This window comes from Parvibaculum sp., assembly GCF_040882025.1.
GTDB lineage: Bacteria > Pseudomonadota > Alphaproteobacteria > Parvibaculales > Parvibaculaceae > Parvibaculum.
Genome location: NZ_JBBECC010000191.1, coordinates 1 through 57,671 on the forward strand (window position 1 = coordinate 1; position 57,671 = coordinate 57,671).

The window sequence follows — 57,671 nt, forward strand, 5'->3', positions numbered from 1 at the left end:
TGCTGCGTCGGCGACGACGACCAGTCGATCTATGGCTGGCGCGGCGCCGAGGTCGACAACATCCTGCGCTTCGAGAAGGATTTTCCGGGCGCCAAGGTGATCCGCCTCGAACGCAACTACCGCTCGACGGCCAATATTCTGGGCGCCGCCTCGGGCCTGATCGCCGCCAATGAGCAACGCCTCGGCAAGACGCTCTGGACCGAAGCCAACGACAATGAAGGCGACAAGATCAAGGTCGCCTCCTATTGGGACGGCGAGGAGGAAGCCCGCGCGATCGCCGAGGAAGCCGAACAATTGCAGCGGCAGGACCATCTGCTGCGCGAAATGGCGATCCTGGTGCGCGCCTCGTTCCAGATGCGCGAATTCGAAGACCGCTTCATGAATCTCGGCATTCCCTATCGCGTCGTCGGCGGCCCGCGCTTCTATGAGCGCGCCGAAATCCGCGATGCCAACGCCTATCTCCGCCTGATCGCGCAGGGCGACGATGATCTCGCCTTTGAGCGCATCGTCAATCGCCCGCGCCGCGGCCTCGGCGATGTGGCGTTGCAGACGATCCACCGGCTCGCCCGCGCCGAAGGCATCTCGCTGCTGCGCGCCTCGAAAATGCTGGTGACAAGCGAGGAACTGAAGCCCGCCGCACGCCGCGCGCTGGCCAGTTTCGTCGAAATGGTCGAGCGCTGGCGGGCGCTGGTGCCCGGCATGCCGCATACCGAGCTTGCCGAAATCGTGCTCGATGAATCCGGCTACACCGAGATGTGGCAGAACGACAAATCCGCCGACGCGCCGGGCAAGCTCGAAAACCTCAAGGAACTGATCCGCTCGATGGAGCATCACGAGACGCTGGCGGGATATCTCGAACATATTTCACTGGTGATGGAGATCGAGCAGAACGACACCGCCGACAAGATCAACCTGATGACGCTGCACGCGGCCAAGGGGCTCGAATTCGACACGGTGTTCCTGCCTGGCTGGGAGGAAGGTCTCTTCCCCCATCAGCGCTCGCTCGACGAGAACGGGCTGGCGGGGCTCGAAGAAGAACGGCGGCTGGCCTATGTCGGCATCACGCGTGCCAAGAAACGCGCCTATATTTCCTTCGCCGCCAACCGCCGCATTCATGCGCTGTGGCAATCCTCCCTGCCCTCGCGCTTTATCGACGAATTGCCGAAGGACCATGTCGAGGTAACCGAAAGCGCGATGGCGGGCGCCAGCTACCAGAATTACGGCCAGAGCCGCTTCGCGCAGGATTTCGCCCGCGACAGCAACTACACGAGCCCCGGCTGGCGCCGCGCGAAGGAAAACGCCGAAGCGGCCTCCCGCGTCCGCCCGCCCGCCTATGAGGCCCATGGCGAACTGGTCGCCACCAGCGATCCGTCGGCGGCCAGCTATAATACCGGCGAGCGCGTCTTCCACCAGAAATTCGGCTATGGCGAAGTGCTTTCGATCGACGGCAACAAGCTGACGGTCGATTTCGACAAGGCCGGCCGGAAGAAAGTGATCGACAGTTTCCTGGAGCGGGTGTGAGGTGAATGGGTCTGCCAGCATTCCCGATGGCATCAGCCAGACACAACAGTGTCATCCCGGCGAAAGCCGGGACCCATTGGTTCCCTCAGCAAGAGCGATTGCACGCAGCGCCGATGCGCGGCATGAAGCACTGCGGCAAGAGGCACTGCGAGTGGGCCCCGGCTTTCGCCGGGGTGACACGGAAGTTGTTGCACTGAGGGTGGCAACCTCACGATGACCACCCCGCTCTGGAAATTCTCCTTCATCGTGCCTTACGAGGCGGCCGAGGCGTTTTCGGAGGCGCTGGAAGCCGCCTTTGCGCCGGAAGCGCTGGCGGTGTCGACGGTCGAGGCCGAGCCCGGTAACGCACCGCTTGTCAAAACCGCATCCGACTGGAACGAGGTCGAGGCGCATGGGCGCTGGCGCGTCGAATGTCTCTATGCGGAAGAACCCGACGAAGCGGCGCTGCGCACGCTGCTGGCGCCGGTCGAAGGCGAAACCGGTGCGGCGGCGGAAGATTGGCGCATCGAGCCGCTGCCCGACACCGACTGGGTGGCGAAATCGCTGGAGGGGCTGGCACCGGTCCGCGCCGGGCGCTTTTTCGTCTATGGCCGCCATGACGCGGACAAGGTGCCGGCGGCCGCGATCCCGATGGAGGTCGAGGCCAATCAGGCCTTCGGCACCGGCCATCACGCGACGACGGCCGGCTGCCTTGAATATATCTCCGAACTTCTCGATGAACGCCCGCCCGTCAACGCGCTCGATATCGGCACCGGCACCGGACTGCTCGCCATCGCCATCGCAAAGGCGACGCATCGCGCGGTGCTGGCCTCCGACATCGACCCGGTCGCCGTCGAGGTGACGCGGCGCAATGCGCGGGCAAACGGCGTCGGCCCATGGATCAAGGCGGTGACGGCAGCGGGTTTCACCCATCCGGCGCTGGCAGCCGGCGCGCCTTACGACCTGATCGTCGCCAATATCCTCGCCCGCCCGCTGGTGAGGCTCGCGCCTGCTTTCGGCAGGCATCTGGCGGCGGGCGGCACGCTGATCCTGTCGGGCATATTGCGGACGCAGGAGAACATGGTGGCGAGCGCCATGGCGATGCAGGGCCTGCGCCTCGTCTCGCGCAAGCCGAAGGGCGACTGGGTGACGTTGAGGATGAGGGGGTGAGCCAATGATCCACGATGCGAAAGCAGAAGATGTCGCCGCGATGGTCGCGCTGATCGAGGCGGCGCGACGGCGGCTCGAAGAATGGCAGCCACAATTCTGGCGCAAGGCAGAAGCCAGCGCCGCAATGTCGGAAGGTTGGTTCGGCGTGCTGGTCGGGAATCCCGAAATCATTACACTGGTCAGCGAAACGGACGGAAAGATCGACGGTTTCCTGATCGCGATGCTGCAGGATGCGCCGCCGGTCTATTCGCCGGGTGGCAAGACCTGCCTGATCGACGATTTCGCGGTGGCCGGGGACGACCTCTGGCCAGGCACCGGCCGCGACCTGCTGCGCACGGCGTTGGCCCGCGCCAGGGACAAGGGAGCGACCCAGACGGTGGTCGTGGCGCCCGACGCCCACACCGCCAAGAAGGCGATGCTGGCGGAAGAAGGGCTTTCGATTGCATCGACATGGTGGACGAGCGCTCTCTGACCCCATTGCCCCGCCCCGCGGCGCAACTTACATTCATTCCATGTTCCAGACCTTTGACGACACCGCAAACCCTGCCCTTGGCATCGAACGCGCCGCGCGGCTGCGCGCCGAATTGAAACGGCGCGGGCTCGACGGCTTTCTCATCCCCCGCGCCGATGAGCATCAGGGCGAATATGTGCCGCTCCATGCCGAGCGGCTGCGCTGGCTGACGGGCTTCAACGGCTCGGCGGGGCTCGCCATCGTGCTGATGGACAAGGCGGCGATCTTCATCGACGGGCGCTACACGCTGCAGGTGCGCGGCCAGGTCGATATCGACACTTTCGAACCGCAACATCTGATGGAAGAGCCGCCGACGCGCTGGATCGAGGAGAATTTGCCGAAGGGTGCGCGGCTCGCCTACGACCCCTGGCTGCACACGATCGACGCGGTGGCCCGGCTTCGGAAGGCGGCCGAAAAGGCCAGCGGCCTGCTGGTGCCGGTCGATGCCAACCCGCTCGACACGATCTGGCTCGACCAGCCCGACCCGCCGACCGCGAAAATCGCGCCCCACCCGCTCGACTATGCGGGCGAGGCGGCGTCCGACAAGATCAAGCGGCTCGCCTCCGAACTGATGAGCACGGATGCCGACGCCGCCATGCTGACCATGCCGGACTCGATCGCCTGGCTCTTCAACATTCGAGGGCAGGACGTGCCGCATACGCCGCTGCCGCTCTCCTTCGCGCTGCTGCATGAGGACGGCCACGCCGAACTCTTCATCGACGAGCGCAAGCTCGACGATGCGGCGCGCGCCCATCTCGGCAATGTGGTGAGCATTCGCCCGCGCGACGAGCTCGGGGCGGCACTCGACGAACTCGGCCGCAAGAAAAAGACCGTGCTGGTCGATCCGACGACTTGTGCTTCATGGATCGACGACCGGTTGAAAAATGCCGGCGCCGAGGTGAAGCGCGGGACCGACCCTTGCGAGTTGCCGAAGGCCTGCAAGAACGAGGCGGAAGTCAAAGGCACCCGCGCCGCGCATCTGCGCGACGGCCATGCGCTGACGAAATTCCTCGCCTGGCTGGCGCGCGAGGCGCCGAAGGGCAGCGTCGACGAAATCGAGGCAGCGCAGCGGCTCGAAGGATTCCGCTCGGCAAGCGGCGAATTGAAGGATTTGAGCTTCGACACGATTTCGGGCGCGGGCGCCAACGGCGCCATCGTGCATTACCGCGTCACCGAGGGCACCAACCGCGCGCTGCAACCGGGCGAACTCTTTCTGGTCGATTCCGGCGCGCAATATATGGACGGCACGACAGATGTGACGCGCACCGTCGCCATCGGCACACCCGATGCCGAACAGCGCGACCGCTTTACGCGGGTTCTGAAAGGCCATATCGGCATAGCAACGGCGCGCTTTCCGGAAGGCACCTCCGGCGCGCAGCTCGACGCCTTTGCGCGCTTGGCGTTGTGGAAATCGGGCCTCGACTACGACCATGGCACCGGCCATGGCGTCGGTTCCTATCTGTCCGTACATGAAGGGCCGCAGCGCATTTCGAAAATGGGCCACCAGCCGCTGAAACCCGGCATGATCGTCTCGAACGAGCCCGGCTACTACAAACCCGGCGGCTTCGGCATCCGTATCGAGAACCTGCTGGTGGTGACGCCACCCGCCCCGATCGATGGCGGCGAGCGCATGATGATGGGTTTCGAAACGCTGACGCTGGCGCCGATCGACCTCGCGCTGGTGGAAAAGGATCTGCTGACGGCCGAAGAAGTGGCCTGGCTCAACGCCTATCACGCCAGCGTGCGCGAGGCGCTGGCGGACGGCCTCGACGCGGAGACGCGCGCCTGGCTGGAAACGGCAACACGGGCGGTTTAGGGTTTCGCCCGCAGCACCCGCAACCCCTGCCTCAGCTTCAGAGGCAGGCGCTCATAGAGCGTCTTGGCGGCAGGGCGCAGACGGGTGGCGTAGAGCCAGGCCGCAAAGCCCGGCCAGCCGATCACAAACCCGTAATCGCGCACTTTGACGCGGCGGTTCGACCAGGCGAGCTTGTAGGCGTCGGCGGGCGGCAGCGGATCGTATTCGCCAACATCCGCCGCATCGATGCAGGCGCGGATCGTGAATTCGGTGGCGACATTGCCTGGGCTGTATTTCGCAAAGTCCGGCGCGAAAGCGCCCATGAAGGCGTAGTGGACGCCGCCATGACGGAAACCGATTTCGACCGCCGCCGTTTCGCCGCCGACAGAAAGATGCGAAACGACAAGACCCGACCGCGCACCCGCATCGCCGGCGAGTTCCGTGAGGCAGGCCTCGAGACGGGCATCGATGAAGGCGCGGCCGAAATGACCCCGCCGGTCGAGCCATGCGCGCTTGAAGCCGAAACCGGCGCCGACCAGTGCCTGCGCGCGCTCGCCGGGTTCGACCATTTCGAAATTCATGCCGCCCAGGCTTTCGAGTTTCCGGATGCGCTTGACGTTGCGCTTTGCCGGCGGCCAGCCAGCCTGCGCGAAAGCTTCGGCATTCTCGAACGGCCGATGATCGAGCGCGGGCGCTTCGAGCGTCATGCCGATCCGGCGGCCGCGCCGGCCCGCCCAGCGCGCCACCGCGCTGTCGGCGCGCACGCCCCGGAGATGAAGGAAGGCGACATCGCCCCAGGCATCGATCTCGCGAAAGGCCGCCTCAATCCAGCGGTCGCGGTCCGGTCCCGCCTCGACGACGACATCGCCATATTGCCCGATCGGATCGCCCGCCCATGAAGCGACGCCGCCGAGCAGCCCGCACTGCACGGCAAGCGGCCAGACCAGCACAAGCCGTCCGTTGCGCCGGAGCGTCACGAGACGCAGTTCGGTCTGCGTGTCGCAGAAATGCCGCGCCCAGGCGAGATGAAGATCGCAGGCCTGAAAGGCGGTCGCCGTCGCCGAGGCGCGCGCCTCGAGCGCCCGCCATTCGGGCGCGAGCGCCTGCACCGCGGCTAGCGTGCGCAGCGTCGCGACGGTTACGGGCGAGGCCGGACGCGCCTCGAGACGCTCATCCGCCGTCGCGGCGCCCATCAGCCCGACCGCGTAGAGCAACTGGTCGAGCAGCGCCACCTCTTGCAGGATCAGCAAGGCTTCCATGAATACCCCGGACTTCCGGCCCCGGCGGCCGGAGAGTGAAACGGGGAATTTTCGCCCGGACCGGGTTAAAATCGTCTGACCATGGGAAGTGGAAACGGACACAAGTGCCGGCCCGGATGGGCAAACTTGACCGCCGGTATCTTTTCCGTAGTGTCGCCACGGGGGGCTTTTTACCGGACACTGGATCAGAGTCAGGGGCCCCGGCCGGGTCTGGAAGCGGGGGTCGAATGGACGAAGGCGCTGCGAGCATCCGGCAGGGCGAAGCGTGGGCGCCGGTCCTTTCATTCGAGGAACGGCTGAAACATGGCCTCTTCCCTTCGCGTCTCTACTTTGCCTATCGCGTTCACAAGGAATTGAGGAAAGGCGAGAAGGAGCTTCGACTCCTTCCCTTTCTCGCCGATGCCAATCGCATGGCGCTCGACATTGGCGCCAACAAGGGCGTGTGGACGCATGTGCTGCGCCGATTGTGCACCGAGGTGCATGCGTTCGAGCCCAATCCAAAAATGTTCGGGCTGCTCAAAACCGGCGCAGGCAGCAATGTGAGCGCCCATCAGGTGGCGCTCTCGAACGAGACCGGCGAAGCCGAGTTTCGTATCCCGAGAAACCGCAAAGGCTATTCGAACCAGGGAGGATCGCTCAGCAAGATCAAGGTGGCCGACAATTATGGCAGCCTGACCGTAGAAACGCTGCGGTTGGACGAATTGAACTTGCAAAATGTCGGCTTCATGAAGATCGATGTCGAAGGCAGCGAACTCCAGGTTCTGGAAGGAGCCGAGCAGACAATCCGGCGCGAGCGCCCCGTCATGGTCATCGAGATGGAGGAACGGCACACGAAGCGCCCGATCAAGGAAGCCATCGCGGTCGTCGAGGGTTACGGCTACCAGGCCTTCGCACTGGTCGACAACATACTGACGGATGTGCGGCAGATCGACCTCAACGCGCGTCATCGCGAACCGCGAACAATGGCCGACTACATCAACAACTTCATTTTTCTTCCCGCCTAGAGTCGTTCATCGTTTCACGGAAACGACGAAAAACGGGAACCGGCTCAGGCGCCGGCCATTTCCATCCATTCGTCCTCGGTGATGGTCTCGATGCCGAGTTCCTGTGCGCGTGTGAGCTTGGAGCCCGCCCCCGGCCCGTAGACGACGAGATCGGTCTTGGCCGAGACGCTGCCCGCGACCTTCGCCCCCATCTGTTCGGCCCGCGCCTTGGCCTCGGACCGCGTCATCCGCTCGAGGCTGCCGGTAAAGACGACCGTCTTGCCGGCGATCGGCGAACCCGTCTCCTGCTCGGGCAGCGGCACGGCCGTGACGCCGGCCTTCTTCAGGCCCGCCAGAACCTCGCGGTTGTGCGGCTCGTCGAAGAAGTCAATGAGCGCCTCGGCCAGCACCTCGCCGACGCCGTCGATCGACATGAGTTCTCCCCAGGCCGTGCTCTCGCGATCCGCCGCGGCACGCATCTGCGCCTCGAAATTTTCGAGCGTGCCGTAGCTGCGCGCCAGGAGCCGCGCATTGGTTTCGCCGACATGGCGAATACCGAGCGCGAAAATCAGGCGATCGAGATCGACCTTGCGCCGCGCATCGATGGCGTCGAAGAGGTTGCGCGCCGAGGTCTCGCCCCAGCCTTCGCGGTCCTTCAGCTTCTTGAGGCTCCTCTTGTCGCGTGCCTCGAGCGTGAAAATATCGTCGGGCCGCGCGATCAGCCCGTCGGCATAAAAGGCCGCGATCTGCTTTTCGCCAAGGCCTTCGATATCGAGAGCGTTGCGCGAAACGAAATGACGCAAACGCTCCACCGCCTGCGCCGGGCAGACAAGGCCGCCGGTGCAGCGCCGGTCGACATCCATCTTGCCGGTCTTCGGATTGACCTCGCGCACCGCATGGCTGCCGCATTCGGGGCAGGTCTCGGGAAAGACGAACTTCTTTTTCCCGCGCGGCTGTTCCTCGACCACGCGCACGATCTGCGGAATGACGTCGCCCGCGCGTTGCACCACCACCGTGTCGCCGGGCCGCACGCCGAGGCGCTCGATCTCGTCCTGGTTGTGCAGCGTCGCATTGGACACGACGACGCCGCCGACGGTGACGGGCTTCAACCGCGCCACCGGCGTCAGCTTGCCGGTGCGGCCGACCTGGATTTCGATCTTCTCGAGCACCGTCATCGCCTGTTCGGCCGGGAACTTGTGGGCAATCGCCCAGCGCGGCGAGCGGGAGACGAAGCCGAGACGGTTCTGCCAGTCGAGCCGGTCGACCTTGTAGACGACACCGTCGATGTCGTAGCCGAGCGTCGCGCGGCGCTCCTCGACATCGTGATAGAAGGCGATCAGTTCGTCCACGCTGCCGCAGCGCCGGAACAGCGGATTGACCGCGAAACCCCATTTGGCGAAGGCGCCGATGACGTCTTCTTGCGTATCGGCCGGCAGCGCCGAAACCTCGCCCCATGTATAGGCGAAGAAGCGCAAGGGCCGGTTCGCGGTGATTTTCGCGTCGAGCTGGCGCAGCGATCCCGCCGCCGCATTGCGCGGATTGGCGAAGACGGGCTTGCCCGCTTCCTTCTGCCGCTCGTTGAGGGCGGCGAAATCGGCATGGCTCATATAGACCTCGCCGCGAATCTCGACGACATCGGGAATATTCTTCCCCTTCAACGCCTTCGGTACGTCGACGATGGTCCTGAGATTCTCGGTGACGTTCTCGCCCTCGCGCCCGTCGCCCCGCGTCGCGCCGAGCACGAATTTTCCATTCTCGTAGCGCAGCGCCGCCGACAACCCGTCGATCTTGGGTTCGGCGGTGACGGCGAGCGTCTCGTCTTCCTTGAGGTTGAGAAAACGCCGGACGCGCGCGCAGAAATCGCGCACATCGGCATCGTCGAAAGCATTCGACAGCGACAGCATCGGCACCTTGTGGAGAACCTTGCCGAAGCCTTCGGCGGGCGCCGCGCCGACGCGCAAGGACGGGCTGTCCTCGCGCACAAGCTCGGGATAGCGCTGCTCGATCGCCTCGTTGCGCTTGCGCAGTTCGTCATAGGCCGCGTCCGAAATCTTCGGCGCGTCCTTGCGGTGATAAAGCTCGTCATGCTCGGCGATCTCGGCGGCAAGCCGCGCCAGCTCCTCGGCCGCCTCCTCCATGGTGAGGTGGTCGACAGGCTTCAGCCCGGCGCCCGTGCTTTCCTTGGCCGTCTCTCCCTTTTTTTCGGCCCGACGTGTCACGGATGGCTCCCGATCAGCCGGTCGGCGGCGGCGCGCGCTTCGTCGGTGACGGTGGCGCCCGCCAGCATGCGTGCGATTTCCTCGCGGCGTTCGCCGGCGTCGAGCGTTTCGATGCGCGTCGCCAGCCGTTCCGCTTTCGTCCGGCCGCCCGACCCGTTGGTCGCGCTTTTCGAAATGCGGAAATGATGCAGGGCCCGCGCCGCGACCTGCGGCGAATGGGTGACGACGATGACCTGCGCGGCCTTTGCGAGCTCGGCAAGACGCAAGCCCACCGCTTCGGCGACCGCGCCGCCGACGCCCGAATCCACTTCGTCGAAAATCAGCGTCGGCGCGCTGCCGCGTGAGGCAAGCGCCACCTTCAGCGCCAGCACGAAGCGCGACAACTCGCCGCCCGAGGCGATCTTGATGAGCGGCCCGAAGGGCGCGCCGGGATTGGTCGAAACGAGGAAGGAGACGCGGTCGATGCCTTCCGGCCCGCCCTGCGCTTCGGGCAGCACATCGATCCGCGTCCTGAACTGCGCCTTGTCGAGCTTCAGGGGCTTCAGCTCCTTCGCGACTTCGCGGTCGAGCTTCGCCGCCGCCTTTCGCCGCGCCTCGGAAAGTGCCTGCGCATGCGCCGCATAGGCCGCAGCCGCCGCGTCGGCGGCCTTGGCGAGCGTCATGCGCTTCGCCTCGCCGCCTTCGATATCGGCAAGCTGCGCGCGCAGCTTGCCGGCCAGCGCCGCTAGGTCGTCGACCATGACATTGTGCTTGCGCGCCGCCGCACGCAGCGCAAAGAGCCGCGTCTCGGATTTTTCGAGCCGCGCCGGGTCGAACTCCATCGCCCGCATCGCCTCGGCGATCCGCTCGCGCGCCTCGGCCGCCTCGTTGAGCGTCCGTTCCAACGCCTCGATGGCGGCATCGAGCCGCCCGCCCGCTTGCTCGGCAACGCGGGCAAGACGCCTGAGCGCCACGTTGAGCCGCGCATCGAGCCCGCCATCGCCGCTCAGCGCCTCGTCGGCCTCGATGAGGTCGCTGGCGATCTTCTCGGCATGCATCATCAGCGTGCGCTCTTCGGCAAGCGCCGTTTCCTCGCCGGCTTGCGGCTGCAGCTCGTCGAGCTCGCCGACGACATGGGTCAGGTAATCCTGCTCGGCCTTGGCGCGCGCAAGCAGCGCCTCGTGTTCGGCAAGCGCCGTGCGCGCGGCGGCAGCCGCCGCATGGAGCTTGCGCGCCTCGCCGACCTTGCCCTCAAGGCCCCCGAAAGCATCGAGGATCGCCCGGTGGCCGGAAGCGTCAAGCAGGCCGCGCTCGTCGTGCTGGCCGTGAATTTCGACGAGCTCGTCGCCCAGTTGCCGCAGCATCGCGATGCTCACCGGCTGGTCGTTGACGAAGGCGCGCGAACGCCCGTCGCGCGTCTGCACGCGGCGCAGAATGAGATCGCCCTCGGCATCGAGGCCGTTGTCGCGGAGAATGGCGCGGGCGGGATGCGCGGCGGGCACGTCGAAAACGGCGGTGACACTGCCCTGCTCGACCCCCTGGCCGACAAGGCCGCTGTCGGCGCGCGCGCCGATCGCGAGCCCCAATGCGTCGAGGAGAATCGACTTGCCGGCGCCCGTCTCGCCCGTCAGCGTGCACAGGCCCCGATCGAGCGTCAGTTCCAGTCTATCGATGAGAACGATGTCGCGGATGGACAGGGCGGCGAGCATAAAACGCGCCTTATGGCTGTATCTAGAAGACCGATGTGACCGACTGCCAGGTCCGGCTGATCCAGGAGTCCTTGTTTTCGACCGGCTCGAGGCCATAGCCCGCAAGCAGCGCGTAGCTGTCCTCGTACCAGTCGCTGCCGGGATAGTTGTAGCCGAGGATCGCCGCCGCCGTCTGCGCCTCGGTCTGGATGCCGAGCGCCAGATAGGCTTCGGTCAGGCGCTCCAGCGCTTCGGGCGTGTGGGATGTCGTCTGATACCGCTCGACGACAACGCGAAAGCGGTTGATCGCGGCGATGTAGTCATGCCGATTGAGATAGTAGCGGCCGATCTCCATTTCCTTGCCGGCCAGATGGTCCAGCGCAAGTTCGATTTTCAGCCTTGCATCGCGCGCATACTCGCTTGCCGGAAAGCGGCGCACCAGTTCGGTAAAGGCATTCACGGCGTCTTCGGTCATCTTCTGGTCGCGACCGACATCGGAGATCTGCTCGTAATAGCTGAGGCCGATCAGATAATACGCATAAGCCACGTCCCTGTTGCCGGGATGCAGCGAGATAAAGCGCTGCGCGTTGAGAATGGTCTCGTCGTACTGGTTGACCTGGTAGTTGGCATAGGCGCTCATCAGCATCGAGCGGCGCGCCCATTCCGAATAGGGGTGCTGGCGTTCGACCTCGTCGAACTCCTTGGCGGCCGGGATGTAGCGGCCTTCCTCCATATGGTCCATCGCCTTGTTGTAGATCTGCTCGACCGCACGCTCCTCATAGGGAATTTCATCGCTGGCGCAGCCGCCGAGCGCGGCAAGGGCGAGCGCGGCCGCCCCCGTCAGCGCGAGACGCAGGCCGAACGCGGGCCGGACGGCGGCGTTGCGGGAAAAAGACAGGCGAACAGAACTCATGCGGGCAACGTCCATTTGGTTCGATGTTCCGGAGCGGCGCCGGCATCGCAAGACGCGATTCGCCTGGCACGGGGCACAATCCCTGCCTGTTTCTATCTCAAGATGCGCCGGGAGGCCATAGCGGGAACGAGCGCCCGCCGGCAAGGCGAGGCATGCGTCCGGAGCCGGTTCAAGAGAAATTCCAGTGAGTCCGGGAGATCGGCGCTCAGTCGGCCGAAATGGCCAACATCTCGCGTTCCGCCGCATAAGCAGGCCGGGACGCTTCGACGAAATCGACCACTTCCCAGGCCGTTTCATCGGCCATCAAGGCGCACAGCACGCGATTGTTCATTGCATGGCCCGAGCGCACACCTTCGTAGCGGCCGAGCAGCGGCAGCCCCGACAGAGAGAGATCGCCCACGGCGTCCAGCAGCTTGTGGCGCACGAACTCGTCTTCGTAGCGCAGGCCGTCCTCATTGAGGATGTTTTCGCCATCGATGACAATCGCATTCTCGAGCGAGGCGCCCTGCCCGAGCCCGGCGGCGCGCAAGGCCTCCTGGTCCTTCAGGAAACCGAAGGTCCGGGCGCGCAGGATATCGTCGGCAAAGCAGGGATCGTACAAATCCGCCTCGATCGCCTGGCGGCCGATCACCGGATTGTCGAAATCGATTTCAAAGGCGAGGCTGAAACCATCGCCCGGCAGAAGCGCGGCGCGCTTCGCGCCGTCCTCGACGACGACCGGCTTCAGGATACGAATGGCGCGGCGCGGCGCATCCAGCGCCGTCAGGCCGGTCGCCTCGATCCGGTCGACGAAAACCTCGGCGCTGCCATCGAGAACCGGCACTTCATCGCCGTCGATTTCGATCAGCACATTGTCGACACGCAAACCCGAAAGCGCCGCCATCAAATGTTCGATCGTGCCGACCCGCGCACCGGCCGCATTGCCGACCACGGTCGACATCGTGGTCTCGACGACACGGTCATGACGCACCCGAATATCCGTCACGTCGCGACCGCCTTCGAGATCGATGCGACGAAAAACGATGCCGTGATCGGCATCCGCCGGACGCAGCGTCATGCGAACGGTCTTGCCACTGTGAAGCGCCGCGCCTTCGATGGCGACGGGCACCGCAAGCGTCATCTGCGGATAGGGCAGTGCCGCCGCGCGCCGCTGGCGCCGGACGGTCTCCAGCATGATCGTTTCAAATTCGGATTTACGCACGTGAAACACCTGAGAAGTCCCCCAAAAAAGACCGGCCGCCCATATCCAGCTGGCTTCGGGTAGGTTCTAGCAGTGTGTCAAAATCGTCTCAAATAACAGATTTTTACTGAATGTTACGTATCGGAACCGTGAGTTAACCGATTGACTCGAAAAGGAAAGCCCGCCCGCCGGCGCGAGAGCCGAAACGGGCGGGTTTACCGTGCAGAGCTGCCCCAAAATGGGCCGGGACAGCCGTTTTTTCAGTTGGCCTGACGACGCAGGAAAGTCGGAATCTCGAGCTGTTCCTCCTCATAAGACGGACGCACGAGACGGCTTTCGGTCGCCGGCGACAGGCTCTCTTGCGGCCTTGCAGGCTCCGCCGGACGCGCCGGTTCCGGCTTGCGCTGAGCGACGACCGGCTCGCGGCGCTGCGGTGCCGGCGCTTCCGAAGCATCCGGCTTGCGACGGCTGCCAGTCAGGCGTTCGAAGAAACCGGGTCCCTTTCGCGGAGCGCGGGACTGCTGCAGGGCAGCCGGCCTCTGACCGAGAAAGCCCGGGATGTCGGCCTTGCCGGTCTGCGCCCGGTCAAGATCGCCCGGAATGAACGGATGTCCCTTGGCCTCGGCACGAACCGCGGCGGCTGGCACGACCGGCGCCTCCATCTCCGCCTGCGGCTCCGGCTGATGCCGGGGCTCTGGTTTGTGGATGATGACTTCGGCCTCGTAATCCGCCGCATCGTAGCTTCCGCGAGGCGGCGCGGCCGGTTCGATGCCGAGATCGGCCTGAACCGCGGGCGCCATCCGCTCTTCGATGTGCTCGACCTGCGCCTGGACGGGATTGGCAGGAGCCTGCGCGGCGGCCGGCGCCACCCGGGTTTGCGCGACGACACGAATTTGCGCCGTCTGCGGTTCGGGGCGTGCCAGCGTCGCACCCTCCGCCTCGATGCCCGTCGCCACGACCGAGACGCGCATGCGGCCGTCGAGCGAACTGTCGAAGGTCGAACCGACGATGATGTTGGCGTCGGGATCGACCTCGGAGCGGATGCGATTGGCCGCTTCGTCGACTTCGTAAAGCGTCAGGTCCATGCCGCCGGTGATGTTGATGAGGACACCCTTGGCCCCCTTCATCGACACTTCGTCGAGCAGCGGGTTGGAAATGGCCGCCTCCGCCGCTTCGATCGCACGGTTCTCGCCGCTCGCCTCGCCGGTCCCCATCATGGCCTTGCCCATCTCGTTCATCACGGTGCGCACATCCGCGAAGTCGAGATTGATGAGACCGGGCTTCATCATCAGATCGGTAATGCCGGCGACGCCCGAATGCAGCACCTGGTCGGCCATGCCGAAGGCATCGGCAAAGGTCGTGTTCTCGTTCGCCACCCGGAAGAGATTCTGGTTCGGGATGATGATGAGCGTGTCGACATACTGATGCAGATCGCGAATGCCTTCCTCCGCGAGGCGCATACGCCGTGAGCCCTCGAACTGGAAGGGCTTCGTGATGACGCCAACGGTGAGGATGCCATGCTCGCGCGCCGCGCGGGCAATGACGGGAGCGGCGCCCGTGCCGGTGCCGCCGCCCATGCCGGCCGTGATGAAGACCATATGGGCACCCTGAAGGTGCTCGACGATCTCATGCAGGGCTTCCTCGGCAGCCGCGCAGCCGACTTCCGGACGCGATCCGGCACCCAGACCCTCGGTGATCGACGCCCCGAGCTGAATACGCCGTTCGGCGGATGACAGTGCCAGCGCCTGTGCATCCGTGTTGGCGACGACGAAGTCGACGCCTTCGAGACCGGCTTCGATCATGTTGTTGACCGCGTTGCCGCCGGCGCCGCCGACGCCGAAAACGGTGATCCTGGGCTTGAGTTCCTTTTCCTTGGGAACCGAAAGTTTGATGCTCATGTCAGCCTCCTGGGAGCAGTAGTGAAAATCCGGGTCGGTGTTGCCGCGCTTGTGTCTGGCGGCGGTTCGATAACCCGTCTTCCCGGCGGGCCTGCGAGCCGTCCCTGCCGCCGCCGGCAGGGCGCCCGTTGCGATTGCCCACTTCGTCGTCGCACATCGATGTTGGTGATGTGTCTCATCAGAAATTCTCCTTCAGCCAGCGGCTGAAGCGGCGGAACTGCCCGCCGGACGAACCGTTTTCGGTTTCATCCTCCGCGCCCGCCACGTCGAGCGGCGAAATCTGCGAATAGATGAGCAGACCTGCGCAGGTCGAGAAGGCCGGACCGCCGGTCGCATCGGCAAGGCCCGTCAACCGGATCGGCTGGCCGACACGGACCTGCTTGTCGAGCATCCGCGCGGCGAGTTCGCGCGCGCCGTTGAGCTGGCTCGCGCCGCCGGTCAACACCACGCGGCGCCCCGCCAGACGTCCGTAGCCGCTCGCGTCCATGCGGTCGCGCACCAGTTCGAACGTTTCCTCGAGCCGCGGCTGGATGATGCCCGTCAGCATCGAGCGCGGAATATGGTTGGCCGAATCGGCATCGCTCTCGCCGACCTGTGGCACATCGATCATCTCTCTCTCATCCGACGGGCTCGCCAGCGCACTGCCGTACAGTGTCTTCATACGTTCCGCATGGGCGAGCGGCGTCGAGAGCCCCCGCGCAATGTCATTGGTAATATGATTCCCGCCAATCGACACGGAATCGCAATAAACCATCGCTCCTTCGAAGAAGATGCCGAGCGACGTCGTGCCGCCGCCCATGTCGATGACGGCGACGCCGAGGTCCATTTCGTCCTCAACGAGGCAGGCGAGGCCGCTCGCATAGGGACTGACGGCAATGCCGGCGACCGAGAGGTGACAACGTTCGATGCAGAGTTCGAGGTTGCGCAAGGGGCCGCGCAGCGCACTGACCATATGAACCTCAACGCCGAGTCGCTCGCCGAACATACCGCGCGGATCGCGCACGCCGCGGCTGTCGTCGACGCTGTAGTTGGTCGGGATAGCGTGCAGGACGTCGCGGCCCTCGGGCTGGAAGTTGTTCTGGGCATGGCCGATCAGCCGGCCGAGGTCGCTGTCGCCGATCTCCCCTCCCGAGACCGACGCCTTGACGCCGACCGTCTGGCTCTTCGGCTCGCCGCCCGACACGCCGACGATCACATCCCGGATCGTCACGCCCGCCATCCGCTCGGCCGCGTCGACCGCAACGCGAATCGCTTCCTCGGCGGCGTCCATGTCGACGACGGCGCCTGCGCGTATGCCACGCGACACCTGATGGCCGATGCCGATCACGCGCACCGGCGCATGGCCGTTTGCCATCCGCCCCGCTTCGATCCGCGCGATGAAGCAGGAAATCTTGCTTGAGCCCACATCGAGCGCCGCAATCGTTCCCGAGCGCCCCGTCGTAACGGGCCGTCCCTGAAAACTCCGCGAGCCGAGACTGACCATATTCATGTATCGCTCCCAATGCCGGCCGCCCCGGGCCGGACAATGCCGTTCTTGTTCTTGATGCCGGCCGCGATGCCCTGCGCCGATCCGGCGCCCGGCGCCAGCTCAACCGACACCCGGTCCGGAAGCCTCAGATCGACCGCCATGATGTCGCGCGACAGAATGCGATGACGTGCGTCATGCGCCACGAGATCGGCCAGCGCCTTCTCGACGCCGCTTTCCGGCAGCTTGACGTCAACGCCGTTTTCGAGCCTGAGGTTCCAGCGCCGCCCGCTGACCCGCACAAAAGCGCGCACGCGCTGCAGCAGTTGCGGCTGTTCGGCCTGCATCAGTTTCAGCAGCGCCGGCGCCTCGCGCGGCGCGCCGAACCCGACGATGAAGGGCAGATGCGCGAATTCCTGCACATCCTCGTCCGTGATCGGCTGCCCTTCGGCATCGATGACCGACAGCATGCCGCCGCGCTGCCAGAGCGCGAACGGCGTCCGCTCCGTCACCTCGATGCGGATGGCATCGGGCAGGAGCCGCGTCACGGTTGCCGATTCGACCCAGCCCAGCCGCTCCACGCGCTGCCGCGCCGCCTCGGTGTCGAACCCGAAAATCGGATCGCCCCGCTTCGTGCCGGCAGCCTCGAGCAGCGCCTGCTTGTCGGTCCTCACGCGTCCTGTCACGGTCACGTCCTGGATGCTGAAACCCGACAGCGCCAGCAAACGGTTTGTCCGCTCGGCGAGCCCGTTGGCGCCCTCGGCCACATGCCCGCCGACGAACAGCCCGTAGAGAACGACGCCGGCAAAGAGCGCCGCCGCCCCGGCCGTGAACGGCCGCATCGGAAACTCGCCAGTGCCGATTTCGGCGAGCCAGCGTCCGACCGGTCCCTGCGGCCGCTGCGAGCGGCGCCCGAAGACGCGGGTCGAGGGCGTGTTGCGGCGCTTGCCCGGCGCGACCTTGCCTTTGGCACCCCGCCGCGGCGCGGCGCGAACGCCGGTGCGCGATACTTTCTTCATCGATCGCATGACGCGTCCTCCACCATCCAGCTGACGAGTTCGGCGTAGGAATAGCCGGCGAGATTGGCAAGCTCCGGCACCAGCGATGTCGGCGTCATGCCGGGCTGCGTGTTGACCTCGAGCAGAACGAGTTCGCCCTTGCCCGGACGCGTGTCGTCGAAGCGGAAATCGGCGCGGGAAACGCCCCGGCAGCCGAGTGCCTTGTGCGCGGCCAGCGTCACCCGCTGTACCTCGGCATAGGCATCGGCCTCGATCGGCGCCGGAATGACGTGCCGCGAACCGCCGGTCTGATATTTGGCCTCGTAGTCGTAGAAGGTCGTGTTGGCGATGATCTCGGTAACGCCGAGAACTTCCTCGCCCATCACGGCGCAGGTGAGCTCGCGCCCGCCGATATAGCGCTCCGCCATCACATCCTCGCCGAGGTTCCAGTCGGGCGATGTGAGCTCGGACGGCGGCCGGTTGTCGCCCGCCCGCACGATGAAGACGCCGACCGACGAGCCCTCGCTGACCGGCTTGATGACATAGGGCGGGTCCATCACATGGCCGAGCGCCGCCTGCTCGCGCGGCACCACGATGCTTTCGGCGACCGGCAGCCCGGCGGAACGGAACACCGCCTTGGCGCGCTCCTTGTGCATGGCAAGCGCGGAGGCGAGCACGCCGGAATGCGTGTAGGGCATGCGGAGAATTTCCAGCATCCCCTGCACGCAGCCATCCTCGCCCCAGCGGCCATGCAGCGCGTTGAAAGCGACATCGGGCCGCGCTTTCAGAAGCTGGTCGGCCAGATCGCGCCCGGCATCGATCTCGGTCACGTGATAGCCATGGGCTTTCAGCGCCTCGGCGCAGCCCTTGCCGGTGACGAGACTGACCTCGCGTTCGGCGCTCCAGCCGCCCTTCAGGACCGCGACATGCTTGGTCGAACTCATGCTCCGCCTCCCTCGTTGCGGACGCCGATGCGCCTGATTTCCCATTCGAGCGTGACGCCGCTCTGTGCCTTCACCCGCGCGCGCACGTCTTCACCCAGATCCTCGAGATCGACGGCCCGCGCCTCACCTGTATTGATGAGGAAATTGCAGTGGAGCTCCGACACCTGCGCCCCGCCGCGCCTGAGCCCGCGGCAGCCGGCCGCGTCGATCAGCTGCCACGACTTCAGGGCATCCGGATTCTTGAACGTCGAGCCGCCGGTGCGTGTGCGAATCGGCTGGGTCGCCTCGCGCGATGCCGTGATCTCGTCCATGCGCGCGGCGATTTCGGCCTTGTCGCCGGGTGCGCCCTGAAAAACCGCCTCGACGAAAATCAGATCGTCCGGCGCGCCGCAATGGCGGTAGCTGTAGCCCATCTCGGCATTCGGGAGCACATGGCGCTTGCCCGCCCGGTCGATGGCAACCGCTTCGACCAGCACGTCCTTGGTCTCGCGGCCATAGGCGCCGCCATTCATTTTGAGTGCCCCGCCGATAGATCCGGGAATGCCGCGATAGAATTCGAGCCCCGCAATGCCCGCTTCCTGCGCTGCGCGCGCCACCGCCACGTCGAGCGCCGCCGCGCCCGCACGCAGGCGATCGCCCGGCAGTGCCTCGATCTGCGCAAAGCCCTTGCCGAGCCGGATCACGACGCCCGCCACGCCGCCGTCGCGCACCAGCAGATTGGAGCCGACGCCGATCACCGTCACCGGTACATCGGCCGGACAATCCGCGAGGAACGCGGCAAGATCGTCGGCATCGGCCGGCCGGAACAGGACTTCGGCCGGGCCGCCGACGCGGAACCAGGTGAGCGGCGCCAGCGGCGCATCGGCCAAAAGCGCGCCGCGCACGGCCGGCAGCCGGTCGATCAGATGTTGAGCGGAAATGCGCGCGGCCATCATTTCCCCCTCCCCTTTTTCGCCGCCGCCGCATCGAGCGCGGCAAGCTGTTCGGGCAGCGCATTCGCCCAATAGGTGATGCTGCCTGCGCCGAGACAGACGACGAGGTCGCCCGGCGAGGCCGCCTGTGCGATCAGCGCCGGCAGCGCCTCGGGACTTTCGAGCGCCGTCACGTTGCGGTGGCCGCGGGCGCGCAGGCCCTCCACCAGCGCGTCGCGGCTCGCGCCTTCGATCGGCTTCTCGCCCGCCTCGTAGACATCGGCCACGATCACCGCATCGGCATCGTTGAAACAGGAGCAGAACTCGTCGAACAGACTGTGCAGCCGCGTGTAGCGGTGCGGCTGCACCACGGCGACGGTGCGGCCCTGCGTCGCCGAGCGCGCGGCCTGCAGCACGGCCGCGATCTCGACCGGATGATGCCCGTAATCGTCGTAAATGCTGACGCCGTTCCAGGCGCCCACATAGGTGAAGCGCCGCTTGACGCCGCCGAAGCTTTCCAGCGCCGCACGGATGCGTTCGTCGGTAATGCCCATTTGCAGCGCCACGCCGATCGCCGCCAGGCTGTTCAGCATGTTGTGCTGCCCGTGCATGGCGAGATGAACGCCCGCAAGCTCGCGCATTTCCCCGGTCTTGCGGTCGGTGATCGTGACGTCGAACGTGTTGAAGCCGTTTTCGACACGGATATTGGTGGCGCGGATGTCGGCCTGCGGATTGGTGCCATAGGTCACGATACGCCGGTCGCGCACGCGCCCGATCAACGCCTGCACTTCCGGATGATCGACGCACATGACGGCGCAGCCATAGAACGGCACATTCTCGACAAAGGCGAGGAACGCATCCTTCGCCACCTCGAACGAACCGTAATAGTCGAGATGCTCGGGGTCGATATTGGTGACGATGGCAATGGTCGACGGCAGCTTGACGAAGGTCCCGTCGGACTCATCCGCTTCGACGACCATCCACTCGCCGCCGCCGAGCCGCGCATTGGTGCCATAGGCATTGATGATGCCGCCATTGACGACGGTAGGATCGAAGCCCGCGCTGTCGAGGATCGCCGCGACCAGCGACGTCGTCGTCGTCTTGCCATGCGTGCCGGCAACCGAAACGCAGGAGCGCAGCCGCATCAGCTCGGCCAGCATCTCGGCGCGCCGCACCACCGGCAGGAAGCGGGCCCGCGCTTCCATGAGTTCCGGATTGTCGCTCTTGATCGCCGACGAAACGACGACGACAGCCGCTTCGGCAAGGTTCTCCGGCTTCTGACCGATAAATACCTTGATGCCGAGCGCGGCGAGCCGTTTGACATTGGCGCTCTCGGAAAGATCGCTGCCCTGCACCGTATAGCCGAGATTGTGCATGATCTCGGCAATGCCGCTCATGCCGATGCCGCCGATGCCGACGAAATGGATATTGCCCATGTCGAGAGGTGCCGGACGCATCATGCACCTCCGATCGCGAAATTGAGGACGCCCGGGCCGCCGGCCGTGTCCGCGGACCGCGCCTGCGTGCCGAGCGCGGGCAGCTCGCCGCGGCCGAGCCGCTCGACGAGATCGGCAAGATCGCGCACGGCGTTGGGTTGGCCTTGGGCCTGCGCCGCGCGCGCAGCGGCAGCAAGGCGCGACGGATCGGCCAGCAAGGATGTCAGCATGGTCGCCAGCGCCTCTTCGGTGAAATTTTTCTGTTCGATCGCCCAGGCCGCGCCTGCGCTTGCCAGCTTTTCGGCATTGGCCTTCTGGTCGTTGTCGAGCGAGTGCGGCAACGGCACCAGGATCGAGGGCCGGCCGACGATCGCAAGCTCGCTGATGGTCGAGGCACCCGAGCGGCCGATCACGAGATGGGCCGCCACAATCCGCTCCGGCATGTCGTCGAAGAAAGAACTGAGTTCGGCATCGATGCCGGCGGCGGCGTAGATCGCGCGCACGCGTTCGATGTCCTCGACGCGCGCCTGCTGCACCACCGACAGCCGCCCGCGCAACGCTTCGGGAAGCTGCGCCAGTGCGCCCGGCACGACATCGCTCATCACCTTGGCGCCCTGGCTGCCGCCAAAGACCAGCAGATGAATGGGGTCCTGCCCCTCCGGCGCGGCATAGGGCCTGCCGGCGACTGCGATCACCGCGTCGCGCACCGGATTGCCGGTCAGCACCAGCTTGCCGGCGTCCCGAGCCTTGAGGAATTTCGGCGCATCGAAAGTGGAGGCGATGGCGCCGACATGAGACGCGACCAGCCGGTTGACTCGGCCGAGAACCGCATTCTGCTCATGCACGCAGACCGGGACCCCGCGCAGGATCGCGGCGGCGACCGGCGGCAGCGTCGGATAGCCGCCGAACCCGATCAGCGCGGCGGGCTTGATCCGGCCGAGAATGGCGAAGGAGCGAACGACGCCCGCAAGAATGGCGGGCGCCGCCCTCACAAGACCGGCGACGCCTTTGCCTGAAGGTGTGGCCGCCGGAACGGGATAGATGTCGGCATCGGGGAAGAGCCGGTCGAAACGCTGCACGCGCTCGTCGGTGATGAGCGCAATGCGGCGGCCGCGGCGGCGCAATTCCTGCGCCAGCGCCTGGCCGGGGAACAGATGTCCGCCCGTACCGCCGGCGGCAATGACGATCGGACCCTGCGGATGGCGCTTCATGCTTGCGCTCTCCTTTCGCTGGGTGGCGCGACATTGCTGCCCGCCCGGCGCCGCGTCAGCGCCAGCAACATGCCCATCGCGAGCGCAAGCGCCAGAAGCGACGAGCCGCCATAGGAAATGAAAGGCAGCGTCATGCCCTTGGCCGGAACGAGATTGAGATTGACCGCCATGTTGACGAGCGCCTGCAACCCGAACAGCGCCACAAGGCCGCAGGTCGCGAATTGCACGAAGAGGTCGCGCTCTTCCGCCGCGCGCCGGAGCGGCCGCACCACGATGAAGGCGAAAAGTCCGATGATCATCAGCCCGACGACAACGCCGAACTCCTCGGCCGCGACCGCGAAGATGAAGTCGGTATGGGCGTCCGGCAGAATCCGCTTCACCTCGCCCTCGCCCGGTCCGCGGCCGAAAAAACCGGCGGCATGAAAGGCGTCGAGCGCACGATCGATCTGATAGGTGTCGCCCGAGTCCGGATTGAGAAAGCGGTCGACGCGGCTCGCGACATGCGGCATCAGCGTGTAGGCGCAGACGACGCCGGCCAGCGCCAGCGAACCGAGCGAACCGATCCAGCCCCATGACAGCCCGGCCATGAAGAACATGGCGCCGAAAACCATCGTCACCAGCATCAACTGTCCGAAATCGGGCTGCAGCACGAGAATGCCCACGACCGCCGCATATAGCCCTAGCGCAATGCCGGTACCGGGAATGCCGGGGCTGCGCTGCCCCTCGGCGAAGAGCCAGGCGACGAGCACGACAAAGGCCGGCTTGACGAATTCCGATGGCTGGATGGCGAAGGGGCCGATCTGCAGCCAGCGATGCGCGCCCTTCACTTCCGGACCGATGACGAGCGTCAGCACCATCAGCGTCAGCGCCGCGACGAAAACCAGCGCCGCGAGACGCCGCACCTGCCGTACATTGAGCAGCGACACGCCGATCATCACGGCGAGCGCCGGCAGGAAGAATGCCATCTGCCGATAGACGAAATGGAACGGCGGCAGGTTGATGCGCATGGCGACCGCCGGGCTTGCGGCCAGCGCCAGCACGCCGCCCAGCACCATCAGACACACAAGGCCGAGCAGTGTCCACTTGTCGACAGTCCACCACCATTCGGCGAAGAGGCTGCGGTCGGTGCGCGCGAGACGGATCATGCGGCAGCCCCTCCCGTTTCGGCGAGAACACGCTGCACTTCCCGGCGGAAGAGATCGCCGCGCTCTTCGAAATTACGGAACTGGTCGAACGAGGCGCAGGCCGGCGAGAGCATCACGACGCGCATCTCGGCACCGTCGGCCGCCGCATCCTGCGTTGCCGCTTCGACGGCGCGCGCCAGCGTCCCGCATTGCCGGTAATCGACCTTGCCGTCGAGTGTCCGGGCAAAACTGTCGGCCGCATCGCCGATCAGATAGGCGCGGGCGATATGCGGGAAGAGGGCTTCGAGGCTTTCGATACCGCCTTCCTTGGCCTTGCCGCCGGCGATCCAGTAGATATGCCGGTAGGCGCCAAGCGCTTTCGAGGCGGCATCGGCATTGGTTGCCTTGCTGTCGTTGACGAAGCGGATACCGCCGCGCTCGGCCACGATCTCCATGCGATGCGCAAGACCGGGGAAACTCTCGAAAGCGGCGAAGATCTTTTCACGCGTATAGCCGAGCGCGCGGCCCGCCGCATAGGCGGCGGCGGCATTCTGCCAGTTATGCGCGCCGGCCAGCGTGCGCATTTCTTTCAGGTCGCCGGCCTTGATCGCCTGCATGCCGGCATTGTCGTAAAGGACGCCGTCGATCGCATAGACGCCGCGGCCGACCGTTTTGCCGACCGAGATCGGCACCACGGTCGCCGCGCGCCGCGCGCCGATGCCGGTGCAGATGTCTTTCGACAGCGCGTCGTCGATGCCGACAATGGCCGTGTCGCCTTCCGACTGGTGCGCGAAAAGCCGTGCCTTGATGGCGGCGTAACCTTCGAGCGTCCCGTGCCGGTCGATATGGTCCGGCGTGATGTTGAGCAGGATCGCGATATCGGGGGCAAGGCTCGGCGCGAGATCGATCTGATAGGACGAAACCTCGACGACATAGATCGTCGCCGGCGTCGGCGCATCGAGTTCGAGCACCGCCTTGCCGATATTGCCGCCGACCTGCGCCTCGCCGCCGCAGCGCCGGATCATGTGGCCGATCAGCGCCGTCGTCGTCGACTTGCCGTTGGTGCCGGTGATGGCGACGATCCGGGCGCCGGTGCCGCTCGCCGTCACCGCGCGCTGGAAAAGTTCGATATCGCCGATGACCTCGACGCTGGCCGCGCGCGCCGCGCGCACCGCCGCATGCGGCTCGGGATGGGTCAGCGGCACGCCGGGGCTCAGCACCAGCGCCGCGATCTCCGTCCAGTTCCAGCCTGCCATGTCCGTGATCTTGAATCCGGCCGCGGCCGCCTCGCTGCGCTTTGCCGTCGCATCGTCCGACGCCAGCACCGTCGCGCCGCCGGCTTCGAGCGCGCGCACGGTCGCGAGGCCCGACGCACCGAGCCCGAACACCGCCACCTTGCGCTTTGCGAAACCGGTTGCCGCGATCATCCCGTCACCTCAGCTTCAAGGTTGCGAGACCGGCCATGGCGAGCACGACCGAGATGATCCAGAAACGGACGACGATGGTCGGTTCCGCCCAGCCCTTCTGTTCGAAGTGATGATGCAGCGGCGCCATGCGGAAAACACGCTTGCCGGTCAGCTTGAACGAGACGACCTGCACGATGACCGACACCGCCTCGAGCACGAAAAGTCCGCCGATGATGGCGAGCACCAGCTCGTGCTTGGCGGCCACAGCCACCGTGCCGAGCGTCGCACCAAGCGCCAGCGAGCCTGTGTCGCCCATGAACACCATGGCCGGCGGCGCGTTGTACCAGAGGAAGCCGAGCCCCGCGCCGATCAGCGCCCCGCAAATAATAGCGAGTTCGCCTGTGCCCGGCACGAAATGCACCTGCAGATAGTCGGCAAAGACCGCGTTGCCGACGAGATAGACGATGAGCCCGAGGCTCGCCGCCGCGATCATCACCGGCACGATGGCAAGCCCGTCAAGCCCGTCGGTCAGATTGACGGCGTTCGACGACCCCACGATCACGATCGCGCCGAACACGAAGAAGAAGCCGCCAAGCTGCAGCAGTACGCCCTTGAAGAAGGGCACCGTCAGCGCCGTTTGCAGCGGTTCGTTGGCGACCAGCACCAGCGCCCATATGGCCGCGATCGCGATGATGAATTCGAAAAAGAGCTTCACCCGTCCCGGCACGCCCTTCGGCGAAATCTTCGACACCTTGAGATAGTCGTCGGCAAAGCCCACCGCGCCGAAACCGAGCGTCACCAGAAGCACGATCCACACATATTTGTTCGAGAGATCGGCCCAGAGCAGCACCGCCGGCACCAGCCCGACGAGAATGAGAAACCCGCCCATGGTCGGCGTGCCCTGTTTCTGCACGATATGCGTCTGCGGCCCGTCCTCGCGGATCGGCTGGCCGCGCCGCTGCCGCGACTTCAAGAGCGCGATGATGCGCGGCCCGAACAGGAAACTGATCAGCAGCGCCGTCAGCGTTGCCCCGCCCGTTCGGAACGTGATGTAGCGGAACACATTGAGCGCCGGATATTCGCCGCCCATGCTTCCCAGAAAATCGTACAGCATCCCCTATCCCCCCCTGTTGCGCCGGAGGCTGGCGCCGTCGTCGTCGCCCATCCCCTTGAGCATCTCGACCAGCGGCCCCATCCGCGAACCGAGAGAACCTTTCACCATCGCGACATCGCCGGGACGGATCGCATCACGCAGCAACGGCGCAAGCGCATCGGACGTCTCGGCATAGCCGCCCTGCATCGTTGCCGGCAGCGCCTTGAACATTTCGCGCATATGCGGCCCGCAGGCGAAAACAAGGCCGATCCCGGCCGCCTCGACATCGGCGGTGAGCGCGCGATGCATCGCGGTCGATGTGTCGCCAAGCTCCAGCATGTCGCCCATCACGGCGATACGCCGGCCGCTTCCCGCCGGACTGGCCTGGCCAAGCGCCGCAAGCGCGGCACGCATCGAGGCCGGATTGGCGTTGTAGCTTTCGTCGATCACCGTGAAGTCGCCGAGCGGCGCCGTGACGACATGCCGTTCGCCGCGTCCCTTTGGCGCCTTGAGATGCGCCATGGCGAGCGCCGCCAGCGCGAGGTCGGCGTCGAGCGCCTTGACGCAGGCCAGCACCGCAAGGCTGTTCATCGCGATATGGCGCCCCGGCACGGCGAGCTTGTAGGTCACCTTCTGGCCGCAGATCGTCGCCGAGACGCAGGAGCAATCTTCCTTCAGGGCAATCTTGTCGAGCCGCGCATCCGCCTCGGCGTGTTCGCCGAAGGAAATGATCCGCGCCGCGACGCGCGTCTCGGCCCGGGCGCGCAACCGCGCATAGTGCGGATTGTCGCGATTGAGGATCGCGACGCCACCCTCTTGCAGCCCGTCGAAAATCTCGGCCTTGGCGTCAGCGATCTCTTCCATGGAATTGAAGAAGGCCATGTGCACGGCCTCGACCGTGGTGATCAGCGCGACGAAAGGCTCGACGAGCTTCGACAGGGGTGTGATCTCGCCCGGATGGTTCATCCCCACTTCGAAAATGCCGAACCGCGTATCGGCCGGCATCCGCGCCAGCGACAGCGGCACGCCCCAGAGATTGTTGTAGGAGGCCGCCGAGGCATGCGTCGGTCCCTGCTCGGACAGCACGAAGCGCAATGCTTCCTTGGTGCCGGTCTTGCCGACGCTGCCGGTCACCGCGACGATGCCGGCACGCGCCCGCCGCCGTGCCGCGCGTCCCAGCGCATTGAGCGCGGTCAGCGTATCGGCAACGACGACGAGCGGCCCCGCCGCACGCATCTTGTCTGTCGGCTTCGACACGATCGCCGCCGCCGCACCCATGGCGAACGCGCCTTCGACGAAAGCGTGTCCGTCCGAATTTTCGCCCGCAATGGCGACGAAGAGATCGCCCGCCTGCAGCGTCCGGCTGTCGATCGAAACGCCCGTGGCGGCCCAGCTTGCGCCTTCGGCCTTGCCGCCGGTCGCCGCGATCGCATCGGCTTGTGTCCACAACGGCGTTGTCATGCGCCACCGCCGATCTTCCGCGCCGCCGCCGCAATGGCGTCGTGATCCGAAAACGGGATGACCTTGTCGCCGACGATCTGGCCCGTTTCGTGTCCCTTGCCGGCCACGACGAGCACATCCCCGGCTTCGAGCGCCCGCATCGCCGTTTCGATGGCCTGGGCCCGGTCGCCGATTTCGGTGGCGCCGGGGCACCCCTTCAGGATCGCCGCGCGAATGGCGCTCGCGTCCTCGCTGCGCGGATTGTCGTCGGTGACGTAAACCCGGTCGGCTAGCCGCGCCGCGATCTCGCCCATCTGCGGGCGCTTGCCGGCATCGCGGTCGCCGCCGCATCCGAAAACGACGGCGAGCCTGCCTGCCGCATGCGGCCGCATCGCCTCGATCACGTTTTCCAGCGCATCGGGCGTATGGGCATAATCGATATAGACGGCCGCGCCCGACGGCAGATGTACAGCCTCTTCCATGCGGCCGCGCGCGCCGGTGAGATTTTCGAGCGCCTTGAAGACCTGCGCCGCCTTGCCCCCGCAACCGATGACGAGACCGGCGGCCACCAGCGCGTTCGATGCCTGGAAGGCCCCCACAAGCGGCAATTGCACTTCATAGTTGGCGCCGTCATGCACCAGTTCCAGCGTCTGGCCCCGCGCCGTCGGCCGCGCCGCGACGAGACAGATGCCGCGTCCCTTGCGCCCGACCGAAATGATCCGGTGTCCGCGCGCCCAGCACAGCGCTTCGAGCTCCGCGGCTTGCGCGCTGTCGGCATTGACGACTGCGACGCCACCCGGCCCCATCACCTCGCCGAACAGGCGCAGCTTCGCATAAAGATAGTCGTCGAAGCTCGTGTGATAATCCATATGGTCGCGCGTGATATTGGTGAAACCGGCGGCGGCGAGCTTCACCCCGTCGAGCCGGTATTGCGCGAGCCCGTGGCTCGACGCCTCCATCGCGAGATGCGTCACACCTTCATCGGCCAGCGCCGCGAGTTCGGCCTGGAGCGCCACCGGATCGGGCGTCGTGAAGCCAAGCGGCCGTGTGTCCCTGGTCCGCTCGACGCCGAGCGTGCCGAGACTTGCCGCTTCCAGACCGAGCATCGCCCAGATTTGCCGTACGAAAGTTGCAACCGACGTCTTGCCGTTGGTCCCTGTCACCGCCGCGACGGTCCCGGGCTGCTTGCCGAAAAACCGCGCCGCCATAAGCGCGAGGCGCCGGCGGGGATTGCGCACCGCGATCACCGGAATGCGGGCCTCGACCTTGGCGCCTTGCGGCACCAGCAAAGCCGCCGCGCCCAGTTCCAGCGCTTGCGGAATGAAGCGGCTGCCGTCGAGTTTGGTGCCGGGCAGCGCCGCGAAAAGAAATCCGGGCCTGACCGCGCGGCTGTCCGCCGTCAGGCCGAGTATCTCCGTGGCTCCCCCTTCAGGGAGCGGCGGGAGGTCGGACCCCATCAACGCCGCAAGCTGCATATCTCCCATCATTCCCGTTCGCCGTAAACGCATACGCTCGTCGTCACTGCCCGCCCGCCTCGAAAGATACAAGCTTGGCTTCACGCAACATCTCCAGTTCCTGCGGCTTGGTCGCCGGGCGAAGCCCGAGCAACGGCGCCACCCGCGCCACGACGCGCGCCGTCACCGGCGCTGCGTTCCAGCCGGCCGTCGCATAGCCGAAGGTGTCCTTGGTCACTTTCGGTTCATCGAACATCACGATCATGGCGTAACGAGGATCGTTGGCCGGAAAGGCGCTGATGAACGACGTGATGAGCTTGTTGCGCGCATAACCGCCGTTCTCGGCCTTTTCGGCCGTCCCGGTCTTGCCCATCACCGGATAACCGGGCACATCGGCCTTCCGCCCCGTGCCTTCCGCAACCACCATCCGCAGCAACCCGCGCATCGTCTGGCTGACCTCGGTCGAGATCACGCGCGCGCCAAGCTGCGCCTCGTTGCGGCGCAGGAAGGTCGGTTCGACCTTGAAGCCGCCATTGACGATGGTCGCCACCGCGCTGACGACCTGGAGCGGCGTCACGGCGATGCCGTGGCCATAGGATGTCGTGATGGTCGACAATTCGGTCCAGGGCGCCGGCGTCAGCGGCGAACCGGCTTCCGGCAGTTCGATCTGCGGCTGTGTCAGCATGCCGAAGCGGCGCAGATACTCGCGGTGCACGTCGCCGCCAAGTTGCAAGGCGATCTTGGCCGTACCGATATTGGAGGAATGAACGAAGACTTCCGGCACGCTCAGCCAGCGGTTCTGGGCGTGGAAATCGTGAATCTTGAAGCGCGCCACCTGCATCGGCTGGCTCGCATCGAAATGCCCGTCGAGCCCGACCTTGCCGCTGTCCAGCGCGGCCGCCAGCGTCACCGCCTTGAAGACCGACCCCATCTCGTAAACGCCGAGCGTTGCGCGATTGAACCGCGCCGTTTCGGGCGCGGCCATCGGATCGTTGGGGTCGTAGTCGGGCAGCGAGGTCATGGCGACGACTTCGCCGGTATGCACATCCATGATGATGCCGACGGCGGCCATCGCCTTGAACTCTGCCATCCCCTTTTCGAGCTCGTCCGTAAGTGCGTGTTGCGCCTTGAGATCGATCGACAGCATCACCGTCCGGTTGCGATCGAAGCGCGGCGCACCGAACTCGTCCTGGCGGGCAAGCACGCGGTCCATGTAGCGCTCGATGCCGGCGGTCCCGTTATTGTCGATATCGACCATGCCGAGCACGCTGGCGCCGGTCTTGCCGTTCGGGTAGACGCGCTTGCGCTCGTTGCGGAAATCGAGACCCGGCAATCCGAGGTAATGCACGGCATATTGCTGGCGCGGCGCAAGATCGCGCTCGACCCACATGAAGGCGCGGCCGGACGCAAACTTCGCCGTCATGTCCGCGACATCGAGATCGGGCAGCACGGTCGCGAGCTGCCGCGCCGTTTCGGCGGGATCGATGATGCTGCGGCTGTCGGCATAGAGCGAGGCCGTGCCGATATCGGTTGCCATCACTTGGCCATTGCGGTCGACAATGTCGGGCCGCTGGATCGGCGCCGCGCTGTCGATCGCGGCAACGCGCGAACTGCCGTCGCCGCCGATGATCGCAAGCCCGACAAGCCGCGCGCCCACCAGCGCGAAGCAGGCGGCAAACACCGCAATGGCGAGCGTGATGCGGCGCTCCGACGGCGTGCGGCCGCGGCCCGCGCCTGAGCGCGTGGCCTGGCGCGGCTTGGCGATGGCATCGCAACCTGGAAGGAGAAAGCGTGTCTGCGAAGGGGTGCGGCGTCCGATCATTGGACCGACCTCCCGCCGCTGATACCTTCGGGCCTGGTGCCGGCATAACCGCCAAGCGGCTGCCGCCCCGACGGCGCGTAAAATTCATCCGCCATATGCGGCATCGGCACGTCCTCGAACTCGCCAATCTGGCTCGCCGTCAGCGGCTGCAATTCGGTGTAGCGCGCGGCAAGCTCCTGCAGCCGTTCCGGTTGGTTGAGATAGCTCCACTCGGCGCGCAGCACGCGAATGGCGTCCTGCTCGGCGGCAATCTGTGCCTCGAGCCGCCCGGCGGCACGGTCGGCGCTCTCGGCGCGGTACTTGATGTCGTAAAGGCCGACCGACAAGGCGATCACGGCGACGACGAGCAGCAGGTTGATGAACCGGATCATGCCCGCCCTCCTGTCGGCGAAAGCCGGTCGAGCGAGGGAACCGCGCGCAGACCGAGCGCGGCGACGTCAAGCGGCAGCGCAGGCGCGCTCGTCCGCTCGGCCGCCCGCAGCTTCGCCGAGCGCGCGCGGGGGTTGATTTCGATTTCGGCGTCCGGCGCCTTGCGCGCCTTGTGTTCGATTTCGTGGAACGACGGCGCCGCTTCGTCGCGCTCGGGCATGTGCCGGTTGGCGCGTCCCGCTCGCCCCGTCCGCGCAGTCAGGAAGCGTTTGACGGCGCGGTCTTCGAGCGAATGGAACGTGACGGCGGCAAGACGGCCGCCCTCATGAAGCAGCTCCTCGGCGCCGGCAAGGCCGCGCGCCAGTTCGCCGAGCTCGTCATTGACGAAAATCCGCAGTGCCTGGAAAGTCCGTGTCGCCGGATGGATGCGGTCCTGCGGGCGGCGCCCGATGACCCGCGCAACCGTCTCCGCAAGCTCCAGAGTCCGCTTGAATTCGGCCTGCGCCCGCGCCGCGACGATCGCCTTGGCAACGGCCCGCGCGCGCTTCTCCTCGCCATAGACGGCGATGATGCGGGCAAGATCGCCCTCGTCGAACGTGTTGACGACATCGGCGGCGGACGGCCCCTCGCCGCCCATCCGCATGTCGAGCGGTCCGTCCTGCTGGAACGAGAAGCCGCGTTCGGCCTCGTCGAGCTGCATCGAGGAAACGCCGAGATCGAGCACGACGCCATCGACCGTCGCGTGGCCAAGCGCCCGCACCAGCCGCACCATGTCGCCGAAGCAGCCTTCGATCAGCGTCAGCCGCCCGGCGAATTCCGATTCCAGTGCCCGGCCCCTGAGGATCGCGCTCGGATCGCGGTCGATCGCCAGCACGGCGCAATCGGCCGCACCGAGGATGCCCCGCGTATAGCCGCCCGCGCCGAATGTGCCGTCGACATAAATCCCGCCATCGCGCGGCCGAAGGACATCGAGGACATCGGCGAGCATCACCGGAATATGAGGGGCGTTGCTCCGGCCGCCGTCGCTCATCTGCCGCCTCCGTCCGTTGTGGGAGGCTGCGCCTTGAGCATGGCGCGGAAGCCCGGCACTTGCTTCTTCGCTTCGACGGCGAAGACCTCGTAAGCCTTCGGCTCCCAGATCTGGAACCGTTCACCGGCGCCCACGAAAGTCGCCTCGTCGGCGATGCCGGCCATCTCGCGCAGACCCTCCGGCAGGATCACGCGGCCGTCGGCATCGAACATCAGTTCGGCGCTTTCGCCGAGCAGCACCGAGGCCAGCATGTCGCGCTCGGTCGAGAACGGATCGAGCCGCGCCAGCATCTGGTCGATCTGATTTGAAAACGCCGGCCCGCAGCCCTCGATGAAACGGCCCTCGTTCAGCGGCGGAAAGCAGATGATCCCGTTGAAGCCCTGGGCGACCGTCACGGCGCGAAACTTCGCGGGCACGGATACGCGCCCCTTCGCATCGATCTTGTTCGTGAAACGCCCCCGGAACGACTCCATCGGCCCACATCTCCCCTCTCTCGGGCTGCTCCCTCCTGCCTGAGGGAACTTGTGCCCGCGGGACAGGCGGACGCTTTACGGGCGCGGCTTGGCCTTATACGGGACATCATGGGATAACATGGGATTTCATGGTCGTCAATGGGAAAGCCTAGTATTTTCGCGGTTTTCCGCCCCATTTTGACCCGTCTCAACTGTCTTAACAGATCGTTAAAACTGTCGAAAACTTGAGAACACAAGTAGAACATTTGTTCTCCTCAGTCATCGGGATCGGAGCCCGCGACACGCCGCATTCGCGCATGGCGCCGCGGCGGCACCGCGCCCGCTTTGTGACAGTTTCATGACAGTTTTTTGACAGAGGGGGTGTCAGATGGCCTGTAAGCCGGGTTCTGTGCCCTTGCGGGCGATGGCCATTCATCTGGGACGCCCGTTGCCGGACGCCTCAAGCAACCAACCCGGGCGGCGGCCCGGAAACGGGTTTCTCAAGCTAAGCGCCTGAAATGCCGCCCCTATTTGGTCTTGCTCCCGGTGGGGTTTGCCGTGCCGCGCCCGTTACCGGCCGCGCGGTGCGCTCTTACCGCACCCTTTCACCCTTACCTCGGCCCGAAGGCATGAGGCGGTCTGCTTTCTGTGGCACTTTCCCTGAGGTCGCCCTCGCCGGCCATTAACCGGCACCGTGTCTCCGTGGAGCCCGGACTTTCCTCTGCGCTTTCGCGCAGCAGCCATCCGGCCATCTGACCTGGATGAGATGGGCCTGAAAATCATCCGCGTCAAGACGCTTGCGGATCGCGCAGCCAATCCCGACATTGCCTGCAACGACAATCCGAACAGGGAGAAATGCAATGAAGGCCGCTGTCTATTACGAAAACGGTCCGCCGAGCGTATTCAAATACGAAGACGTTCCCGATCCCGAATGCCTGCCGCAAGGCATCGTCATCAAGGTCGAAGCGGTCAGCATCGAGGGCGGCGACACGCTGAACCGCGCAGGCGGCGAACTTGCCACGGTGCCGCACATCGTCGGCTACCAGGCGGCGGGAACGATCGTCGAGGTCGGCGCAGAGGTCACTCACCTCAAACCCGGCCAGCGCGTAACGACCGTCAATGTCCACGGCTCCCATGCCGAACTACGTTCCGTGTTCGCGCGCACCGCATGGGTGATCCCGGACAGCATGGACATCAAGACGGCATCTGCCATTCCCGTTCCCTTCGGCACCGCGCATGATTGCCTTTTCGAATTCGGCCATCTGAAAGCCGGCGAGACGGTGCTCGTGCAGGCCGGCGCCGGCGCGGTCGGCCTCGCCGCCATCCAGCTCGCAAAGAAAGCTGGTGCCACAGTGATTGCCACGGCATCGAGCGACGAGCGGCTCGAAGGCCTGAAGCAATACGGCATGGATCACGGCATCAACTACAGGACGCAGGATCTCGTCGTCGAAGCGAAACGCCTGACCGACAATAGGGGCGTCAACCTTGTCGTCGATCCCGTCGGCGGCTCGACCCTGCAGAAATCGATCCTTGCGCTCGGCTATCGCGGCCGCATCTCGATGGTTGGCCGCGCCGGCCGCGAGGACATGCGCGTCGATGTCTCGACGATGATGGGGGGCAATCAGTCGCTGTCGGGCGTTTTCCTCGGCGCCGAAATCTTCACCGACCGCGTCCACGACAACATTCAGAAGCTGATCGACGACATTGGCCGAGGCGACCTCAAGGTCGTTCTGGACAAGTCTTTCGCGTTGAAGGACGCGGCGGCGGCGCATGAATACATTGAAAGCCGCAAAGCCTTCGGCCGCGTGACGCTGATCCCCTAAGCCGCAACCTTCGCGGCATCGACAAGGCGGCGAAGGGTGGCGACGGTCGAAAGATCCGCCACCCCGTCGACCTTCTCCGGCCGGAAATGCCGCTGGAAGGCAGCGACGACGGCCTGCATTGCCTCATCGTAGCGGCCCAGAACTTCAAGCCCGTAGCCATAGTCCGCCAGCAAGAATTGAAGCTCGGCAACATTGTCGCCGCGGTCGCCGAGCGACAGCGATGGACCTTCGACAAGGGGTTCCGGCGCAACCCAGAGCCCGATCCCGGCGCGCGCCAGGCTCGCCCAGTCGAACCACTCGCCGGGATCGGCCTTGCGCGCCGGCGCGACATCCGAATGGGCAAGCACGCGCCTTGACGAAATCGGATGACGCGAGAGGACGTCGAGACATAGCGCCTCGACCGCCGCCATTTGCACATCCGGATAGGACGGCGAACCGAAATCGTGTCCGCCATTGGCGATCTCGATGCCGATCGAACAACCGTTGATGTCGCTCTCGCCGGCCCAGCAGCCGACACCCGCATGCCAGGCACGCAAATGTTCCGGCACCATCCGCGTGACGCGCCCGCTCTCATCGACGAAATAATGCGCCGAAACTTTCGCGTTCCTGTCGCATAACCGGTCAAGCGCCGCTTCGGCACTCGCCATGCCCGTGTAATGCAGCAGCAGGATATCAACCGCGCGTCCTTCGGGACGTTCGTCGAAGTTCGGCGAAGGCCGCTCGTCGCACGGGAAAGTCATCAGGGCCCAGTATCCACAATCCGCTTCTGGCGTATCGACACGATCAGAACGCCGGTCAGCGCGACCAGTGCGCCGACAAGCATACGCTCCGTCACCATTTCGCCAAGCAGGGTGACGGCAAAAAACACGGTGAAGACCGGCGCCAGCAGCGTCAGCGGCGCGGTTTGCGTCACCTCATAGCGCTGCAGCAGGTAGTAGATGCCCGCATGACCAACAAGGCTGGATGCGAACGCGACATAGAAGACGCCGGCCCATTCCATGAGGTTGGCCTCGACAAGCGCCTCAATCTGCCCCTGCTCGACCGCGAGCGAGGCGGCGATCATCAGCGGCGCCGCGGCGACTGCCACCCAGGCCTGCATTTCGAAAACGCCGACATTCCTGATTTGGCGTTGATAAATCGTACCCACCGAACCGACCAGCGCCGAGGCAACGACGAACAGAAGACCGTCGATATAGGTAAAGACCGCCGGGTCGAAGCTGATGACCATGACACCGGCAAAGGAAAGGATGATGCCGAGCCAGCGACGCCAATGCACCTGCTCCTTCAAGAAGACGATCGACATGATCGTCGCGAAGGGCACGCCAAGCTGGCTGGTGACGGCAACGACGGAAGCCGTGGACAGCGAGAGGCCGACAAAAAACAAACCAAAACCGACTGGTCCGGCACACAACGCGATGATGATGACCTGTTTCATCCGCCCTTCGTGAATCTTCAGGAACGGAAACAGCACCATCACGATCAGCGTGAAGCGCAGCGCCGCGAAAAGCAGCGGCGGAAAATGATCGAGCGACACCTTGGCCGCGATCAGCGCGAAGCCCCAGATGAAGTTGATGAGGACCATGAAGCCCAGATGGAGCGGTGTCATCGCGAATCCATATCTTCCGAAAGCCCCGTCCGGCCGGTGCCCCGCGGGCGTTGTTAGCGCAGCCCGAAGGCTGCGCATAGGGCCCGTAAGACCCCCTCTGTCATCAAACTGTCAAAAAACTGTCACATACGGCACGGCGGCAATTTTTTGGAGTGTTTTCCCGACCCACTTTCCCGGGTTAATTTATCTCCTACAGGCCCCTGGAAACGAGTTATCCCCGCCCGGTTGGCGGACGCACCCCCATTTCGGTGGCTTGTCTTTACTTTGACTATACTTGCGGAGAGGCCAGCCATTCACCCGATCGGATTCGCAACACGGAACCGATGTTCCGAGCGATCTCCAGCTCAGGCCGCGATGCCCCGCGCCCGAACAATCCTGTCATAGGCGACGTTGATCGCCGACAGCTTCTCGTTGGCAATGGTAACGAGCTCCTTCGGCACGCCGCGCGCGATCAGCATGTCCGGGTGGTTTTCCTTCACGAGGCGGCGATAGGCCTTCTTGAGGTCGTCGTCGGAAATATCGGGCGTGATGCCGAGCACGAGATAGGGATCGCCCTTTTCGTGTCCGAGATGGCTCGCCCGGATACGCGCGAACTCGATCTCCGAAAAGCCGAAAATATCGGCGACGGTGCGCAGATACTCAAGCTCCTGCGAATGGACATAGCCGTCCGCCTTGGCAATGTGGAACAGCGCGTCGAGCACGTCTTCCAGAACGGCGGGCTTGTCGGCGTAGATGCGCGCGACCTGGCTCGCATAGGCCTCGAAGCCCGCGACATCCTGCTGGGCGATCCGGTAAACGCGCTGCACGTTGCGCGCTTCCCCAGGCGGCACCTGAAAAATCTCCTCGAAGGCGCGCACTTCCGCATCGCTCACTTCGCCATCGGCCTTGGCCATCTTGGCCGACAGCGCAATGAGAGCGATCGTGAACACGACTTCGCTGTCCTGGAGTGCACGGTCGATGACGATATGTCCAGCGACCGCGCCCAGGAGCGCACCAAGAGGCCCACCGACAGCCAATCCGACGCCGGCGCCCGCGATTTTTCCCCAAATCGACATAGGCGCCAGCTTAGGATGTTTCGATCGCCTTCGCATCTGCGAAATACGAGCGACACCTTGCGGAAATCGGAGGCGGCCGCCCAAAAATGACCCTTTGCCTTTCCGTTTCCGCCCGGCCGGAGCCTGTGGCAGTTTGCCCGCCATGACGCATGACCCCCTGCCCGAAAACACAAATCCCCGGTGGGATTTCTGGATCGACCGGGGCGGCACCTTCACCGATGTGATTGGCCGCGCGCCGGACGGCAGCCTGACTGCAAGGAAGCTGCTGTCCGAGAACCCGGAACACTATGAGGATGCGGCGCTGCAGGGCATTCGCGACCTGCTGGGCGTGGCGGCGGGCGCGGCTTTGCCGGCCGGCCGCATCGGCGCGGTCAAGATGGGAACGACGGTCGCGACCAATGCGCTGCTCGAGCGCAAGGGCGAGCGCACCCTCTTTCTGACGACGCGCGGCTTCGCCGACGCGCTCGCCATCGGCTATCAGGCTCGGCCCCATCTCTTCCGTCTGAAGATCGAAAAGCCCGAACTCCTTTACGAGCGTGTGGCGGAAGTCGAAGGCCGCGTGACGGCCGAAGGCGAGGTGCTAGCGCCTCTCGACCAGGTAGCGGCGCGGACGGCACTGCAGGCGGCCCGTGACGACGGCATCCGCGCCGTCGCGATCTGCTTCATGCATGGCTACCGCTATCCGGCACATGAGAACGAGGCCGCGGCGATTGCCCGCGAAATCGGCTTCACGCAGGTTTCCGTCAGCCACAAGGCAAGCCCGCTGATCAAGTTCGTCTCGCGCGGCGACACGACAGTCGTCGACGCCTATCTCTCGCCCTTGCTGCGCCGCTATGTCGACGGCGTGGCACGCGAGATCGGCATTGATGACGATGAAACGCGGCTTTTCTTCATGCAATCTTCCGGCGCATTGACGGATGCCGCCCTTTTCGAGGGCAAGGATGCGATCCTTTCAGGTCCGGCCGGCGGTGTGGTCGGCGCTGCGGTGACTGCAGCCGAAGCGGGCTTTTCCCGCATCATCGGTTTCGACATGGGTGGCACCTCGACCGATGTCTCGCATTTCGACGGTGAATATGAACGAAGCCTCGAGACCGAAGTGGCCGGCGTCCGCATGCGCGTTCCGATGATGCGTATCCACACGGTGGCGGCAGGTGGCGGCTCGATCCTGCATTACGAAGATGGACGATTCCAGGCCGGTCCCGATTCAGCGGGAGCGAACCCGGGCCCGGCCTGCTACCGGCGCGGCGGCCCCCTTGCCGTCACCGACGCCAACGTGATGCTGGGCAAGCTGCAGCCCGACCTTTTCCCATCCGTCTTCGGCCCGACGCAAAGCGAGCCGCTGGACGCCGAAACCGTGCATGCAGGTTTCGCCGAACTCGCGGCGCGCATCGGCGGACGAACACCGGAAGAGGTGGCGGAAGGTTTTCTACGCGTCGCGGTCGAGAACATGGCCAACGCCATCAAGAAAATATCCGTCGAACGCGGCCATGATGTGACGGCCTACACGCTTTCCTGTTTCGGCGGCGCCGGCGGGCAGCATGCCTGTCTCGTCGCCGATGCGCTTGGCATGACCGCCATACATATTCATCCCTTTTCGGGGCTGCTCTCGGCCTATGGCATCGGCCTCGCCCGCATCGCCGCATCGCATGTCCGCGCGGTGATCCGCCGCTTCGATAGCGAATTGTCGGCAGAACTCGACACGGCAATCGTCGAACTCGCCGATGCCGCGCTGGCCGAGCTTGCCGCACAAGGCATAGAAAAGGCGCAAGCCCGGATACGGACGGTCCTGCATCTGCGTTACGAGGGCAGCGACACCACATTGCCCACCGACTTCACCTTGCGCGATCCACAAGCAACGATAGAAAGCTTCGAAACCGCGCATCGTGCCCAGTTCGGCTTCAGCTTTGAGGGCAAGACGGTCGTGGTGGAGGCGGTGGAAGTGACGGCGGAAGACACGACCCCGCCTCACCGCGACACGAAAAGCCCGGCGCCGGCGGCAACGGCGCCCGAACCGTACGACAGGCGGCGTATCCATAGCGGCGGCGAATGGCACGAGACCGATATCTTTCTCCGCGCGGATCTCGCCCCCGGTCACGAAATGGCGGGGCCGGCGCTCATCATTGAACCGAACCAGACGATCGTGGTCGAACCCGGCTGGCGCGCGGAGGTGACGGCGAAGGATCACATCGTCATGCGCCGCGTCGAGGCCCTGCCCGCGCGCACCGCCATCGGCACCGGCGCCGATCCGGTGATGCTCGAGATCTTCAACAACCGCTTCATGTCGATCGCCGAGCAGATGGGCGCGGCGCTGCAGAACACCGCCTCATCGGTCAATATCAAGGAGCGGTTGGATTTTTCCTGCGCTGTCTTCGACCGCGCTGGCGGCCTCGTTTCCAACGCACCGCACATGCCGGTTCATCTGGGCTCGATGGGCGCAAGCGTCCGCGCGATCATCGACCAGAACCCCGGCATGGGCCCCGGCGATGTCTTCGTGCTGAACGCACCCTACAATGGCGGTACGCATCTGCCGGATGTGACCGTGGTCGCGCCCGTATACGACGAGACGAGGACGACGCGGCTCTTCTATGTCGCGGCGCGCGGCCATCACGCCGATATCGGCGGCATCACGCCGGGCTCCATGCCCGCCCATTCGCGCAATGTGGAAGAGGAAGGCGTGCTGATCGACAACTTCCGCATTGTCGAGCGCGGTCGCCTGCACGAGGAGGAGCTGCGCAAACTGCTGACGGGCGGCAAATATCCGGCGCGCAATCCCGAGCAGAACATCGCCGATCTTCGCGCCCAGATCGCGGCCTGCGAAAAGGGCACGCAGGAGCTGCGCCGCATGGTGGCCGAATTCGGCCTCGATGTGGTCGAGGCCTACATGACCCATGTGCAGGACAATGCCGAGGAGAATGTGCGCCGTGTGATCGGGCGGCTGAAAGATGCAAGCTTCGAGCAGAAAATGGATGATGGCTCCGTCATCCGTGTGAAAGTGACGGTCGACCGCGAAGCACGCACCGCCCGGATCGACTTCACCGGCACGAGTGCGGAACTCGCCACCAATCTCAATGCCCCATCCGCCGTTGCCCGGGCGGCGGTTCTCTATGTTTTCCGCTGCATGGTGGATGACGACATTCCATTGAATGAAGGCTGCCTGAAACCGATCGAAATCGTCATTCCCGAAGGCTCGATGCTCACACCCCGCTATCCGGCGGCCGTCGTCGGCGGCAATGTCGAGACGAGCCAGGCGGTAACGGACGCGCTGTTTGGCGCCTTCGGCGCAATGGCCTCCGCCCAGGGCACCATGAACAACCTCACCTTCGGCAACGACCGCCATCAATATTACGAAACGATTGCCGGTGGCGCGGGCGCCGGACCCGGTTTCGACGGCGCCGATGCCGTGCAGACGCACATGACGAATTCACGCCTCACTGACCCGGAGGTGCTCGAATGGCGCTTTCCCGTACTGCTGGAAGAATTCAGCATTCGCCGTGGGTCGGGTGGCAAAGGAAAACACAAAGGCGGCGACGGCACCGTGCGCGCGATCCGCTTCCGTGAGAAAATGAGCCTGTCGATCCTTTCGACCCGGCGCGTTGTCGCGCCGTTCGGCTTGATGGGGGGAGAGGATGCGGCGAAAGGCGAAAACTGGATTCGCCGCGCCGATGGGGGAATGGAACGGCTCGACGGCGCCGCGCAGGCCGAGCTCGAGGCCGGCGATACCGTGATCGTCAGGACGCCGGGCGGCGGCGGCTTCGGAAAAATCTGACCGGTTGCATATCCTCTCGCACCGCGCATGATGCGCGGCAGAAAAATTGTGCGGGAGAAGAACAAATGCGTGCGATCCGTTGCGTCACCTATGGCGCGCCGTCCAACCTGGCACTCGAAGAAATGGACGAACCCGCGCCCGGCGACGGCGAAGTGGTGATCGAAACGGAGGCGGCAGGCCTCGGCTATGTCGACGCCCTCTTCGTTGCCGGTACCTATCAGGTGAAACTGCCGCTCCCCTTCATCCCCGGCAGCGAGATCGCGGGCAAGGTGGTTGCGCTGGGCGCCGGTGCGCCCGACGCGCTGATGGGCAGGCGTGTGATGGCGCTCACTCCGCGCGGCGCGCTCGCCGAAAAAATCGCGCTCCCTGCTGCAAGCTGCATTCCTGTGCCCGCCAACATGAGCGTGGAGGCCGCGGCCGGCTTCATCGTATCCTATTGCACCGCTCTCTACGGCTTCGAGACCTGCGGCGCTCTGCGTGCCGGCGAAACCGTGCTGGTGCTGGGCGCGGCAGGCGGCGTCGGCATGGCGGCAATCGACGTCGCGAAAGCGATGGGCGCAACGGTCGTCGCCGCGGCCTCGACGGCTGAAAAGCGCGCGGCGGCAATCGCGCGAGGCGCGGATTTCGCCATCGACTACACAGATCCGAACTGGCGCAAGGAACTGGAACCGCTGACCGGCCGGCGCGACGTGGACATGGTCTACGATCCCGTGGGCGGCGACTTCTCCGAGATGGCGTTGCGCAGCCTTGCGCCCGGCGGCCGCCACCTTGTCGTCGGATTCGCGGCCGGCACGATCCCGAAAATCCCGTTGAACCTTGCACTGCTGAAACGCTGCGCCATCGTCGGTGTCGATTGGGGCGGTTATATACGTGCGAATCCTGCCGACAACATGCCGCTGCTGAAGACGCTGACAAAATGGGTCGTGGACGGACGAATTAATCCCGAGCCGATGGCGAGCTTTCCACTCGCGGACGCACCGGCCGTGTTGCAGAACCTGCTCGACCGCAAAAGCGTCGGCAAGCCGGTGATCCGTTTCGGTGGCTGAACCACAAGCGCGGGCCGCCAAATGTCCACAGGCCTTGCGAACGGTCCGCAATGGGGTCAATTAATGACCGAATCGTGGCGGAACCGGACTTTTGCCCACATCGGATTCCTGACGCGGATTCAAGTGCTTGGAGGTCAAAGTTCAGACGGGCAAAAAACCATGCTGCAGCGCAGCCACGAAACTGCTTGCGAACCGCCCGAATTTTGCCCGAAAGTCTCCCTCCACCCACGACGAGTGGAGGCCGAAAATGATTGCAACGAAAGTCGGTTACCTCGCTACCGGGCTTGCGTTTTTCTTCGTCGGCGCCGTGGCGATGGGTTTGCTCTGACATCGACAGGACGAGAGTGACAACGGCGACAACGCCGTACCCCCCAAAAAATTCAGAGGGCGCGTTCGCAAGACGCGCCCTCTTCATTTGTCCGCCGTCAATCTGCCGCGCGCGGAAAGCGAGCGGCATAGGTTTCGAGCGGTAGGCGCGTGGCGTTAACCACGAATGAGACCATGTGATAAAGCCCGGCGAGGACGATCAGTTCGAGCAATTGCTCGTCGCTGAACTCGGCTTTGAGCGCGGCCCAAAGCGCATCGTCGACGGTGCTCGTATCGTGCAGCTGATCGACCAGCCGGACGATGAGTTTTTCGTGCGCGTTCCAGCAATCGGCATCCGCGCCCGGCGCCACCGTGGCGGCGATTTCCGCCGGACCGAAACCAACGCGCTCGCCGAAGAAGGCGATATGCACGCCCCATTCGTATTCGCCGCCGCAGCGCGCGCAGGCCCGGTCGATCGCAATTTCGCGTTCGCGCAGCGAGAGCGTGCCCTTGTCGAGCAGACCGCCCGCCATGAAGCGGCGGAAGACGCGCGGATTGCGCGCCAGCGTGCGAAACAGCACCAGCGGCTCGACGCCCGGCGGCATCAGTTTCTCGAGCGTCTTTTCCATGTCGTCGTCATAAGGCCTTGCGGCAGGTTCGATCCGGGGGATCATGGCACCATCTCCATTTTTGCTACGATTTCAGTAGCAAGAACATGGCGCTTCTCTTTCCGTAGCGCAAGAGCTAATCTGATGGCATGACGAAACCGCAGAAACCCGCTCCCCGGCCCGGCCGCCGCGTCCGCGGTTCGGCGACCGGCCGTCCGGTTATGGTACTGCTCGACCTCCTGGGACGGCGCTGGGTCTTGCGCATTCTCTGGGAATTGCGAGACGAGCCGTTGACATTCCGCGCGCTGCAAACCGCTTGCGGCGGCCTTTCGCCCAGTGTGCTCAACACACGCCTTGCGGAACTGCGTGACAGCCTGATCGTCGAACAGCGACCGGATGAAGGCTACGCGCTGACAAGGCAGGGGCGCGAATTGCTGACACAACTCGCGCCCCTCACGGCCTGGTCTGAAAAATGGGCGAAGAGTCTGGATTAACCCTCAGGCCGCTTCCTCTTCCGGTTCGGCGCCCGGCGCGTAGTTGAGGATTGGCGCAAGCCAGCGCTCGCATTCCTCAAGCGTCATGTTCTTGCGCGCGGCATAGTCGACGACCTGATCGCGGCCGATCTTGCCGACACCGAAATACTCCGACTGCGGGTGGCTGAAATAGAGCCCGCTCACCGCCGCGCCGGGCCACATGGCGCAGCTCTCCGTCAGTTTCATGCCGATCTTCGCCTCCGCGTCGAGCAGCTTGAAAAGCATGCGCTTCTCGGTGTGGTCGGGCTGCGCCGGATAGCCGGGCGCGGGCCGAATGCCTTGATACTTCTCGGCAATCAAATCGTCATTGCCGAGTTTCTCGTCGGCCGCATAGGCCCAGAACTCGCGGCGCACACGCTCATGCATGTGCTCGGCAAAGGCTTCAGCCAGACGATCGGCCAGCGACTTCGACAGGATTGACCTGTAATCGTCATTCGCCTCTTCGAAGCGCTTGGCGACCTCGTCCTCGCCGAATCCCGCCGTCACGGCAAAGCCGCCGACATAGTCGGCGATGCCGGTATCTTTCGGCGCGACGAAATCGGCAAGCGCCATGTTGGCGCGCTCCGACGTCCGCTTCATCTGTTGACGCAGCGAGTGAAGAACGGCAAGCGTCTCCTTGCGCGTGTCATCGGCGAAGAGCTCGATATCGTCATCGGCGACCTGATTGGCCGGCCAGAAGCCGATGACGGCAGAAGCCTTCACCCACTTCTCCTCGACCATCTGCTTCAGCATGGCCTGGGCATCTTCAAAGAGTCCGCGCGCCGCCTCGCCCACTTTGTCGTCCTGCAATATCTGCGGATACTGCCCCGAGAGCTCCCATGTCTGGAAAAAAGGCGTCCAGTCGATATAGGGCACGAGCTTGTCGAGCGGATAATCCTCAAACACTTTCGTACCGAGGAAACTCGGCCGTGTGGGTTTGTAGCCCTGCCATTCGACTTTGAGACGGTTCTCGCGCGCCGCCGCAAGCGTCTGACGATCCTTTTTTTCGCGTGCACCCGCATGCGCTGTCGCCATCTTTGCGTACTCGTCGCGAATGTCGGCAACGAATTTCCCGCGCGATGTTTCCGAGATGAGGTTCGAAGCGACGCCCACGGCACGGCTGGCATCGGTCACATAGATCGCCTGTCCACGCTTGTAATTCGGGTTGATCTTGACGGCCGTGTGAATACGGCTCGTCGTCGCCCCGCCGATCAGCAGCGGAATGTCGAAGCCCTCGCGTTCCATCTCCGCCGCTACATGGCACATCTCGTCGAGGCTCGGCGTGATGAGACCGGAAAGGCCGATGATGTCGACTTTCCTTTCGCGCGCGACCTTCAGAATCTTGTCGGCCGGCACCATCACACCGAGGTCGATCACCTCGTAGTTGTTGCACTGAAGCACGACGCCGACGATGTTCTTGCCGATATCGTGAACGTCGCCCTTCACCGTCGCCATCAATATGGTCGCAGCTGCCTCCTTCTGCGTCGCGCCGGTCAGTTCCTTTTCCTTCTCCATGAACGGCATCAGATAGGCAACCGCCTGTTTCATCACGCGGGCGCTTTTCACCACCTGCGGCAGGAACATCTTTCCGGCGCCGAACAGGTCGCCAACGATGTTCATGCCGTCCATCAGCGGCCCCTCGATAACGTGCAGCGGCCGCTCGGCCTGTTGCCGGGCTTCCTCGACATCTTCCTCGACATAGGCGTTGATGCCCCTGACCAGCGAATGCGCGAGACGTTCGTTGACGGGTTTCTCGCGCCAGGAGAGATCTTCCTCGCGCTTCTTGCCCGCGCCGCCCTTGTATTGTTCGGCTGCCTCCAGCAGGCGCTCGGTTGCATCCGGTCGGCGGTTGAGGATCACGTCCTCCACCCTTTCTCGCAAACCGGGCTCGATCTCGTCATAGATTGCAAGCTGGCCGGCATTGACGATACCCATGTCCATACCCGCCTTGATCGCGTGGTAGAGGAACACCGAATGCATGGCCTCGCGCACGGGCTCGTTGCCGCGGAACGAGAACGACACATTGGAGACGCCGCCCGACACATGCGCATAAGGCAATTGCTGGCGGATGCGCTGCGTCGCTTCGATGAACTCGACGGCATAATTGTTGTGCTCGTCGATGCCGGTGGCGACCGCGAAGATGTTGGGATCGAAGATGATGTCTTCCGGCGGGAAGCCCACAACTTCCGTCAGCAACTTGTAGGCGCGCTCGCAAATCTCGAATTTGCGATTGGCGGTGTCGGCCTGACCTTCCTCATCGAAAGCCATGACGACGGCCGCAGCGCCATAGCGCCTTACCTTGCGCGCGTGTTCCAGAAAGGCCGCTTCGCCTTCCTTGAGGCTGATGGAATTGACGATCGCCTTGCCTTGTACGCATTTGAGGCCCGCCTCGATCACCGACCATTTGGACGAGTCGATCATGATGGGCACGCGTGAAATATCAGGCTCGGAGGCGATGAGGTTCAGGAACCTGACCATCGCCGCCTGGGAGTCGAGCATGCCCTCGTCCATGTTGATGTCGATGATCTGCGCACCGTTCTCGACTTGCTGACGCGCGACATCCAGCGCTTCGTCGAAGCGATCATCAACGATCAGTTTCTTGAACCTGGCCGATCCCGTTACATTGGTGCGCTCGCCAATGTTGATGAAGTTCGCAATCGATTGAGTCATGAGATTCTTTATCTAACTTTCTTGAAGGAAAGGAACCGGCGGCCGGAAAAATCAGGCCGCCGTGAAGGCTTCGAGCCCGGACAACCGCAGATGCGGTTCGATCTGCGGAATATCACGCGGGCGAACGCTCTTCACCGCCTCCGCGATGGCGTGAATGTGCTCCGGCGTCGTACCGCAACAACCGCCGACAATGTTGACGAGACCGGATGCGGCAAACTCGCCGACGAGCGCCGACATTTGCGCGGCGTCCTGATCGTATTCGCCCATCTCGTTCGGCAGGCCGGCATTCGGATGCGCGCTTACATTGGTATCCGCAATGCGCGACAGCGTGTCGATATGCGGCCGCATCTCCTTGGCGCCCAGCGCGCAATTGAGCCCGATCGAAAAGGGCCTCACATGGCGCACGGAATTCCAGAAAGCCTCCGGTGTCTGTCCGGACAGCAGGCGGCCTGACATGTCGGTGATCGTGCCGGAAATCATGATGGGAAGTTCGAAACCGAGTTCCTCGAAAACTTCCTCCACCGCAAAAAGCGCGGCCTTGGCGTTGAGCGTGTCGAAAATCGTCTCGACGAGAATCGTATCCGCGCCGCCTTCGATGAGGCCTTTGGTCGCCTCCTTGTAGGCTGTCACAAGTTCGTCGAAATCGACGTTGCGAAAGCCCGGGTCGCTGACTTTGGGCGAGATCGACGCGGTGCGATTGGTCGGCCCCAGCACGCCGGCGACGAAGCAGACGCGTCCAGGGGTTTCGCTTTCGGCAATATCGGCGGCCTCGCGCGCAATGCGGGCGCTCTCGACATTCATGTCGTAGGCGAGGTGCTCGAGATGATAGTCGGCCTGCGCAATGGCCGTGGCGCTGAACGTGTTGGTTTCGGCGAAGTCCGCACCCGCCCGATAATACTTCAAATGAATTTCGCGCAGGATGTCGGGCTGCGACAGCGAGATCAACTCATTGTCACCCTTCACGTCAGAAGCATGATCCTTCAGCCGCTCGCCGCGGAAATCGGATTCGGTGAGCTTGTAGCCCTGGATCATCGTGCCCATCGCACCGTCGAGCACCAGAATGCGCTCTTTCACGAGAGCCTTCAGTTTTGCAATGCGTTCGTCTCTGGTCATGGTGCCTCCTTCAAGCGGGTTCCACAGGCGTGAGCGCCGCCTGGGGCCGCAGGCCCAGCACATGGCAGATCGCGAAAGTCAGATCGGCCTGGTTGAGCGTATAAAAATGAAACCGGTCGAAACCGTAGCCGCGCAGGCGGTTGACCTGCTCGGCCGCGACATAGGCCGCGATCAGCTTGCGGGTCTCCAGATCGTCGTCGAGCCCGATATAGTAATTTTCCAGCCACTGCGGAATGCTCGCGCCACAACGCTCGGCCATCCGCTTCGTCCCCTTGAAATTGGTGGTCGGCATGATGCCCGGAACGACCGGCACCGAAATACCGGCCTTCTGCGTCTTCTCCAGAAAACGGACGTGCTTCTCCGTGTCGAACACGAACTGCGTGATGGCACGCGTCGCACCGGCATCGACCTTCCTCTTCAGCAATTCGATGTCGGCATCGAGCGAAACCGATTCCGGGTGCTTTTCCGGATAGGCCGACACGATCACATCGAAATCGCCGATCTTGCGGATCGCGGCAATGAGTTCGGGCGTCGACTGGTAGCCTTCCGGATGCGGCCGATAGGGCGCGCCGAGCTCCGGCATATCGCCGCGCAACGCCACAATATGCCGGATGCCCGCATCCCAATAGGCACGGATGACGTCATCCACTTCCGCTCGCGTCGCGCCGACACAGGTGAGATGGGCGACGGGTTCGAGCGTCGTTTCATCGAGAATGCGCTTCACCGTCGCATGCGTGCGTTCGCGAGTCGACCCGCCGGCGCCATAGGTCACGGATACAAACTCGGGCGCGAGAGGTTCCAGCCGGCGGATCGAGCGCCACAGCGTCTGTTCCATCTCCGGCGTCTTGGGCGGAAAAAATTCAAACGAAACGCGCGTACGCTCTCGTTCGTTCTTGCTTGTTTTCCGGTTCATCTCGTCGCTCCCTCGTATTCCACATGGCGGCCGGCATTTCGCGCCAGATGCCCCGGCTTGTCAGCAACCCAGATCGACACTGTCAGCTTCGCATCGTCGTCGCCCGCCGGCGGCAGGTGCCGGACTTCGCGCACGTCGAGGCCGGCGTCGACAAGCCATGCCGCGACTTCGTCTTCGGTAAAACCCAAACGCCGATGGGCGTGGCTCTCCCGCAGAAAATCGAGATCGTGCGGCGCGAAATCGGCGATCAGCAGGCGCCCGCCGGGCTTCATGACGCGCGCCGCTTCCGCGATCGAGGCGGCGGGATCGTCGAGATAGTGCAGCACCATATGCAACGTCACGAGATCGACCGTCGCGTCCTGCATCGGCAGATCGTAAAGATCGCCCTGCCTCACCGAACAATGCGCAAGCGCGGGCTGGGCAAGCTGCGCGCGCGCCAGCGCCAGCATTTCGGGGCTGAGATCGATGCCGATACCGCTCTTTGCCTTTGGACCGAAGAGTTCGAGCATGCGCCCTGTGCCCGTCCCAAGATCCGCCACCGTATCCATCTTGTCGTATGCGCCAAGATCCACCATCGCTTGCTCGACCTTGTCTTCCGGTATGTAGAGCGAACGAATCCGGTTCCACTCGTCGGCGTTGGCCCGAAAATAGGCCGCTGCCTTTTCGGCGCGCGCTGATCGCACCGCTTCGAGCCGCTCACAATCGCGTGCAATGATGATGTCTTCCTGCGGGATCAGCCCTGTCAGTACCTCCGCAAGAACCGCCACCGAGCCGCCTTGAGCAAGGCGATAGAAAACCCAGCTTCCTTCCCGAAACCGTTCAAGGAGGCCCGCTTCGCAGAGCAGCTTGAGATGGCGGCTGACGCGCGGCTGGCTTTGCCGCAGAATTTGCGTCAGTTCGGTCACCGTCAGTTCGCCGCGCGCCAGCAACGCCAGCAAGCGCAGCCGCGTCGGTTCACCAGCCGCCCTCAAACCCGCAAGAAGTTGTTCCATACGACATCCATCCATTGAGCAATGGATGACATATAAACATATCCTTATGTCTTTCAAAAGAGATTTGTTGGGCTGCTACATTTCCGCAACAGCAGGGCTGAATTGACCGGTTCTCCGTCCCCCCATAGCTGGTTAACGCATACCCCCTGTGATACCTAGAAACGGCGGCAGCGCACGAATCGAGGCGCAAAGGTCAGCATTTCTGCGCCGTTCATGCGAATTTAAGCGGTTCGTTGAATGCTACGGGGGGCATGCGGACATTCGCGCGATATGACGCAGGCAGCGGTGATCGGTTGCGGCGGGGCTGTCGCACGACCCGGTGGATATCGGATTGAGGACGGACGGAATATGGCGGGCATCGGGTATCGGACAGGACGGACGGCGCGGCAGCGCCTGCTGGCGAGCTTCGTGGCGATCGCGATGCTCGGCGCCGGCAGCGGCGCGGCCCGAGCCGACAACGACGAGAACGATCCGCTCGAGCCGATGAACCGCTACTTCTTCGAGCTCAACAAATTCTTCGATACGATCCTGCTGAAGCCGGTTGCGACCTGGTATGACGGCGTGGTGCCGGAGCCGGGCCGCAACGGCGTCCGCAATTTTCTCGACAATCTCAGAAGCCCCGTGATCCTCGCCAACGACATGCTGCAAGGCGAATGGGATCGTGCCGGCACGACGGCGAGCCGCTTCGGCATCAACACAACGGTCGGCGTGCTCGGTCTTTTCGATCCGGCGTCGGACTGGGGCATGAAGCAGCACAGCGAGGATTTCGGTCAGACGCTCGCCACCTGGGGCACGGGCGAAGGTCCCTATCTCTTCCTGCCGGTGCTCGGCCCCGCGCCGCCCCGCGACCTGACGGGTTTTGCCGTCGACATGGCCTTCGATCCGCTGACCTATATCTACTGGGACCGCCCGAAGACGGTGCCCGTCACCCGCTTCGTGGTGAACGGCATCGACCAGCGCGCGCGCAGCCTGAAGACATTCGACCAGATCGAACGCACCTCCGTCGACTTCTACGCAACGGTACGCAACCTCTACCGGCAGAGCCGCGTCAACGAGATCGCCAATGGCGAAAACGACTACGAAGCGTTGCCGGATATCGACAATCTCACTTTCGACACAAACGAACCCAACACTGCCGACCGATACCGCTGAACCCGGCGGACGGCGTAACGCACGCCGAAGGTTCGCGACAACGAACAGGAGACCGCGCATGCCTGCCCGCGCTTCGATGAGAATCCTCTTCGCTCCCCTCGTCTTTTGCGCCGCGCTGACACTGGCTCTTTTCAACACGGCGGGCCCGGCCCACGCCGCGGACGACCCGAAAGCCTTTGTCAGCGACGTCTCCGAGCGCGCCATCGCAATCATCAGCGACAGCGCCGCAAGCATGAAACAGCGCGAGGACGCCTTTCGCGACCTGCTGCGCGAAACGGCCGACCTCGACCGCATCGCCGCCTTCGCGCTCGGCCAGTATCTGCGCACGCCCGGCGAAGCGCAGCGCAACGAATATCGCAAGCTGGTCGAGACCTTCATCGTCAAGGTCTATGTGACGCGGCTCTCCGACTATAACGACGAAAAGCTCGACGTACTGAGCGCGCAGATGCGCGGCGACAACCAGGCAATCGTCAAGAGCGAGATCCGCTTCACCAACGGCCGCGAGCCCGTGACCGTCGACTGGTGGCTGGTCAAGAGCGGCGACGGCTACAAGATTTTCGACGTCAACGTCGTCGGCATCTGGCTGGCGCAGGAGCAACGCTCGACCTTCTCGAGCGTCATCCGCAACAATGGCGGCAACTTCGATTCCCTCCTCGAACACCTGCGGGCCCAGATCGGCAAGGCCGAAAAGGGCGACCTGTCGGGTATCGCCTCGGGCGGCTGAATAAAACACCGTATACGGACGAAACCGGCCGCGGCGCCTCCCGAAAGGGTGGCGCCGCGGCTGTTTTTGGCAGCAAAAATCGACAGCGGACCCCCCCTCTGTCACCGAACTGTCATAAAACTGTCACAAATCGTTTCCCGCACCCGAACACCATGACTTGTCTCCGTGGGACGAAAAGGCCACAGGACGATGTCACAGTGACATGAGGGACACGCCAGCCCGGGAATCGACTGCAAACTTATCCCCGGGAAAGGCCTTCCCTCCGTCCGGCCCCCGGATTGGCACCCCAAGGCACCGAACCGGAAGACCGGGACATGTGGCGGCGGTGGTGGAGGCAGATGCCGCGCCTCACCCCCGCGCCGCCCAGCTTTCCCGCAGCACGGATTTCAATATCTTGCCGTAGCTGCTCTTCGGCAGTTCATCGACGAAGACGTAATCACGCGGGCGCTTGTAGCGGGCGAGATGATCGAGGCAGAGCGCGTCGAGAGCCGCGCGGTCCGGCCGCGCGCTGCCAGAGACGCCAAGTGGCACGACAAAGGCGACCGGCACTTCGCCCCATTCGGCGTCCGGCACGCCGATGATCGAACATTCGGCGATTGCCGAGTGAAGCAGCAGGACTTCCTCGATCTCGCGCGGATAGATGTTGGAGCCACCGGAGATGATCATGTCCTTGGAACGATCGACCAGCGTCAGATAGCCGCCTTCATCCATGAAGCCCAGATCGCCGGTATGGAGCCAGCCGTCGCGGATCGCGGCGCGGGTCGCGTCATCCCTGCCCCAATAGCCCGCCATCACGACATCGCCCTTCACCGCCACCTCGCCGACCGCGCCGGCCGGACAGGGCGCGCCACCTTCGGAGACGATGCGAAGCGCGACGCCGCTGCGGGCGATGCCGACGCTGCCGAGGCGCTTGTCGTCGCCCGCCGTCAGCGCCGCCTCGATCAGATGCGGCGGCATGAAGCTGATCGTGCAGGGCGCCTCGCCCTGTCCGTAAAGCTGCCAGAGGCGCGCGGTGCCGAAATGCGCGGCGGCGCGCTTCAGGTCTTCGACATACATCGGCGCGCCGCCGAAAAAGATGCGGCGGATGGCAGGCACGAGCGCCGGATCGAGCAACGCCGGCTCCATCAGCCGGCGGACGACCGTCGGCACGGCGAAGAAGGAGAGCGGCGCGAAGCGGTGGAGCGCTGTTTCGAGGCCGTCTTTCGCCAGCGACGGCAGGACGACATTGTTGCGGCCGCGCGCGATATAGGCGAGGCCGAGCATGCCGCTCGCATGGGAAAGCGGCGCGAGATGAAGAATGTTATCTTCGATGCAGGTGCCGCTGTCGGCGAGAAAACTCACCACCATCGCCTTCAGGTTGCGATGGGTGAGGACCGCACCCTTGGGCTTGCCGGTGGTGCCGCTGGTGTAGAAGAGCCAGGCGGGAGCGTCGCCCGCGACATCCGCCATCGGCGCCGGCGGGTTTGAAAAGAGTGCCTCGAAATCGGTGCTGTCCGTTTCGATCACGCGGCAGGCCCCGCCCAGCTCTGCCGCGAGCGCGGGCGCGATCTCGGGCGTCGCGAAACAGAGCCGCGCGCCGCTGTCGGCAACGGCGAAGGCGAATTCCTTCACATGGAGACGCGGGTTCATCGGCGCGACGCAGAGCCCGGCCATCCAGGCGCCGAACATGATTTCGTAATATTGCGTGCAGTTCGACATGGCCAACGCGACGCGATCGCCCGGCGCGAATCCCGACGCGGCGAGACCGGCGGCAAGCCGCGCCGCGCGCGCGTGGAACGCGCTATAGGTGAGCACGACTTCGCCGGGCGTGGAAATGGCCGCGCTGTCACTTGAGGTCAGCGCGGATGTTTCGAGAAGCGTCGCGATGTTCATGGGCGCCAGAATTGCAGAGCTAATGCCGCCTGACCACCTTGTTGCGCAGGATGCCGATGCCTTCGATTTCGAGCTCGACGGTGTCGCCATCCGCAAGCTTGCGGCCAAGTTCGAGGCCGCAGCCCGAAAGCACCGTGCCGGAGCCGATCAGCTCGCCCGGCGTCAACGCGCGGTCGCGCGAGAACTGAGACACCGCCTCCTCGAAGGAATGATGCATGCTGCCCGTGGTGCCGCGCGACCATTCCTCGCCATTGACGCGCGCGGTCATGGTGAGCTTGTAGGGATCGTCGAATTCGTCCACCGTCGCGATGCAGGGACCGATGCCGTTGGAGCGCGCAAAATCCTTGCCGGCGCCCGGCCCGAGATTGCACTCCATCACCGCAAACTGCGTGTCGCGCGCCGACCAGTCGTTGAAAATCGTGTAGCCGAAAATGTGATCGCGCGCCTTTGCGGCGCTGACGTCCTTCCCCGGCTGGCCGACGACGCAGGCCCATTCGAGCTCGTAGTCCATCCATTCGGAATCGGACGGCCAGACGATTTCTTCCTCCGGACCGCTGAAGGCGAGCACGTCGCAATTGTAGTAGATCACTCTCTTTTTGAAGAGCGGATTGAGCGAGAAGCGCGCGCCGGGCGCCGTCAGCTCGGCATATTTCGCTTCCGGATTCGGATCGGCGTCCGCCATCTGGCGGGCGACCTTCTTCATTGCCGCTTCCATATGTTCGAGAAAGAGCGAGCAGTCGCGCGCCTTGACCGGGCGCGGCAGCGGCGCGGCGAGCTTGACCGACGAGAGAGGTAAGACGGCGTCGCGCAACGCCGAAGCGGCGAGATCTTTCGCCTGCGCGAGAGCCTCGGGCCCCGCATCGATCAGCGCCTGCATCGAGGAAAAGGCGGGCGCGCCGCTTCCGGCTTTCGCGAGATCGAGCACGGCGTCGTCGGCGAGAAGCGCGCCGAGGCGCAAACCGCCCTCGCCCGTTCCATAGGTCACGAGTTTCATGGGTTCATCCTCAGTGCTTGTGGCCGGTATGCCCGCAGGCGGCCTTCTGTTTCTTTTCGAGCTCGGCCATGCGCGTGAACATGCCGACGACGTCGCGCGGCGAGGTGTCGTTCTCGATCTCGCGATAGACCGTGTCGACCGTCACCGCGATGCGCTCGGCGTCGGGCCAGCTGCCATAAGGGCCGAGCGCGATGTCCTGCGCGGCCTCCCAGGAATCCATACCCGCCTTGTGGCGCGCGCGAGCCTCCTTGTCGACAAAGACCAGATAGTCGCGCATGGCGCGCACGCCCGCCTTGTCCGTAAGGGGCCCATGACCCGGAACGATGACATCGACATCCATCGCCGAAATGAGATCGCAGGCCTTGATCCAGTTCGAGACCGGTCCCGCCCAGGCGATCGGCGTGCCGTCGATGAAGAGAATGTCGCCGGTATAGACGACCTTGTCTTCGGGCACATGGACGAGCGTGTCGCCCGCCGTGTGCGCGGGACCGACTTCGATCAGCCGCGCCGTCTTGTTGCCGACCTTCACCTCAAGCTCGCCGGTGAAGGTCCGCGTCGGCTGGCGCATCTTTATGCCGTCGAAATGGAAGTCGCTGAACTTCGCCTTGAAGAATTCGCCGGCAATGCCGAACTGATCGGCCATCTTCATCATGCCCGCGAGCATTTCGGGCGGCGCTTCCTCCGCGATCTCATGCGCGCTGGCTTCGGACGCGATGATCTCCGCGTTGACGGCAAGCCCGTTGCCATAGGTGTGGTCGCCATTCGCATGCGTGTTGACGACGGTGCCGAGCTCCGCGCCGCCGACGCCGGTCGCGTCCTTCATCGCGGCGAACATTTCGGCCGTCAGCTTCTCGTCGAACAGCGTGTCGACCAGCAGCGATTCGCTTCCATCGACCACAAGACCGGCATTGCTGTAGCCCCAGGTGCCGGTGGGCAGGAGCCAGACGAAATGGCCGTTGCCGACATCGTGAAGGCCGCGCGTGTAAGGAACAGGTGCCATGGATCCTCCCTCGGCGGCCTGTTGCGCGGGCTCTCCCTCTTGAAGCGCGTCCATGGAGGCCCGTCTTGTGCCGCTGTGAAAATATGATACGAACGTTCCATCCAGAGTCAAACAAAATGGAACGATCGTATCAATCCGGAGTCCCGCCCGATGCCGACCGCCGCCGCCCGCAAGCCCGCCGCCGAAAAACGCCGCCTGCAAAAGCCCGTACGCACGGCAAAGCCCCGGCGCGAGGCGAAACCCCAAGGCGAAGCCAAACCCAAGACGCGCGATCTCATTCTCGACACGGCGGAGCAACTTTTCGCGGAGCGAGGCTTCTTCGGCGTTTCGGTGCGCGACATCACCGACACGGCGGCAATCCGGCTTGCCAGCGTCAATTATCATTTCGGCACCAAGGACGAACTCTTCCGGGCGGTGGTGGAACGGCGTTTCCGCGAGATCGACGCGGAGCGGCGGCAATGCTTCGCCGCGCTCGAACCGAGGCTCGCGCGGATGAGCAAGCGCGAGATCGTGGAGGCGGTGGCAGACATCTTCATGCTGCCGATCCTCACCCGCGTGACGAGCGGCGAACCCGGCTGGACCGCCTATGCGCAAATCATCGCGCATGGCGCCAATGTGAAGATGTGGGCGACGGGCATCCTCGCCTCGGTGCTCGACCCTGTGGCGCGCGATTTCGCCGCCCTGCTCGCACGCGCCTATCCGAAGGCGAGCGACCACACGCTCTTCTGCGCCTATGAGCTGATGATCGGCGCGATGGCCCATGCGCTCGGCCAGAACGGACGGCTCGACACGCTGTCGAAGGGAAAATACCGCTCGACCGACCTTGCCGCGATCTATCCGAAGGCACGCCGCTTCGTCGTTGCCGGCATGATGGCCGCCTGCGAGGCGAAAGACGGCTGAACGGCCCCGGCCCCGGCCGGCATCAAACTCTCTCTTGAATTAATACATACATGACTGTATGTATAAAAAATGACCATGCACCCCGCGCCGCTCCTTTCGCGCCACAGAATTCGATCCGACGCGACACGCCGCCGGCTTTGCGAGGCCGCGACCGGAGTTCTCGTCGAAGGCGGGCTTCGCGCGTTCAGCTTCGTCAAGGTGTGCGACAAGGCCGGGCTCTCGCGCGGGGCAATCCATCATCACTACGACACCCCCGCCGACCTGCTCGCGGATGTCGTCGCGCATATCTACGACCAGCTCTCGGCGGCCGTCACAAAGGAGCTGCGACCGCGCGGAACGAGGCAGGAGACCGTCGACCACGCGATCGACGCGCTGTGGAAACATCTGCGCACCGGACCCTTCCGGGTCCTGCTGGAAATCAGGGCGGCAACCATGTCCGATGCGACGCTCGCCGCCGCCATTGCCGGTCCGAACGACCGGATCAATCGAAACATCATCGCGGCCGCGACGCGCGCATTCGAGGATCACCTCGAACCTGGTCTGGTGCGGATGGTTTTCGCCGCCCTGACCGGCCTGGCTCTCCAGTATTTCACGCTGACGACACACGACCGAAGGCGCGCCAATTCAATGGCGGCGGACTTCATCGGTCAATTGAAGAAATCGATCCACCTTCTCCATGAGAGGTCCGCCGATGCCTGAGCGCTTTCCTGTATCGCGCATCGCCACGCCGATCCTTTGCATCGTTCTGGCGGTTACGGCGATCATGCTCGGCTCCGTTGCCGTGCAGGCGGGAGAACTTCGCGATCTCCTCTGGCAGACAAACGCCGATGGCGACGACATTCACATTTACGACATCGAGACCGGCGAACGCCTGCGGCGGCTGGCGGTCGGCGCCAATCCCCACGGTATTGCGACCACACCACAATCGGACATCGTCTTCGTCTCGCTGGAACGCAACGGGCAATCCAGCGGCGAGCTTCTCTGGATCGACAAGGCGTCGTTCGAAATTACAGCCCGGCTGGAAGTCGGCCCCGAACCTCATGCGATTGCCATCACAGATGACGGCCGCTGGGTCTTTGTGCCGTGTCGCGACGGTCATTACTGGGTCGTCGACACCGAACGGCGCGAGGTCGTCGACCGCATCCGCACCGGCGGACGCCCGCACAACACAACCGTTTCGCCGGACGGCCTGGTTCTGCTTTCGCCGATGGGCGAACCGGAACGGGCAACGCTTGTCGATCCGCGAGACGGACACAAGGTTGTGGGGGAGATTCCCTTCTCGGCCTCGCTGCGGCCGCCGGCCGTCGCTCCATCGCTCGGCTTGCTCTTTCAGCACGTGGACGGATTGAACGGCTTCGAGGTCGCCGACATCTCGCACAGGGAAAATATCGCGCGCATCACTCACGCCACCGGCCTCGGCGTTCCGATCCGGCCCGCGTCGCTCGGGTTTCTGGGTTTCGCCGGGCTGTCCCGCTGCCATGGCCTCGCCGTGCGCCCGGGAGACGAAGAAGTCTGGTCGGTTTGCGGGGCGCATGCGACCATCCATTCGACCGCCGCGCCCGGCTTCCCGGAGCGGGCGACAATCGACCTCCCCGGCAAAGGCTACTGGCTGACATTTTCGCCGGACGGACGCCACGCCTTCATCGCCCTGTCGGACCGCTCGGAAGTCGCGATGGTCGATGCAACATCGAAGGACATCATCCGGATATTGAAGGCCGGGCAGCGGCCGAAGCGGAACCTCGTCATTCCGACCGATCTTGCCGCCCGCCAGGCACGAAGCGCCGCGTCAACGGATCGGCGATCGTTCGCGTCCATTATGATGAAGCACATCGACCCATGAAGAAGCCCAAATTTATCGCCGCACATGCTTCCAATCCGAAAGGGCTCCTGGGGCGTCTGATCCTCGCCGGCATGGTGCGGCAGACATCGGCCGAGAACGATCACGCCATCGAGATCCTGGCACCGGAGGCCAGCTGGACGGTCATCGACATCGGAACCGGACACGGACACGCATTGTCGCGGCTGGCGAAAGTCGTGACGTCCGGAAAGCTTGTCGGGATCGACCAGTCCGAAACCGCATTGCAGGCGGCCCGCCGCAGGAACGCGGCTCTCATCGAAAATGGCCGCCTCGAACTTCATTGTTGCGCATGCGACGATATTCCGGTCCCGTCCGGCACAGTCGACGGCGCCATCACGCTGCACACGGTCTATTTTCTGCCCCGGCTCGACTCCGCCTTCGCCGAATTCGCGCGAATCCTGAAACCGCGCGGCAGCATCGTCGTGGGATTCCGGCCGCCGGGACCGCAAACGTCTCCCGACCTGTTTCCCGACGACGTTTATCGTTTCCGTTCCGCCGAAGAGATCATGGC

Annotated in this window: 45 protein-coding genes, 1 other RNA gene and 1 pseudogene (1 of these 47 running past the window's edge); 15 read left to right on the plus strand and 32 right to left on the minus strand. The window is 64.5% G+C overall.

Annotation, left to right across the window (positions count from 1 at the left end):
• The 4 genes from WEB61_RS14480 to WEB61_RS14495 all read left to right on the plus strand — a co-directional run.
• Positions 1 to 1,521, plus strand: a 1,521-nt coding sequence (locus tag WEB61_RS14480) for an ATP-dependent helicase (RefSeq protein WP_368065049.1), incomplete at its 5' end; no start/stop codon positions are given.
• A gap of 213 nt (positions 1,522 to 1,734) precedes the next feature.
• The gene (locus WEB61_RS14485) at positions 1,735 to 2,670 is read left to right on the plus strand and encodes a 50S ribosomal protein L11 methyltransferase (protein ID WP_368065050.1); all 936 of its coding nucleotides are present in this window, start codon (positions 1,735 to 1,737) and stop codon (positions 2,668 to 2,670) included.
• Positions 2,671 to 2,674: 4 nt separating this feature from the next.
• Positions 2,675 to 3,142 carry an N-acetyltransferase gene (locus WEB61_RS14490; protein WP_368065051.1) on the plus strand — a complete coding sequence of 156 codons (468 nt, stop codon included), beginning with the start codon at positions 2,675 to 2,677 and terminating at the stop codon, positions 3,140 to 3,142.
• A gap of 40 nt (positions 3,143 to 3,182) precedes the next feature.
• Positions 3,183 to 4,997: an aminopeptidase P family protein gene (locus WEB61_RS14495; RefSeq protein WP_368065052.1), complete on the plus strand. Its 1,815-nt coding sequence runs from the start codon at positions 3,183 to 3,185 to the stop codon at positions 4,995 to 4,997.
• Here the strand turns inward: WEB61_RS14495 and WEB61_RS14500 are convergent.
• Complete coding sequence (locus WEB61_RS14500) at positions 4,994 to 6,235, minus strand: GNAT family N-acetyltransferase (protein WP_368065053.1); 1,242 nt, start codon at positions 6,233 to 6,235, stop codon at positions 4,994 to 4,996. The genes WEB61_RS14495 and WEB61_RS14500 overlap by 4 nt on opposite strands.
• 227 nt (positions 6,236 to 6,462) lie before the next feature.
• Here WEB61_RS14500 and WEB61_RS14505 point away from each other — a divergent pair, with 227 nt between their 5' ends.
• Positions 6,463 to 7,239: an FkbM family methyltransferase gene (locus WEB61_RS14505; protein WP_368065054.1), complete on the plus strand. Its 777-nt coding sequence runs from the start codon at positions 6,463 to 6,465 to the stop codon at positions 7,237 to 7,239.
• A 44-nt stretch (positions 7,240 to 7,283) separates the two neighbouring features.
• Here WEB61_RS14505 and ligA read toward each other — a convergent pair whose 3' ends face one another.
• From ligA to rnpB, 21 genes are all read right to left on the minus strand, one after another.
• Positions 7,284 to 9,356: an NAD-dependent DNA ligase LigA gene (gene ligA, locus WEB61_RS14510; protein ID WP_368065093.1), complete on the minus strand. Its 2,073-nt coding sequence runs from the start codon at positions 9,354 to 9,356 to the stop codon at positions 7,284 to 7,286.
• A gap of 77 nt (positions 9,357 to 9,433) precedes the next feature.
• Positions 9,434 to 11,125, minus strand: coding sequence for a DNA repair protein RecN (recN, locus tag WEB61_RS14515; RefSeq protein WP_368065055.1), 1,692 nt, complete (start codon positions 11,123 to 11,125; stop codon positions 9,434 to 9,436).
• A 22-nt stretch (positions 11,126 to 11,147) separates the two neighbouring features.
• Positions 11,148 to 12,017, minus strand: coding sequence for an outer membrane protein assembly factor BamD (locus WEB61_RS14520; RefSeq protein WP_368065056.1), 870 nt, complete (start codon positions 12,015 to 12,017; stop codon positions 11,148 to 11,150).
• A gap of 205 nt (positions 12,018 to 12,222) precedes the next feature.
• Positions 12,223 to 13,191: a UDP-3-O-acyl-N-acetylglucosamine deacetylase gene (gene lpxC, locus WEB61_RS14525; protein ID WP_368065057.1), complete on the minus strand. Its 969-nt coding sequence runs from the start codon at positions 13,189 to 13,191 to the stop codon at positions 12,223 to 12,225.
• 266 nt (positions 13,192 to 13,457) lie between these two features.
• Positions 13,458 to 15,095, minus strand: coding sequence for a cell division protein FtsZ (gene ftsZ, locus WEB61_RS14530; RefSeq protein WP_368065058.1), 1,638 nt, complete (start codon positions 15,093 to 15,095; stop codon positions 13,458 to 13,460).
• Positions 15,096 to 15,273: 178 nt separating this feature from the next.
• The gene (ftsA, locus tag WEB61_RS14535) at positions 15,274 to 16,584 is read right to left on the minus strand and encodes a cell division protein FtsA (RefSeq protein ID WP_368065059.1); all 1,311 of its coding nucleotides are present in this window, start codon (positions 16,582 to 16,584) and stop codon (positions 15,274 to 15,276) included.
• Positions 16,581 to 17,588, minus strand: coding sequence for a cell division protein FtsQ/DivIB (locus WEB61_RS14540; protein ID WP_368065060.1), 1,008 nt, complete (start codon positions 17,586 to 17,588; stop codon positions 16,581 to 16,583). Before WEB61_RS14540 ends, ftsA begins: the two co-directional genes overlap by 4 nt.
• On the minus strand, positions 17,576 to 18,502 hold the full coding sequence (locus WEB61_RS14545; RefSeq protein ID WP_368065061.1) for a D-alanine--D-alanine ligase: 927 nt from the start codon (positions 18,500 to 18,502) through the stop codon (positions 17,576 to 17,578). The genes WEB61_RS14540 and WEB61_RS14545 overlap by 13 nt, the downstream gene beginning before the upstream one ends.
• Positions 18,499 to 19,437, minus strand: coding sequence for a UDP-N-acetylmuramate dehydrogenase (gene murB / locus WEB61_RS14550; protein ID WP_368065062.1), 939 nt, complete (start codon positions 19,435 to 19,437; stop codon positions 18,499 to 18,501). The genes WEB61_RS14545 and murB overlap by 4 nt, the downstream gene beginning before the upstream one ends.
• Positions 19,434 to 20,870: a UDP-N-acetylmuramate--L-alanine ligase gene (gene murC, locus WEB61_RS14555; protein WP_368065063.1), complete on the minus strand. Its 1,437-nt coding sequence runs from the start codon at positions 20,868 to 20,870 to the stop codon at positions 19,434 to 19,436. Before murC ends, murB begins: the two co-directional genes overlap by 4 nt.
• Positions 20,870 to 22,060 carry an undecaprenyldiphospho-muramoylpentapeptide beta-N-acetylglucosaminyltransferase gene (gene murG / locus WEB61_RS14560; protein WP_368065064.1) on the minus strand — a complete coding sequence of 397 codons (1,191 nt, stop codon included), beginning with the start codon at positions 22,058 to 22,060 and terminating at the stop codon, positions 20,870 to 20,872. The genes murC and murG overlap by 1 nt, the downstream gene beginning before the upstream one ends.
• Entirely contained in the window at positions 22,057 to 23,205 is a 1,149-nt protein-coding gene (ftsW, locus tag WEB61_RS14565) for a putative lipid II flippase FtsW (protein WP_368065065.1), read from the minus strand. Before ftsW ends, murG begins: the two co-directional genes overlap by 4 nt.
• The gene (gene murD, locus WEB61_RS14570; protein WP_368065066.1) at positions 23,202 to 24,611 is read right to left on the minus strand and encodes a UDP-N-acetylmuramoyl-L-alanine--D-glutamate ligase; all 1,410 of its coding nucleotides are present in this window, start codon (positions 24,609 to 24,611) and stop codon (positions 23,202 to 23,204) included. Before murD ends, ftsW begins: the two co-directional genes overlap by 4 nt.
• 4 nt (positions 24,612 to 24,615) lie before the next feature.
• Entirely contained in the window at positions 24,616 to 25,704 is a 1,089-nt protein-coding gene (gene mraY / locus WEB61_RS14575; RefSeq protein ID WP_368065067.1) for a phospho-N-acetylmuramoyl-pentapeptide-transferase, read from the minus strand.
• Between the two features lie 3 nt (positions 25,705 to 25,707).
• The gene (locus tag WEB61_RS14580; protein WP_368065068.1) at positions 25,708 to 27,144 is read right to left on the minus strand and encodes a UDP-N-acetylmuramoylalanyl-D-glutamyl-2,6-diaminopimelate--D-alanyl-D-alanine ligase; all 1,437 of its coding nucleotides are present in this window, start codon (positions 27,142 to 27,144) and stop codon (positions 25,708 to 25,710) included.
• Positions 27,141 to 28,610: a UDP-N-acetylmuramoyl-L-alanyl-D-glutamate--2,6-diaminopimelate ligase gene (locus WEB61_RS14585; RefSeq protein ID WP_368065069.1), complete on the minus strand. Its 1,470-nt coding sequence runs from the start codon at positions 28,608 to 28,610 to the stop codon at positions 27,141 to 27,143. Before WEB61_RS14585 ends, WEB61_RS14580 begins: the two co-directional genes overlap by 4 nt.
• Before the next feature lie 31 nt (positions 28,611 to 28,641).
• A complete protein-coding gene (locus tag WEB61_RS14590) occupies positions 28,642 to 30,399 on the minus strand; it encodes a peptidoglycan D,D-transpeptidase FtsI family protein (protein WP_368065070.1) in 1,758 nt (585 codons plus the stop codon).
• Complete coding sequence (locus WEB61_RS14595) at positions 30,396 to 30,770, minus strand: hypothetical protein (RefSeq protein ID WP_368065071.1); 375 nt, start codon at positions 30,768 to 30,770, stop codon at positions 30,396 to 30,398. Before WEB61_RS14595 ends, WEB61_RS14590 begins: the two co-directional genes overlap by 4 nt.
• Positions 30,767 to 31,798 (minus strand): 16S rRNA (cytosine(1402)-N(4))-methyltransferase RsmH, encoded by a 1,032-nt coding sequence (rsmH, locus tag WEB61_RS14600; protein ID WP_368065072.1) that lies wholly within the window; start codon positions 31,796 to 31,798, stop codon positions 30,767 to 30,769. Before rsmH ends, WEB61_RS14595 begins: the two co-directional genes overlap by 4 nt.
• Positions 31,795 to 32,271, minus strand: coding sequence for a division/cell wall cluster transcriptional repressor MraZ (locus tag WEB61_RS14605; protein WP_368065073.1), 477 nt, complete (start codon positions 32,269 to 32,271; stop codon positions 31,795 to 31,797). The genes rsmH and WEB61_RS14605 overlap by 4 nt, the downstream gene beginning before the upstream one ends.
• Before the next feature lie 359 nt (positions 32,272 to 32,630).
• An RNA gene (rnpB, locus tag WEB61_RS14610) (RNase P RNA component class A) lies at positions 32,631 to 33,006 on the minus strand.
• 104 nt (positions 33,007 to 33,110) lie between these two features.
• On the opposite strand from rnpB, the gene WEB61_RS14615 reads away from it, so the two are divergent.
• Positions 33,111 to 34,073, plus strand: coding sequence for a zinc-binding alcohol dehydrogenase family protein (locus WEB61_RS14615; protein WP_368065074.1), 963 nt, complete (start codon positions 33,111 to 33,113; stop codon positions 34,071 to 34,073).
• On the opposite strand, the gene WEB61_RS14620 is transcribed toward WEB61_RS14615, so the two are convergent.
• The 3 genes from WEB61_RS14620 to WEB61_RS14630 form a co-directional block, all read right to left on the minus strand.
• Positions 34,070 to 34,813 (minus strand): N-acetylmuramoyl-L-alanine amidase, encoded by a 744-nt coding sequence (locus WEB61_RS14620; RefSeq protein WP_368065075.1) that lies wholly within the window; start codon positions 34,811 to 34,813, stop codon positions 34,070 to 34,072. The two genes, WEB61_RS14615 and WEB61_RS14620, sit on opposite strands and share 4 nt — an antisense overlap.
• Positions 34,813 to 35,679, minus strand: a complete 867-nt coding sequence (locus WEB61_RS14625) for a DMT family transporter (RefSeq protein ID WP_368065076.1) — start codon at positions 35,677 to 35,679, stop codon at positions 34,813 to 34,815. Before WEB61_RS14625 ends, WEB61_RS14620 begins: the two co-directional genes overlap by 1 nt.
• A 344-nt stretch (positions 35,680 to 36,023) precedes the next feature.
• The gene (locus tag WEB61_RS14630) at positions 36,024 to 36,734 is read right to left on the minus strand and encodes a TerB family tellurite resistance protein (RefSeq protein WP_368065077.1); all 711 of its coding nucleotides are present in this window, start codon (positions 36,732 to 36,734) and stop codon (positions 36,024 to 36,026) included.
• Between the two features lie 142 nt (positions 36,735 to 36,876).
• Between WEB61_RS14630 and WEB61_RS14635 the strand changes: the two genes are divergently transcribed.
• Together WEB61_RS14635 and WEB61_RS14640 are read left to right on the plus strand one after the other, a co-directional pair.
• Positions 36,877 to 40,500 (plus strand): hydantoinase B/oxoprolinase family protein, encoded by a 3,624-nt coding sequence (locus tag WEB61_RS14635; RefSeq protein WP_368065078.1) that lies wholly within the window; start codon positions 36,877 to 36,879, stop codon positions 40,498 to 40,500.
• A gap of 65 nt (positions 40,501 to 40,565) precedes the next feature.
• Positions 40,566 to 41,546 (plus strand): NADPH:quinone oxidoreductase family protein, encoded by a 981-nt coding sequence (locus WEB61_RS14640; protein WP_368065079.1) that lies wholly within the window; start codon positions 40,566 to 40,568, stop codon positions 41,544 to 41,546.
• A gap of 425 nt (positions 41,547 to 41,971) precedes the next feature.
• Here the strand turns inward: WEB61_RS14640 and WEB61_RS14645 are convergent, their stop codons facing one another.
• On the minus strand, positions 41,972 to 42,526 hold the full coding sequence (locus WEB61_RS14645; RefSeq protein ID WP_368065080.1) for a carboxymuconolactone decarboxylase family protein: 555 nt from the start codon (positions 42,524 to 42,526) through the stop codon (positions 41,972 to 41,974).
• An 83-nt stretch (positions 42,527 to 42,609) separates the two neighbouring features.
• Between WEB61_RS14645 and WEB61_RS14650 the strand changes: the two genes are divergently transcribed.
• Positions 42,610 to 42,954, plus strand: coding sequence for a winged helix-turn-helix transcriptional regulator (locus WEB61_RS14650; RefSeq protein ID WP_368065081.1), 345 nt, complete (start codon positions 42,610 to 42,612; stop codon positions 42,952 to 42,954).
• Positions 42,955 to 42,957: 3 nt separating this feature from the next.
• Here WEB61_RS14650 and metH read toward each other — a convergent pair.
• From metH to WEB61_RS14665, 3 genes and pseudogenes are all read right to left on the minus strand, one after another.
• Positions 42,958 to 46,755 (minus strand): annotated as a pseudogene (gene metH, locus WEB61_RS14655) (methionine synthase).
• A 10-nt stretch (positions 46,756 to 46,765) separates the two neighbouring features.
• On the minus strand, positions 46,766 to 47,668 hold the full coding sequence (metF, locus tag WEB61_RS14660; protein ID WP_368065082.1) for a methylenetetrahydrofolate reductase [NAD(P)H]: 903 nt from the start codon (positions 47,666 to 47,668) through the stop codon (positions 46,766 to 46,768).
• Positions 47,665 to 48,660 carry an ArsR/SmtB family transcription factor gene (locus WEB61_RS14665; protein WP_368065083.1) on the minus strand — a complete coding sequence of 332 codons (996 nt, stop codon included), beginning with the start codon at positions 48,658 to 48,660 and terminating at the stop codon, positions 47,665 to 47,667. Before WEB61_RS14665 ends, metF begins: the two co-directional genes overlap by 4 nt.
• A 348-nt stretch (positions 48,661 to 49,008) precedes the next feature.
• On the opposite strand from WEB61_RS14665, the gene WEB61_RS14670 reads away from it, so the two are divergent.
• A complete protein-coding gene (locus WEB61_RS14670) occupies positions 49,009 to 49,812 on the plus strand; it encodes a VacJ family lipoprotein (protein WP_368065084.1) in 804 nt (267 codons plus the stop codon).
• A gap of 58 nt (positions 49,813 to 49,870) precedes the next feature.
• The gene (locus tag WEB61_RS14675) at positions 49,871 to 50,536 is read left to right on the plus strand and encodes a phospholipid-binding protein MlaC (protein WP_368065085.1); all 666 of its coding nucleotides are present in this window, start codon (positions 49,871 to 49,873) and stop codon (positions 50,534 to 50,536) included.
• A gap of 348 nt (positions 50,537 to 50,884) precedes the next feature.
• On the opposite strand, the gene WEB61_RS14680 is transcribed toward WEB61_RS14675, so the two are convergent.
• From WEB61_RS14680 to WEB61_RS14690, 3 genes are read right to left on the minus strand one after another with little or no spacing between them, the layout of a single operon-like run.
• Entirely contained in the window at positions 50,885 to 52,408 is a 1,524-nt protein-coding gene (locus tag WEB61_RS14680; RefSeq protein ID WP_368065086.1) for a class I adenylate-forming enzyme family protein, read from the minus strand.
• A 19-nt stretch (positions 52,409 to 52,427) separates the two neighbouring features.
• Positions 52,428 to 53,402: a fumarylacetoacetate hydrolase family protein gene (locus tag WEB61_RS14685; RefSeq protein ID WP_368065087.1), complete on the minus strand. Its 975-nt coding sequence runs from the start codon at positions 53,400 to 53,402 to the stop codon at positions 52,428 to 52,430.
• A gap of 10 nt (positions 53,403 to 53,412) precedes the next feature.
• Entirely contained in the window at positions 53,413 to 54,402 is a 990-nt protein-coding gene (locus tag WEB61_RS14690; protein ID WP_368065088.1) for an MBL fold metallo-hydrolase, read from the minus strand.
• Between the two features lie 150 nt (positions 54,403 to 54,552).
• Between WEB61_RS14690 and WEB61_RS14695 the strand changes: the two genes are divergently transcribed.
• The 4 genes from WEB61_RS14695 to WEB61_RS14710 all read left to right on the plus strand — a co-directional run.
• Entirely contained in the window at positions 54,553 to 55,302 is a 750-nt protein-coding gene (locus WEB61_RS14695) for a TetR/AcrR family transcriptional regulator (RefSeq protein ID WP_368065089.1), read from the plus strand.
• Positions 55,303 to 55,371: 69 nt separating this feature from the next.
• Positions 55,372 to 56,001: a TetR/AcrR family transcriptional regulator gene (locus WEB61_RS14700; RefSeq protein ID WP_368065090.1), complete on the plus strand. Its 630-nt coding sequence runs from the start codon at positions 55,372 to 55,374 to the stop codon at positions 55,999 to 56,001.
• Entirely contained in the window at positions 55,994 to 57,142 is a 1,149-nt protein-coding gene (locus tag WEB61_RS14705; RefSeq protein WP_368065091.1) for a cytochrome D1 domain-containing protein, read from the plus strand. The genes WEB61_RS14700 and WEB61_RS14705 overlap by 8 nt, the downstream gene beginning before the upstream one ends.
• Positions 57,139 to 57,671: the 5' portion of a class I SAM-dependent methyltransferase gene (locus tag WEB61_RS14710; RefSeq protein ID WP_368065092.1), read on the plus strand. Its footprint extends 103 nt past the window's final position; the window shows 533 of its 636 coding nt (coding positions 1–533); it begins with the start codon at positions 57,139 to 57,141; the stop codon falls past the right edge of the window. The genes WEB61_RS14705 and WEB61_RS14710 overlap by 4 nt, the downstream gene beginning before the upstream one ends.

What these genes read in the sequence shown, in the direction of transcription:
- WEB61_RS14485 (WP_368065050.1), top strand. Translation starts at nt 1,735, where the DNA reads ATGACCACCCCGCTCTGGAAATTCTCCTTCATCGTGCCTTACGAGGCG.
- WEB61_RS14490 (WP_368065051.1), top strand. Translation starts at nt 2,675, where the DNA reads ATGATCCACGATGCGAAAGCAGAAGATGTCGCCGCGATGGTCGCGCTG.
- WEB61_RS14495 (WP_368065052.1), top strand. Translation starts at nt 3,183, where the DNA reads ATGTTCCAGACCTTTGACGACACCGCAAACCCTGCCCTTGGCATCGAA.
- WEB61_RS14500 (WP_368065053.1), bottom strand. Translation starts at nt 6,235, where the DNA reads ATGGAAGCCTTGCTGATCCTGCAAGAGGTGGCGCTGCTCGACCAGTTG.
- WEB61_RS14505 (WP_368065054.1), top strand. Translation starts at nt 6,463, where the DNA reads ATGGACGAAGGCGCTGCGAGCATCCGGCAGGGCGAAGCGTGGGCGCCG.
- ligA (WP_368065093.1), bottom strand. Translation starts at nt 9,356, where the DNA reads ATGGAGGAGGCGGCCGAGGAGCTGGCGCGGCTTGCCGCCGAGATCGCC.
- recN (WP_368065055.1), bottom strand. Translation starts at nt 11,125, where the DNA reads ATGCTCGCCGCCCTGTCCATCCGCGACATCGTTCTCATCGATAGACTG.
- WEB61_RS14520 (WP_368065056.1), bottom strand. Translation starts at nt 12,017, where the DNA reads ATGAGTTCTGTTCGCCTGTCTTTTTCCCGCAACGCCGCCGTCCGGCCC.
- lpxC (WP_368065057.1), bottom strand. Translation starts at nt 13,191, where the DNA reads ATGCTGGAGACCGTCCGGCGCCAGCGGCGCGCGGCGGCACTGCCCTAT.
- ftsZ (WP_368065058.1), bottom strand. Translation starts at nt 15,095, where the DNA reads ATGAGCATCAAACTTTCGGTTCCCAAGGAAAAGGAACTCAAGCCCAGG.
- ftsA (WP_368065059.1), bottom strand. Translation starts at nt 16,584, where the DNA reads ATGAATATGGTCAGTCTCGGCTCGCGGAGTTTTCAGGGACGGCCCGTT.
- WEB61_RS14540 (WP_368065060.1), bottom strand. Translation starts at nt 17,588, where the DNA reads ATGCGATCGATGAAGAAAGTATCGCGCACCGGCGTTCGCGCCGCGCCG.
- WEB61_RS14545 (WP_368065061.1), bottom strand. Translation starts at nt 18,502, where the DNA reads ATGAGTTCGACCAAGCATGTCGCGGTCCTGAAGGGCGGCTGGAGCGCC.
- murB (WP_368065062.1), bottom strand. Translation starts at nt 19,437, where the DNA reads ATGATGGCCGCGCGCATTTCCGCTCAACATCTGATCGACCGGCTGCCG.
- murC (WP_368065063.1), bottom strand. Translation starts at nt 20,870, where the DNA reads ATGCGTCCGGCACCTCTCGACATGGGCAATATCCATTTCGTCGGCATC.
- murG (WP_368065064.1), bottom strand. Translation starts at nt 22,060, where the DNA reads ATGAAGCGCCATCCGCAGGGTCCGATCGTCATTGCCGCCGGCGGTACG.
- ftsW (WP_368065065.1), bottom strand. Translation starts at nt 23,205, where the DNA reads ATGATCCGTCTCGCGCGCACCGACCGCAGCCTCTTCGCCGAATGGTGG.
- murD (WP_368065066.1), bottom strand. Translation starts at nt 24,611, where the DNA reads ATGATCGCGGCAACCGGTTTCGCAAAGCGCAAGGTGGCGGTGTTCGGG.
- mraY (WP_368065067.1), bottom strand. Translation starts at nt 25,704, where the DNA reads ATGCTGTACGATTTTCTGGGAAGCATGGGCGGCGAATATCCGGCGCTC.
- WEB61_RS14580 (WP_368065068.1), bottom strand. Translation starts at nt 27,144, where the DNA reads ATGACAACGCCGTTGTGGACACAAGCCGATGCGATCGCGGCGACCGGC.
- WEB61_RS14585 (WP_368065069.1), bottom strand. Translation starts at nt 28,610, where the DNA reads ATGATGGGAGATATGCAGCTTGCGGCGTTGATGGGGTCCGACCTCCCG.
- WEB61_RS14590 (WP_368065070.1), bottom strand. Translation starts at nt 30,399, where the DNA reads ATGATCGGACGCCGCACCCCTTCGCAGACACGCTTTCTCCTTCCAGGT.
- WEB61_RS14595 (WP_368065071.1), bottom strand. Translation starts at nt 30,770, where the DNA reads ATGATCCGGTTCATCAACCTGCTGCTCGTCGTCGCCGTGATCGCCTTG.
- rsmH (WP_368065072.1), bottom strand. Translation starts at nt 31,798, where the DNA reads ATGAGCGACGGCGGCCGGAGCAACGCCCCTCATATTCCGGTGATGCTC.
- WEB61_RS14605 (WP_368065073.1), bottom strand. Translation starts at nt 32,271, where the DNA reads ATGGAGTCGTTCCGGGGGCGTTTCACGAACAAGATCGATGCGAAGGGG.
- WEB61_RS14615 (WP_368065074.1), top strand. Translation starts at nt 33,111, where the DNA reads ATGAAGGCCGCTGTCTATTACGAAAACGGTCCGCCGAGCGTATTCAAA.
- WEB61_RS14620 (WP_368065075.1), bottom strand. Translation starts at nt 34,813, where the DNA reads ATGACTTTCCCGTGCGACGAGCGGCCTTCGCCGAACTTCGACGAACGT.
- WEB61_RS14625 (WP_368065076.1), bottom strand. Translation starts at nt 35,679, where the DNA reads ATGACACCGCTCCATCTGGGCTTCATGGTCCTCATCAACTTCATCTGG.
- WEB61_RS14630 (WP_368065077.1), bottom strand. Translation starts at nt 36,734, where the DNA reads ATGTCGATTTGGGGAAAAATCGCGGGCGCCGGCGTCGGATTGGCTGTC.
- WEB61_RS14635 (WP_368065078.1), top strand. Translation starts at nt 36,877, where the DNA reads ATGACGCATGACCCCCTGCCCGAAAACACAAATCCCCGGTGGGATTTC.
- WEB61_RS14640 (WP_368065079.1), top strand. Translation starts at nt 40,566, where the DNA reads ATGCGTGCGATCCGTTGCGTCACCTATGGCGCGCCGTCCAACCTGGCA.
- WEB61_RS14645 (WP_368065080.1), bottom strand. Translation starts at nt 42,526, where the DNA reads ATGATCCCCCGGATCGAACCTGCCGCAAGGCCTTATGACGACGACATG.
- WEB61_RS14650 (WP_368065081.1), top strand. Translation starts at nt 42,610, where the DNA reads ATGACGAAACCGCAGAAACCCGCTCCCCGGCCCGGCCGCCGCGTCCGC.
- metF (WP_368065082.1), bottom strand. Translation starts at nt 47,668, where the DNA reads ATGAACCGGAAAACAAGCAAGAACGAACGAGAGCGTACGCGCGTTTCG.
- WEB61_RS14665 (WP_368065083.1), bottom strand. Translation starts at nt 48,660, where the DNA reads ATGGAACAACTTCTTGCGGGTTTGAGGGCGGCTGGTGAACCGACGCGG.
- WEB61_RS14670 (WP_368065084.1), top strand. Translation starts at nt 49,009, where the DNA reads ATGGCGGGCATCGGGTATCGGACAGGACGGACGGCGCGGCAGCGCCTG.
- WEB61_RS14675 (WP_368065085.1), top strand. Translation starts at nt 49,871, where the DNA reads ATGCCTGCCCGCGCTTCGATGAGAATCCTCTTCGCTCCCCTCGTCTTT.
- WEB61_RS14680 (WP_368065086.1), bottom strand. Translation starts at nt 52,408, where the DNA reads ATGAACATCGCGACGCTTCTCGAAACATCCGCGCTGACCTCAAGTGAC.
- WEB61_RS14685 (WP_368065087.1), bottom strand. Translation starts at nt 53,402, where the DNA reads ATGAAACTCGTGACCTATGGAACGGGCGAGGGCGGTTTGCGCCTCGGC.
- WEB61_RS14690 (WP_368065088.1), bottom strand. Translation starts at nt 54,402, where the DNA reads ATGGCACCTGTTCCTTACACGCGCGGCCTTCACGATGTCGGCAACGGC.
- WEB61_RS14695 (WP_368065089.1), top strand. Translation starts at nt 54,553, where the DNA reads ATGCCGACCGCCGCCGCCCGCAAGCCCGCCGCCGAAAAACGCCGCCTG.
- WEB61_RS14700 (WP_368065090.1), top strand. Translation starts at nt 55,372, where the DNA reads ATGACCATGCACCCCGCGCCGCTCCTTTCGCGCCACAGAATTCGATCC.
- WEB61_RS14705 (WP_368065091.1), top strand. Translation starts at nt 55,994, where the DNA reads ATGCCTGAGCGCTTTCCTGTATCGCGCATCGCCACGCCGATCCTTTGC.